The 57,671-nt window shown below is 65.2% G+C and carries 47 protein-coding genes (2 of these 47 cut by a window edge); 23 read left to right on the plus strand and 24 right to left on the minus strand.

What is annotated here, in order from left to right; genetic code table 11:
- A protein-coding gene (gene ppc / locus QW868_RS29355; protein WP_316232155.1) for a phosphoenolpyruvate carboxylase crosses the window boundary here: on the plus strand, window positions 1–343 show its 3' end. It extends 2,441 nt beyond the left edge of the window; 343 of the gene's 2,784 nt are visible here — the last part of the coding sequence; its start codon lies off the left edge, out of view; its stop codon occupies window positions 341–343.
- A gap of 933 nt (window positions 344–1,276) precedes the next feature.
- On the opposite strand, the gene QW868_RS29360 is transcribed toward ppc, so the two are convergent.
- The 4 genes from QW868_RS29360 to QW868_RS29375 form a co-directional block, all read right to left on the minus strand.
- Complete coding sequence (locus QW868_RS29360; RefSeq protein ID WP_315798094.1) at window positions 1,277–2,392, minus strand: SMP-30/gluconolactonase/LRE family protein; 1,116 nt, start codon at window positions 2,390–2,392, stop codon at window positions 1,277–1,279.
- Window positions 2,393–2,517: 125 nt separating this feature from the next.
- Entirely contained in the window at window positions 2,518–3,432 is a 915-nt protein-coding gene (locus tag QW868_RS29365) for an SDR family oxidoreductase (protein ID WP_315737265.1), read from the minus strand.
- A gap of 108 nt (window positions 3,433–3,540) precedes the next feature.
- Window positions 3,541–4,680 carry a thiolase C-terminal domain-containing protein gene (locus QW868_RS29370; RefSeq protein ID WP_315798093.1) on the minus strand — a complete coding sequence of 380 codons (1,140 nt, stop codon included), beginning with the start codon at window positions 4,678–4,680 and terminating at the stop codon, window positions 3,541–3,543.
- 4 nt (window positions 4,681–4,684) lie between these two features.
- On the minus strand, window positions 4,685–5,098 hold the full coding sequence (locus QW868_RS29375) for a Zn-ribbon domain-containing OB-fold protein (protein ID WP_315737267.1): 414 nt from the start codon (window positions 5,096–5,098) through the stop codon (window positions 4,685–4,687).
- A 190-nt stretch (window positions 5,099–5,288) separates the two neighbouring features.
- Between QW868_RS29375 and QW868_RS29380 the strand changes: the two genes are divergently transcribed.
- From QW868_RS29380 to QW868_RS29400, 5 genes are all read left to right on the plus strand, one after another.
- Window positions 5,289–5,615 (plus strand): hypothetical protein, encoded by a 327-nt coding sequence (locus QW868_RS29380; RefSeq protein ID WP_315779644.1) that lies wholly within the window; start codon window positions 5,289–5,291, stop codon window positions 5,613–5,615.
- Window positions 5,616–5,621: 6 nt separating this feature from the next.
- Window positions 5,622–6,974: an amidase gene (locus QW868_RS29385; RefSeq protein WP_316232156.1), complete on the plus strand. Its 1,353-nt coding sequence runs from the start codon at window positions 5,622–5,624 to the stop codon at window positions 6,972–6,974.
- 93 nt (window positions 6,975–7,067) lie between these two features.
- The gene (locus QW868_RS29390; RefSeq protein WP_316232157.1) at window positions 7,068–7,808 is read left to right on the plus strand and encodes a 2OG-Fe(II) oxygenase; all 741 of its coding nucleotides are present in this window, start codon (window positions 7,068–7,070) and stop codon (window positions 7,806–7,808) included.
- A gap of 5 nt (window positions 7,809–7,813) precedes the next feature.
- A complete protein-coding gene (gene alkB / locus QW868_RS29395) occupies window positions 7,814–8,467 on the plus strand; it encodes a DNA oxidative demethylase AlkB (protein WP_316232158.1) in 654 nt (217 codons plus the stop codon).
- Window positions 8,468–8,541: 74 nt separating this feature from the next.
- On the plus strand, window positions 8,542–9,771 hold the full coding sequence (locus tag QW868_RS29400; RefSeq protein ID WP_316232159.1) for an MFS transporter: 1,230 nt from the start codon (window positions 8,542–8,544) through the stop codon (window positions 9,769–9,771).
- 6 nt (window positions 9,772–9,777) lie between these two features.
- Here the strand turns inward: QW868_RS29400 and QW868_RS29405 are convergent, their stop codons facing one another.
- The 5 genes from QW868_RS29405 to hpaH are packed head-to-tail and all read right to left on the minus strand — an operon-like array spanning window position 9,778 to window position 15,081.
- On the minus strand, window positions 9,778–11,412 hold the full coding sequence (locus tag QW868_RS29405; RefSeq protein WP_316232160.1) for a thiamine pyrophosphate-dependent enzyme: 1,635 nt from the start codon (window positions 11,410–11,412) through the stop codon (window positions 9,778–9,780).
- A 23-nt stretch (window positions 11,413–11,435) separates the two neighbouring features.
- Window positions 11,436–12,308: a fumarylacetoacetate hydrolase family protein gene (locus QW868_RS29410; RefSeq protein WP_315776472.1), complete on the minus strand. Its 873-nt coding sequence runs from the start codon at window positions 12,306–12,308 to the stop codon at window positions 11,436–11,438.
- Window positions 12,309–12,320: 12 nt separating this feature from the next.
- Complete coding sequence (hpaE, locus tag QW868_RS29415) at window positions 12,321–13,859, minus strand: 5-carboxymethyl-2-hydroxymuconate semialdehyde dehydrogenase (RefSeq protein ID WP_316232161.1); 1,539 nt, start codon at window positions 13,857–13,859, stop codon at window positions 12,321–12,323.
- Window positions 13,852–14,250, minus strand: coding sequence for a 5-carboxymethyl-2-hydroxymuconate Delta-isomerase (locus QW868_RS29420; RefSeq protein ID WP_315737276.1), 399 nt, complete (start codon window positions 14,248–14,250; stop codon window positions 13,852–13,854). The genes hpaE and QW868_RS29420 overlap by 8 nt, the downstream gene beginning before the upstream one ends.
- Window positions 14,251–14,274: 24 nt before the next feature.
- Window positions 14,275–15,081, minus strand: coding sequence for a 2-oxo-hept-4-ene-1,7-dioate hydratase (gene hpaH / locus QW868_RS29425; RefSeq protein ID WP_316232162.1), 807 nt, complete (start codon window positions 15,079–15,081; stop codon window positions 14,275–14,277).
- Between the two features lie 177 nt (window positions 15,082–15,258).
- Here hpaH and hpaR point away from each other — a divergent pair, with 177 nt between their 5' ends.
- From hpaR to QW868_RS29445, 4 genes are all read left to right on the plus strand, one after another.
- Window positions 15,259–15,714 (plus strand): homoprotocatechuate degradation operon regulator HpaR, encoded by a 456-nt coding sequence (gene hpaR / locus QW868_RS29430; RefSeq protein ID WP_409977900.1) that lies wholly within the window; start codon window positions 15,259–15,261, stop codon window positions 15,712–15,714.
- 158 nt (window positions 15,715–15,872) lie between these two features.
- The gene (locus QW868_RS29435; protein ID WP_315779659.1) at window positions 15,873–16,958 is read left to right on the plus strand and encodes a malate/lactate/ureidoglycolate dehydrogenase; all 1,086 of its coding nucleotides are present in this window, start codon (window positions 15,873–15,875) and stop codon (window positions 16,956–16,958) included.
- 131 nt (window positions 16,959–17,089) lie between these two features.
- Window positions 17,090–17,869, plus strand: a complete 780-nt coding sequence (locus QW868_RS29440; protein ID WP_316232163.1) for an HpcH/HpaI aldolase family protein — start codon at window positions 17,090–17,092, stop codon at window positions 17,867–17,869.
- Window positions 17,870–17,980: 111 nt separating this feature from the next.
- Window positions 17,981–19,504, plus strand: coding sequence for an altronate dehydratase family protein (locus QW868_RS29445; protein WP_316232164.1), 1,524 nt, complete (start codon window positions 17,981–17,983; stop codon window positions 19,502–19,504).
- Between the two features lie 208 nt (window positions 19,505–19,712).
- On the opposite strand, the gene QW868_RS29450 is transcribed toward QW868_RS29445, so the two are convergent.
- A complete protein-coding gene (locus tag QW868_RS29450; RefSeq protein ID WP_008964013.1) occupies window positions 19,713–19,910 on the minus strand; it encodes a hypothetical protein in 198 nt (65 codons plus the stop codon).
- 434 nt (window positions 19,911–20,344) lie between these two features.
- On the opposite strand from QW868_RS29450, the gene QW868_RS29455 reads away from it, so the two are divergent.
- From QW868_RS29455 to QW868_RS29470, 4 genes are all read left to right on the plus strand, one after another.
- Window positions 20,345–23,659, plus strand: a complete 3,315-nt coding sequence (locus tag QW868_RS29455; protein ID WP_316232165.1) for a transglutaminase family protein — start codon at window positions 20,345–20,347, stop codon at window positions 23,657–23,659.
- Between the two features lie 30 nt (window positions 23,660–23,689).
- Window positions 23,690–26,224: a circularly permuted type 2 ATP-grasp protein gene (locus tag QW868_RS29460; RefSeq protein WP_316232166.1), complete on the plus strand. Its 2,535-nt coding sequence runs from the start codon at window positions 23,690–23,692 to the stop codon at window positions 26,222–26,224.
- Window positions 26,221–27,099 carry a transglutaminase family protein gene (locus QW868_RS29465; RefSeq protein ID WP_316232167.1) on the plus strand — a complete coding sequence of 293 codons (879 nt, stop codon included), beginning with the start codon at window positions 26,221–26,223 and terminating at the stop codon, window positions 27,097–27,099. The genes QW868_RS29460 and QW868_RS29465 overlap by 4 nt, the downstream gene beginning before the upstream one ends.
- Before the next feature lie 98 nt (window positions 27,100–27,197).
- Window positions 27,198–27,578 carry a hypothetical protein gene (locus tag QW868_RS29470; RefSeq protein ID WP_315714907.1) on the plus strand — a complete coding sequence of 127 codons (381 nt, stop codon included), beginning with the start codon at window positions 27,198–27,200 and terminating at the stop codon, window positions 27,576–27,578.
- 462 nt (window positions 27,579–28,040) lie between these two features.
- Here QW868_RS29470 and ltrA read toward each other — a convergent pair whose 3' ends face one another.
- From ltrA to QW868_RS29515, 9 genes are all read right to left on the minus strand, one after another.
- A complete protein-coding gene (gene ltrA / locus QW868_RS29475) occupies window positions 28,041–29,423 on the minus strand; it encodes a group II intron reverse transcriptase/maturase (RefSeq protein ID WP_316232168.1) in 1,383 nt (460 codons plus the stop codon).
- 875 nt (window positions 29,424–30,298) lie between these two features.
- Complete coding sequence (locus QW868_RS29480; RefSeq protein ID WP_316232169.1) at window positions 30,299–31,192, minus strand: SMP-30/gluconolactonase/LRE family protein; 894 nt, start codon at window positions 31,190–31,192, stop codon at window positions 30,299–30,301.
- 217 nt (window positions 31,193–31,409) lie between these two features.
- Window positions 31,410–33,416 (minus strand): PQQ-dependent sugar dehydrogenase, encoded by a 2,007-nt coding sequence (locus QW868_RS29485; protein WP_316232170.1) that lies wholly within the window; start codon window positions 33,414–33,416, stop codon window positions 31,410–31,412.
- 55 nt (window positions 33,417–33,471) lie between these two features.
- The gene (gene nhaD / locus QW868_RS29490; RefSeq protein ID WP_316232171.1) at window positions 33,472–34,755 is read right to left on the minus strand and encodes a sodium:proton antiporter NhaD; all 1,284 of its coding nucleotides are present in this window, start codon (window positions 34,753–34,755) and stop codon (window positions 33,472–33,474) included.
- A 108-nt stretch (window positions 34,756–34,863) separates the two neighbouring features.
- On the minus strand, window positions 34,864–35,088 hold the full coding sequence (locus tag QW868_RS29495; RefSeq protein ID WP_316232172.1) for a hypothetical protein: 225 nt from the start codon (window positions 35,086–35,088) through the stop codon (window positions 34,864–34,866).
- 151 nt (window positions 35,089–35,239) lie between these two features.
- On the minus strand, window positions 35,240–35,890 hold the full coding sequence (locus QW868_RS29500; protein WP_315737288.1) for a ChrR family anti-sigma-E factor: 651 nt from the start codon (window positions 35,888–35,890) through the stop codon (window positions 35,240–35,242).
- A complete protein-coding gene (locus QW868_RS29505) occupies window positions 35,887–36,432 on the minus strand; it encodes a sigma-70 family RNA polymerase sigma factor (protein WP_316232173.1) in 546 nt (181 codons plus the stop codon). Before QW868_RS29505 ends, QW868_RS29500 begins: the two co-directional genes overlap by 4 nt.
- 204 nt (window positions 36,433–36,636) lie before the next feature.
- Window positions 36,637–37,257, minus strand: coding sequence for a GTP cyclohydrolase I FolE (folE, locus tag QW868_RS29510; RefSeq protein WP_316232174.1), 621 nt, complete (start codon window positions 37,255–37,257; stop codon window positions 36,637–36,639).
- 89 nt (window positions 37,258–37,346) lie between these two features.
- Window positions 37,347–39,083: a methyl-accepting chemotaxis protein gene (locus tag QW868_RS29515; RefSeq protein ID WP_315737290.1), complete on the minus strand. Its 1,737-nt coding sequence runs from the start codon at window positions 39,081–39,083 to the stop codon at window positions 37,347–37,349.
- Window positions 39,084–39,665: 582 nt separating this feature from the next.
- Between QW868_RS29515 and QW868_RS29520 the strand changes: the two genes are divergently transcribed.
- Together QW868_RS29520 and QW868_RS29525 are read left to right on the plus strand one after the other, a co-directional pair.
- Complete coding sequence (locus QW868_RS29520) at window positions 39,666–41,252, plus strand: B12-binding domain-containing radical SAM protein (protein ID WP_316232175.1); 1,587 nt, start codon at window positions 39,666–39,668, stop codon at window positions 41,250–41,252.
- A 393-nt stretch (window positions 41,253–41,645) separates the two neighbouring features.
- Window positions 41,646–44,003 (plus strand): efflux RND transporter permease subunit, encoded by a 2,358-nt coding sequence (locus QW868_RS29525; protein WP_316232176.1) that lies wholly within the window; start codon window positions 41,646–41,648, stop codon window positions 44,001–44,003.
- A 124-nt stretch (window positions 44,004–44,127) separates the two neighbouring features.
- Here QW868_RS29525 and QW868_RS29530 read toward each other — a convergent pair whose 3' ends face one another.
- Window positions 44,128–44,622: a hypothetical protein gene (locus QW868_RS29530; RefSeq protein WP_315737293.1), complete on the minus strand. Its 495-nt coding sequence runs from the start codon at window positions 44,620–44,622 to the stop codon at window positions 44,128–44,130.
- 477 nt (window positions 44,623–45,099) lie between these two features.
- Between QW868_RS29530 and QW868_RS29535 the strand changes: the two genes are divergently transcribed.
- The 5 genes from QW868_RS29535 to QW868_RS29555 all read left to right on the plus strand — a co-directional run bounded on the left by QW868_RS29535 (window position 45,100) and on the right by QW868_RS29555 (window position 49,633).
- Window positions 45,100–45,336 carry a hypothetical protein gene (locus tag QW868_RS29535; protein ID WP_315714894.1) on the plus strand — a complete coding sequence of 79 codons (237 nt, stop codon included), beginning with the start codon at window positions 45,100–45,102 and terminating at the stop codon, window positions 45,334–45,336.
- A gap of 223 nt (window positions 45,337–45,559) precedes the next feature.
- The gene (hpnC, locus tag QW868_RS29540) at window positions 45,560–46,438 is read left to right on the plus strand and encodes a squalene synthase HpnC (protein WP_315737294.1); all 879 of its coding nucleotides are present in this window, start codon (window positions 45,560–45,562) and stop codon (window positions 46,436–46,438) included.
- Window positions 46,435–47,274 (plus strand): presqualene diphosphate synthase HpnD, encoded by an 840-nt coding sequence (gene hpnD / locus QW868_RS29545; RefSeq protein WP_315813071.1) that lies wholly within the window; start codon window positions 46,435–46,437, stop codon window positions 47,272–47,274. Before hpnC ends, hpnD begins: the two co-directional genes overlap by 4 nt.
- The gene (hpnE, locus tag QW868_RS29550; protein WP_315737296.1) at window positions 47,274–48,524 is read left to right on the plus strand and encodes a hydroxysqualene dehydroxylase HpnE; all 1,251 of its coding nucleotides are present in this window, start codon (window positions 47,274–47,276) and stop codon (window positions 48,522–48,524) included. The genes hpnD and hpnE overlap by 1 nt, the downstream gene beginning before the upstream one ends.
- A 344-nt stretch (window positions 48,525–48,868) precedes the next feature.
- On the plus strand, window positions 48,869–49,633 hold the full coding sequence (locus tag QW868_RS29555; RefSeq protein WP_409998094.1) for a phosphorylase: 765 nt from the start codon (window positions 48,869–48,871) through the stop codon (window positions 49,631–49,633).
- A 101-nt stretch (window positions 49,634–49,734) separates the two neighbouring features.
- Here the strand turns inward: QW868_RS29555 and hpnH are convergent, their stop codons facing one another.
- Entirely contained in the window at window positions 49,735–50,883 is a 1,149-nt protein-coding gene (gene hpnH, locus QW868_RS29560; protein ID WP_315714889.1) for an adenosyl-hopene transferase HpnH, read from the minus strand.
- Between the two features lie 34 nt (window positions 50,884–50,917).
- Window positions 50,918–51,844 (minus strand): 4-hydroxy-3-methylbut-2-enyl diphosphate reductase, encoded by a 927-nt coding sequence (ispH, locus tag QW868_RS29565; RefSeq protein WP_316232177.1) that lies wholly within the window; start codon window positions 51,842–51,844, stop codon window positions 50,918–50,920.
- Between the two features lie 488 nt (window positions 51,845–52,332).
- On the opposite strand from ispH, the gene QW868_RS29570 reads away from it, so the two are divergent.
- Window positions 52,333–54,933 (plus strand): MMPL family transporter, encoded by a 2,601-nt coding sequence (locus QW868_RS29570; RefSeq protein WP_316232178.1) that lies wholly within the window; start codon window positions 52,333–52,335, stop codon window positions 54,931–54,933.
- 62 nt (window positions 54,934–54,995) lie between these two features.
- Here the strand turns inward: QW868_RS29570 and QW868_RS29575 are convergent, their stop codons facing one another.
- Window positions 54,996–55,622 carry a DUF2147 domain-containing protein gene (locus tag QW868_RS29575; RefSeq protein ID WP_409997722.1) on the minus strand — a complete coding sequence of 209 codons (627 nt, stop codon included), beginning with the start codon at window positions 55,620–55,622 and terminating at the stop codon, window positions 54,996–54,998.
- Window positions 55,623–55,723: 101 nt separating this feature from the next.
- Between QW868_RS29575 and hpnO the strand changes: the two genes are divergently transcribed.
- On the plus strand, window positions 55,724–57,115 hold the full coding sequence (hpnO, locus tag QW868_RS29580) for an aminobacteriohopanetriol synthase HpnO (protein WP_315737300.1): 1,392 nt from the start codon (window positions 55,724–55,726) through the stop codon (window positions 57,113–57,115).
- A gap of 111 nt (window positions 57,116–57,226) precedes the next feature.
- On the opposite strand, the gene QW868_RS29585 is transcribed toward hpnO, so the two are convergent.
- Window positions 57,227–57,671: the 3' portion of an anti-sigma factor gene (locus QW868_RS29585; protein ID WP_315798074.1), read on the minus strand. It continues 344 nt past the right edge of the window; the window shows 445 of its 789 coding nt (coding positions 345–789); its start codon lies off the right edge, out of view; it ends in the stop codon at window positions 57,227–57,229.

Below are 57,671 nucleotides of genomic sequence, written 5' to 3' on the forward strand. Positions count from 1 at the left end.
CATGGACATGGTGCTCGCCAAGAGCTCGATCGCCATCGCCTCGCGCTATGCCGAGCTGGTCCCGGACGAGGCCCTGCGCGAAAAGATTTTTGGCCGCATCCGGCGCGAATGGAATCTGGTGATCGAGACGTTGCTCGATATCATGGGACAGGAGCGCTTGCTGCAGGGCAATCCGCTGCTGGAGCGCTCGGTGCGCAACCGCTTTCCGTATCTCGATCCACTCAACCACGTGCAGGTCGAGCTTCTCAAGGAGCACCGCGCGCAGAACCCGGACGAGCAGGTGCTGCGCGGGATTCAGCTGACGATCAACGGCATCTCGGCGGGGTTGAGAAATACGGGATAGCTCGGCTGTAACCACAGACTCTCTGTCGTCCCGGCGAACGCCGGGACCCATAACCCCAGGGAGTAGTTTGGGGCGAATGCGTTGTCGACCTTCGCCTATCACGGCCGCCGCGGCGTATGGGTCCCGGGTCGGCGCCACGACGCACTGCGCGCATCGTGGCTTGCCCGGGACGACAGCGGTGGTGCGACTGATTTGCGGCTCAAGCAGCAAATGACATACGATCTCGTCCTCGCGGCGTTTCGCGCCCGAGTGCATGCAGCGAACATGTCCCTCACGAGAGTGCAAGGGCGCGGGGAATGCCGGGTGAAGGCCTCACCCATGGCCCGCCTGCAGAAAAGAAAGCAGGCGGCAGTCACCACAGGTTCAGCCAAACATCCGGCATTCCCCGCGCGATGTCTTCACGCTTATACGCGATCTCCCCGGTGTGCCGGCTCGTAGACACCGTCGCCCGCGCGATGCGCTGGGCATCACCACGGACTTGACGCCTGCTTCGGGGCGCCAGGACCACGCGATTTCACGTCCGCGGCAAAGCCGTTCGTCCGCGCATCCAGGGACACGCTGCGGCTCAACCGCGGCCATCGCATCCCCGCCTCGCGTGTCGTGACGATCGCGCGCTACGCCCCTTGCATGAGGCGGGATGGCGAGAGAAGAACACGATTTCCGAAAAATAGCAAGTTCTTTATTCGTTTCAGAAGGCGAGGTGCGTCCGTTCGTCGGGGCCCGGTCTTGATTCGGACCCGGAGCCGCAGGCAGATGTGGCTGGGCGAGGAGGATCGACCATCGTGCCTCGCACGTCTCCCTGGGGTTATGGGTCCCGGATCTGCGCGCGCGTACCGCGCGCCTGTCCGGGACGGCAGTGTGAGTGTGGCCCCATCGTTGACGAGGCATCCCCGCTTTCGCAGGGACGCCTCGTAGCAAGGGCGGTTTTCCGGCCTAACAGATATGCGCGCCCTGCGTCTCCACATAGACCGCATAGAGCGATTGGCTCGCGGTCATGAACAGGCGATTGCGCTTCTTGCCGCCGAAGCAGACATTGGCGCAGATCTCCGGCAGCTTGATCTGGCCGATGCGGACGCCATCCGGCGCGAAGATGTGGACGCCGTCATAGCCTTCGCCGACCCAGCCGGCGCCGACCCAGATGTTGCCGTCGATGTCGACCCGCAGCCCGTCCGCGAAGCCCGACTTGCCGTCGAGCGTCATGTCGATGAACGCCTTCGGGTTCGCCAGCTTGTCGCCATTGACGTCGTACTGCCAGATCACGTTCTTGGCGTTCGGATAGTGCGTGATGCCGGTGTCGCAGACGTAGAGCTTCTTGTAGTCGTGGCTGAAGGCGATGCCGTTCGGCTTGAACGGCTCGTCCGCGACCTTGGTGATCGCGCCGGACTGCGCATCGACGCGGTAGACGGCTTCCTTCTGGAACGGCTGGTTGGAGCCGTTGCGGGCGTTCTGCCCTTCATACAGGTTGATCGAGCCGTAGCCGGGATCGGTGAACCAGATCGACTTGTCGCTGGGATTGACGACCATGTCGTTCGGGCCATTGAGGGGCTTGTCGTTCGCCTTCTCCGCGAGAACGGTGACCGAGCCGTTGTGCTCGAAGCGGACGAGGCGGGTCCGCTCGGCCGTGATCTGCCGTCCTTCATAATCGAAGGTATTGCCGTTCGACTCGTTCGATGGCTTGCGGAACTGCTGGGAGATGTGGCCGTCGTCGTCGAGATAGCGCAGTTGTCGGTTGTTCGGGATGTCGCTCCAGACCAGATACTGCGCCTGCGCGTTCCAGGCCGGACCTTCCGCCCACAGGCAGCCGGTGAACAGACGCTTGATCGTGGTGTTGCCAACCTTGGCCTTGAAGCGCTTCTCGTCGATCACGACGATGTCGGGATCCGGATAGCGTTGCGGCTGCGCGCCCGGTCCGAAATCGCGGGCACCGGCCGGCGAGACTGCTGCTGCCGCCGCGGCAAAGCCGGCGACGCCCTTGAGGAGCATGCGCCGGTCGAAGCCATCAGTTCCGGCCGGCGAATCCTGCGTGAGGTCGTGTCGTGCATTCGTCATCTATGTCCTCCCGACTTTTGTTGGGAGGCGACCATACGACGAAATCATGGCAACGCGCGGGTCGTTTGGACAAAAAACAACTTGAGATGGTGTGCGCTGCAAGCAGATTTTGCGCGCTGCAAATCTCAGATCGGATCCCAGCCGAACACGTCGGCGGAACGATCGAGCTTGTAGAACGACGGCTTCAGCGCCGGCATGCCATGCTCCGCAATGGTCTGCGGCGTCCAGCCTTCGCCGCGGTGCACCGAGCGCAGCGGGCGCGATTGGCTCATCAGGAAGATCTCGTTCATGCGAACGGCGAAGATCTGGCCGGTGACGTCTTTCGAGGCATCGCCGAGCAGATAGGCGACGACGGGCGCGATCTTCTCGGGCCCCATCCGCTTCATGCGTTCGACGCGCTCCTTCTCGGCCTCGGTCTCCGCCGGGATGGTGCCGATCATGCGGCTCCAGGCAAATGGCGAGACGCAATTGGAGCGCACGTTGAAGCGGCCCATGTCGAGCGCGATCGACTTCGACAGGCCGACGATGCCGAGCTTTGCCGCGGCGTAGTTGGCCTGGCCATAATTGCCGATCAGGCCTGAGGTCGAGGTGAAATGGACGAAGGAGCCGCTCTCCTGCTCGCGGAACAGCCGCGCGGCGGAGTGAGCGACATAGAACGAGCCCATCAGGTGGACCTTGATGACGGCCTCGAACGCCTCGATGCTCATCTTGTGGAAGATCATGTCGCGCAGGATGCCGGCATTGTTGACCACGCCGTCGAGCTTGCCGAAGTGGTCGGTCGCGGCCTTCACGATCTTGCTGGCCGGGATCGCTTCGGACACGCTCTCGAAATTCGCCACCGCCGTGCCGCCGCGCTTCTTGATTTCCTCGACCACTTCCTCCGCCGGCGCTGCGCTGGTGCCCGAGCCGTCGGAGGCGACGCCGGGATCGTTGACCACGACCTTGGCACCTTCGGCGGCGCACAGCAGCGCGATCTCGCGGCCGATGCCGCGGCCGGCGCCGGTGACGATGATGACTTTGTCCTGGAGCGATTTGGTCATGGGGAGGTCTCCTTGTTTTGCCCCGTCATTCCGGGCTGGTGTGCAGCACCAGACCCGGAATCTCGAGATTTCGGGTTCGCGCTTTCGCGCACCCCGGAATGACGGTGGTTATCCTTCGTTCGTGAAAATAATCGTCCCTGACGCGGCGAACATGCCGCCGACGCCGTGACACACCGAGATCTTGGCTCCGGGTACCTGCGCCGGGGCGATGCCACGCATCTGGCGCACGCTCTCCTGCAACGCATACATGCCGTACATGCCCGAATGCATGTAGGACAGGCCGCCGCCATTGGTATTGAGCGGCAGCTTGCCGCCGGGACGTGTGTGTCCGGCAGCGATGAACGGGCCGGTCTCCTCATGCGGCATGAAGCCGAGATCGCCGAGCCCGAACAGCGGCAGATGCGCGAACGCGTCGTAGATCATGAGATGGTCGACGTCGGCATGGCCGATGCCGGCCTCCTTGAAGGCGAGGGGGCCCGCGACCTTGAAGGCACGCGACGAATTGAACGTCTCCATCTGGCTGACCATCGGCGTCTCCACGCTTTCGCCGGTGCCGAGAATATAGACTGGCCTCTGCGGAAAATCCTTGGCTCGATCGGCCGAGGTCAGGATCAGCGCGCCGCCGCCATCGGTGACGAGACAGCATTGCAGCAGCCGGAACGGATAGGCGATCATGCGCGAGTTCAGCACGTCCTCGACCGTGATCGGATCCTTCATCATCGCGCGAGGATTCTTCGCGGCCCATTCGCGCTGGACGACGGCGACCATCGCCAACTGCTCATGGGTGATGCCGTAGGTCTTCATGTAGCGCAGCACGGGGATCGGGAACATGCTGGGCGGCCCTGAGATGCCGAACGGCGCCTCGAACTGGCCCTGCAGACTGTCCGGCGGAATCGAGCGCGGCAGCCTGCCGATCATCGATTTGCCGCTCTCGGCGTGGGTGATCAGCACGGTCTTGCATAGGCCGGCTTCGATCGCAGCCGCGGCGTGGCGGACATGCAGCATGAAGGAGCAGCCGCCGACCGAGGTGCCGTCGACCCAGGTCGGCGTGATGCCGAGGTAATGACAGATCTGCTGCGGCGTCTCGACCGCGGTGGCGAAGCCGTCGATGTCCGACAGCTTGAGCCCGGCATCGGCGATCGCATTCAGCGCCGCGTCCGCATGCAGCTGGATCTGCGACATCGTCGGGATGATACCGAGCTCGGTGGTCTCGGCGGCGCCGACCACGGCAACCTGGTTTCGACGCATGGCGCTATCCTTTCGCCGGCCGGAACAGGGGCAGGGTGATTTGTTCGTCGAGCGGCTCGAAAGTGACTTCGAGCGGCATGTCGAGCTCCAATGCCTCCGGTGTCTGGGGGCAGCCCGTGATGTTGCTCATCATGCGCGGGCCCTCTTCGAGCGCCACGACGGCAATGGCGTAGGGCGGCGTGAAGCCGGGCGCCGGGGGACGATGGTTGATGACGTAGCTGTAGAGCGTGCCTTTGCCCGTGGCCTTGAAGACGCTGACCTTGCGGCTGGCGCAGGCCGGACAGAACGGGCGCGGCGGGAAGTAGACGTGGGCGCAGGCGTCGCAGCGCTGCAGCCGCAATTCGCCAGCGCGGGTGCCGTCCCAGAAATGCTGCGTCTCGGGTGTCGGTTTGGGGCGTGCACGCATCGGCTCGGCCATCCCGGTTGATCCTCCCTGCGGCGGGCTCCGTCGCCCGCTCCTTTGCATCCGTGATGCGCCATTTGACGCAGACGCGTCAACGGTCCATCACGCTACGCATGCGGCCCTCCGGGAGGCGCAGAGGTGTTTGGACGGCAATTGCCGCCTGATGAAAATTGGTCTTTGATGCGGCCGCATGATCGGAGACGAGATGAAGCTGCGCGACATCGCCCATTCCAGGACCGGCGACAAAGGTGATACCTCGAACATCTCCGTCATCGCCTACGACGCCAAGGATTATCCATTGCTGCTCGCACAGGTGACGGCCGAGCGGGTCAGGGCCCACTTCGCCGGCATTGTCCGGGGCAAGGTGGTCCGCTATGAGCTGCCCAACATTGCGGCGCTGAATTTCGTGATGAGCCGGGCGCTCGGCGGCGGGGTGACCCGCTCGCTGGCGCTGGATGCGCACGGCAAGTCGCTGAGTTCCGCGCTGCTCGATATGGATATCGCGGCCGATGCCGCTGATCACACGCGATAGGACGCCATGACCGCTTCAAATCCGACCCTGGCCGCGCTGGCCGACGATCTCGCCGCTGGCCGCACCACGTCGCGCAAGCTGGTGGAGGCGTGTCTGGCCCGGATCGCCGATCCCGCCGGCGAGGGAGGGCGCGCCTTCATCCATGTCGACAAGGACGCCGCGCTGGCGGCCGCCGACGGCATGGACGCGCTGCGCAAGGCCAATGCCGCGCCGTCGCCCTTCGCCGGCATTCCGGTCTCGATCAAGGACCTGTTCGACATCAAGGGCCAAGTGACCCGCGCCGGCTCGCGCGCGCTCGACGACTCCGCGCCGGCCGAGGCCGATGCGCCTGTTGTGGCGCGGCTGCGCCGGGCCGGCTTCGTCGTGATCGGCCGCACCAACATGACCGAGTTCGCCTATTCCGGCATCGGCATCAACCCGCATTACGGCACGCCGAAGAGCGCCTGGAAGCGCGAGGTCGGTTATGTGCCCGGCGGCTCCTCGTCGGGCGCCGCCGTCTCGATCGCCGACCGCATGGCCTATGGCGCGCTGGGCACCGACACCGGCGGCTCCTGCCGCATCCCCGCCGCCTTCAACGGCATCACAGGCTTCAAGCCGACGCAGGCCCGCGTGCCGCTCGACGGCGGGGTGCCGCTGTCGTCGACGCTCGACAGTTTTGGGCCGCTCGCCAACACCGTCGCATGCTGCGCGATCCTCGACTCCGTGCTGGCCGATGAGCCGATCCGGCCGCTGGCCGCGCGACCGGTGAAGGGTCTGCGGCTCGCGGTGCCCACGACGATCGTGCTCGACGAGCTCGATGCCGAGGTCGCCGAGACCTTTGAGCGGGCGCTGCAGACGCTGGCGAAGCAGGGGGCGCTCATCGAGCGTATCGAATTCCCCGAGTTCCTCGACGTCGGCCTCATCGGCGCGAAGGGCGGCTTTGCCGCGGCCGAGAGCTACGCCTGGCACCGCTTCCTGCTGACCGCCAAGGGCGACGTCTATGATCCGCGCGTCTCCGTCCGCATCCTGCGCGGCGAGGCGATCACGGTGCCGGACTACATCGAGATGCTGAATGCCCGACGCTCGCTGGTGAAGCGGGCCGCCGCGCGGATCGCGCCCTACGACGCGCTTGTCATGCCGACCACCGCCAACACGCCGCCAAAAATCGCCGATCTCGCCGACGACGCAGCCTTCGCCCGCGAGAACATCCGCGCTTTGCGCAACTGCACCTTCATCAACATGATCGACGGCTGCGCGATCTCGCTGCCGGCGCATCGCCATGGCGAGGTCCCGGTCGGCCTGATGTTGGCGCAATCCGGCGGCAACGACCGCAAGCTGCTGGAGATCGCGGCGGGCATCGAGGGCGTGGTGCGGGGCTGAGGCGGCGGCGGGGAGCAGCGTTGTTTCTGATCGAGTTTGCTCTACCCCGGAAAACGGGTGGCGCTGGACCAGCCTGATGGCCACATTGCTTGCATGATCAAGGCACGCAAGATGACTCCATCGTCGCCCGAACCCACGCCGCGCCCCAACGCGACCGACTGGGCGATGGTGGAACGCGACCTCGATGCGCGCGGCTGCGCCGTGTTGACGCAATTGCTCTCGCCCGACGACTGCCGCGCGTTGGCGGCACTCTATCCGGACGACAGTCGCTTTCGCAGCCGGGTGGTGATGGCGCGGCACGGCTTTGGGCGCGGCGAGTACAGATATTTCAGCTATCCGCTGCCGGATCCGATCGCTCGGCTGCGGCCGCAGCTCTATGCGCATCTTGTCGCGATCGCCAATCGCTGGAACGCGACGATGGGGATCGATGTGCGATATCCCGCCGAGCACGACGATTTCCTCGCGCGCTGCCACCAGGCCGGACAGACCAGGCCAACGCCGCTCTTGCTGCAATATGTCGAGGGCGACTACAACTGCCTCCACCAGGATCTCTATGGCGAGCACGTGTTTCCGCTGCAGGTCGCGATCCTGCTGTCGGAGCCGGGGCGCGATTTCGAGGGAGGCGAGTTCGTGCTGACCGAGCAGCGGCCGCGCATGCAGTCGCGCGCCGAGGTGGTGCCGCTGCGGCAGGGCGATGCCGTGGTGTTCGCGGTCCACAATCGTCCGGTGCAGGGCACGCGCGGCAGCTACCGCGTCAACATGCGCCATGGTGTCAGCCGGCTGCGCGCCGGCCGGCGGCATACGCTGGGCGTGATCTTTCACGATGCGAAGTGAGGCGCATGACGGCGGATCTGTTCGATGGCCTCGAGTTGGCAGGACCGGCCCGCGAGCAGCTCGCGCCCGGCGCAGTGCTGCTGCGCGGCTTCGCGCGGCCGCAGGAGGCGGAGCTTATCACAGCGATCGAGACGATCGCGGCGCAGGCGCCGTTCCGCCGCATGGTGACCCCGGGCGGCCATCAGATGTCGGTGGCGATGACGAGTTGCGGCGCGTGTGGCTGGGTCACGGATCGCGCCGGCTACCGCTATGATGCTGTTGATCCGGACAGCGGCCAGCCATGGCCGGCGATGCCGCCGCTGTTTCATCAACTTGCCGAGGTCGCCGCAAGCGAGGCCGGCTTCGCAGGCTTCGCGCCCGATGCCTGCCTGATCAACCGCTATGAGCCGGGCGCCCGGATGTCGCTGCATCAGGATCGTGACGAGCGCGACGTCGGCGCGCCGATCGTCTCCGTGTCATTGGGCCTTCCCGCGACGTTCCTGTTCGGCGGGCTCAAACGCACCGACAAGACGCAGCGGTATCGGCTCGTTCATGGCGATGTCGTGGTCTGGGGCGGGCCGGCGCGGCTCGCATTTCACGGCGTTGCGCCGCTCGCCGACGGTGAGCATGCTCGGCTCGGCCGCCGGCGCATCAACCTGACCTTCCGCCGAGCGCGGTAGTCCTGGCCGGTCTGTGACCTTCCTCGTTTTGCAACGGGCATCCGTGGCTCTATGCTGCCCCCGGGAGAGGGGCCATGAGCACTGTCGAACTTGCGGAGGAGCGAGCGCCGGCGGCGACGCGAATAGGACTTCACCTTGCGCTGCTGCAGCTGGTGTTCACGCTGCTGTGGACGACCTATGTGATCTATCTGCCGAAGCTCGCGGCCCAGGCCGGCATCGCGCCCTCGGACGTCGTTCTGATCCTGATGCTGGACCAGGCGATCTTCACGCTCTCGGATACGGCCATGGGGATCGCGGCCGATCGCATCGGGCGCGTCGCCGCGCGGTTCGGTCTCTTCGTCGGCCTGCTGGCTGCGGTATCCTGCGCCGCCTTTGTCGCGCTGCCTTTCGTGGCGGCGTCGGCGGGTCCAGCGGTCTTCATCGGACTGATCGCGATCTGGGCGCTGACCTCCTCGGTCTTGCGCGCGCCGCCCTTGACCCTGCTCGGGCGCCATGCGGCCCGGCCGGCCATTCCGTTCCTGGCAGCGCTGGTCATGCTCGGCTATGGCGTGGCCGGCGCCGTGTCGCCGTATCTCGGCGTGATCCTGCGCGACTACGATCCGCGATTGCCGTTCGTCATCTCATCGGCGGTGCTGCTGCTGACCGCGCTCGGTCTCGCGCGCATCCCGCAGGATGCCGGTCCGGCCGCGCAAGCGCCGGCCAATCCCAAGCCCGAGCCCAAGCCGCTGCGGGGACTGCCGCTGCTGTTCATCGGCGCCATGGTGATCCTCGCGCTCGGCTACCAGCTGCATTTCAGCATCAACAGCTCGGCGTTCTATCTGCGCTTTGCCAAGCCGGAGGATCTGCCCTGGCTGATGCCGGTGTTCTGGATCGGCTTCAACCTCGTGCTGTTCCCGGCCAGCGTCGTGGTGAAGCATCGCGGCGGGCTCATGGTGATGGGAATTGCCGGGCTGCTGGGTGCACTCGCCATCGTCAGTGCCGAGCTCGCGGGTGCGCTGACCGTGCTGATCGTGGCGCAGTTCATCGCCGGTGCGGCCTGGGGCTGCATGATGATGAGCGCCATTTCCGCGGCGCTCGCGATCGGGACGACGGGTGCCGAGGGCAAGGTGACCGGGCTCGTCTTCTCGGCGCTGGCGCTGGCAACCTTCGCGCGGATCGCCGCCGTCGCCGGCGGTCTGCAGAAGCTGCCCGACTACGCACCTCTGGTGCAGTGGGCGCCGGTCGCGTGCTGGCTCGTGGCCGGGGCCGGCCTGCTGGCGATGGCCGCGGCCGGATTGCAGGGACGCCGCGCGTCCCCGCCGTGAGGTCGATCAGATCCCTGGAGGCTTCGACGGATGGATGAAGGCCCAGGGCGAGACCTCGCTGTCGCGAGGCACCTCGATGTCGATCAGATACGGCCCGCCATGGGCGAGCGCGGTCTCCAGCGCCGACTTGAACTGGTCGGGTGACGTGACCTTGCTGGCGGCGACGCCGAAGGATTCGGCGAGCCTGACGAAATCCGGATTGACGAGATCGGAGGCGACGACGCGGCCGTCGAAGCGCTCGCGCTGATCGCGCCGGACATTGCCATAGGCATTGTTGTTGAACACCAGGGTAACGACGCCGATGTTGTATTGCACGGCGGTCGCCAATTCCTGCACGGCGAACATGAAACCGCCGTCGCCGGTGATCGCGACGACAGGCCTGTCGGGATGCGCGACCTTGGCGCCGAGCGCGGTCGGGAAGCCGGCGCCGAGCGTGCCCTGATAGCCCGAGGTGATGAAGGTGCGCGGCTCGTAGACCGGAAAGCCGTACCAGGAAGCGAAGCCGACTTGTGACAATTCGTCGGTGACGATGGCGTCTTTCGGCAGCACCTCGCGCAGCACGTTCAGATAGGCCATCTGCGGTTGCACCTGCTGGATCTCCTGCAAGGTCGCAGCGCTGGCGTCGCGGATGGACGCGCGACGGCCTGTTGTCTTGCGATAGCCCGCTTTGCTGACGGCGGCCGCGAGCGCGGCCGTGCCCGCCTTGGCGTCGGCGACGATGCCGGCATCGACGATCAGGCGCCGCATCTCGGCGGGATCGATGTCGATGCGGATCGACTTCAGGCCATCCGGCTTGAACGGCCAGCGGAACGTGGTCGGCAGCTCCATGCGGGTGCCGATGCCGATCATCAGATCCGTGGTCGGCCACAACTTGTAGGCCGCGGCCATGGTGAGCCCGAGCTCGTGCGCATTGGAGACGATGCCGCGCCCGGAGCGGAAGGCGACCACCGGCGCGTCGATCATCTCGGCGAGCTCGCGGATCTCCTCGCGCGCATCGATCGCGCCCGCACCGACGAAGATCATCGGCGTCTTCGATCCCGCAATTAGCGCCGCCGCCTTGGCGATGCGATCAGGATCAGGCTGCGGCGGCGCGAATTGCGCCAGCGGCGTCGCAGCCGCCGTTGCCGCCTTCTGCGTAAAGATGTCCCAGGGCATTTCCAGCGCCGCGGGGCCGCGCCGCCCGGACATCATCTCTTGAAAGGCGCGCGACACGAGCGTCGGCGCGCTGTCGGGATATTCGATGCGCTCGGCCCATTTGACGAAGGTGCGCAAGGTCGCGAGCTGGTCTGGCATCTCGTGCAGATGGCCGCGGCCACGGCCGAGATAGTCGGTCGGCACCTGGCCCGTGAGGCACAGCACCGGCTCATTGCAGCCGAAGGCGGTGAGCAGCGCAGCACCAGCATTCAGCACGCCGGGACCCGGTACGACGCTGAACACGCCGGGCTTGCCGCTGGCGCGCGCATAGCCGAACGCCATGTAGCCGCAGGCCTGCTCGTGGCGGGCGCCGACGACCTTGAGCTGCGCCTGGTGGAAGGCGTCGAACAGGCCGTAGACCTGCGCGCCGGGCAGGCCGAACACGGTGTCGACGCCGTGGGCGACGAGCCCGCTGACGATGGCTTCGCCGCCGGTCATGGTGGTCATGCTGACATTCCGTTTCTGAACTTCTACAGGGCTTCGTCGACGACGCCGTTGCGCAAGGTGCCGACGCCCTCGGCTTCGATCTCGATGACGTCGCCGGGCTTCAGATAGCGCGGCGGATCGAACCGTGCACCGGCGCCGGTGGGCGTGCCCGTCACGATCACGTCACCGGGGACAAGCGTGGTGAAGGTCGAGATGTAGTTGATGAGGTAGCGGAAGCCGAAGATCAGCCGCGACGTGCGGTCGTCCTGGCGCAATTCGCCATTGACGTGCGTGGTCAGCCTGATGTCGGCGAGCTGGCTCTCATTGGTGTAGGGCACGATCCAGGGCCCGAGGCTGCCCGTCGAATCGAAGTTCTTGCCTTGCGTGACGTTGAATTTCGCATGCCGCACCCAGTCGCGGATCGTGCCCTCGTTGCACAGCGTGAGCGCGGCGATGTGATCCAGCGCCTCGCTCTCCGGAATGTGCCGTCCGGCCTTGCCGATTACGAGGACCAGCTCGCCCTCATAGTCGAGCTGCGGCGAGGCGCGCGGGCGCACCAGCGGCGTGTCATGGCCGACGAAGGAGCGCGGCGTGCGCATGAACATCGACGGATATTTCGGCGCGTCCTGGCCGTCCTTGTACTCGGCGTTGCGATCGGGATAGTTGACGCCGATGCAGATGATCTTCTCGGGCGCGGGGACCGGCGGCTGCCAGCTGATGGCATCGAGGCCATGATCGGGCGACAGCCCGGCTGCGGCATCGATCAGCCGGGGCAGGGCTCCCGCGGCGATCACCTCGCGCAAGGTCGGATAATCCTGGGCGAAACGCGTGGAGAGATCGATGAGGCCCTTGTCGGTCGCAAGTCCGTAGCGGACCGAGCCATCGGCGACATAGGTGGCGAGGCGAGGGGAGGTCATGGGCTTGTCTCCTTACACGCCGAGCCGCTGGATCTTGTGGGTGCCGCGCGCGAGCGAGACGTGCTTGGTCTCCATGTAGAAGTCGAACGAATAGTCGCCGCCGTCGCGGCCGATGCCCGATGCCTTCATGCCGCCGAACGGGGTTGGCAGGTGGCGGACATTCTCCGAGTTCAGCCAGATCATGCCGGCTTCCAGCGCGTCGGCGACGCGCAGCGCGCGGCCCATGTCGCCGGTCCAGACATAGCCGGTAAGGCCGTATTGCACGTCATTGGCGATCGCGATCGCGTCAGCCTCGTCGCGGAACGGGATCACGGTGAGGAACGGCCCGAAGACTTCCTCCTGGGCCACGCGCATGGTCTGGTTCGCGCCGGTGACGAGCGTGGGCTCGACATAATGACCGCCGCCAGGGCCGGCAAACGGCTTGCCGCCCACGGCGATGATCGCGCCGTCCTGCCTTGCGACATCGACATAGGAGCAGACCTTGGCCAGATGCCGCTCATGGATCAGCGGCCCGATCTCGGTGGCCGGATCGAGCGGATGACCCACCTTCAGCGCACGCACGCGCGCCGCAAGCTTGGCCGTGAAGGTCTCGGCGATGCTCTGCTGCACCAGCAGACGGCTCGATGACGTGCAGCGCTCGCCATTGAGCGAGTAGATCATGAACACGACGGCATCGAGCGCGCGGTCCAGATCGGCATCGTCGAACACGATCACCGGGTTCTTGCCGCCAAGCTCGAAATGCACGCGCTTCAGGGTCGGTGCGCCCTGCGCCATGATCGCCGAGCCGGTCGAGCTCTCGCCGACGAAGCCGATCGCCTTGATCGCGGCATGCTCGGTCAGCGCCTTGCCGGCTTCCTCGCCGAAGCCGTGGACGGTGTTGAGCACGCCGTCGGGAATGCCGGCCTCCTTGGCGAGTTTCGCCAGCCATTGCGCCGTGATCGGCGACCATTCCGCCGGCTTGTGCACGACAGTGCAACCGGCCGCGAGTGCCGGCGCGATCTTCCAGGTGGAGAGCATGAACGGCGTGTTCCACGGCGTGATCACGCCGACAGGCCCGATCGGCACCCGCGTCGAGATGTTCCAATGCTCGTCGCTCGGCGTGCTCAGGCCGTCGCGGGCCTCGGTGCATTTGTCGGCGAAGAAGCGGAAATTCTCGGCGGCGCGGATCGCGGCCTTGGCCATGAAGCGATAGGCCTGACCGGTGTCGATGCATTCGAGCACGGCGATGTCGTCGGCATGATCCTCGATCGCGTCGGCCACGCGATGCAGCAGCTTGCGCCGCATCGCCGGCGCCATGTCGCGCCACGACTTGAAGGCGAGGGCGGCCGACGTCGCCGCGCGATCGATGTCCTCGGCATTGCCGCGCGCGACCTTGGCGAGCACGGCACCGTCGATCGGAGACTTCGTCTCGAACGTCGCGCCTGAGATCGCCGGCACGACCTTGCCATCGATGAAGTGACCGATGCCCTCGTCCTTCAGCTTCGCGAGCAGGGGAGCGGCACGGTCGAGATTGGCCTTGTAGATGTCGGCTTTGGGACTGGCCTTATCCATGGGATGCCTCCGCTTTCAGGGCGTCGTGGATGTTGTTGCGCTTCCAACTGGTCGCGGCATCGTTGATCTGCATGTCGAAGGACAGCGCGAACTTGCTACTGGCGAAGACTGGGTCGAGGTAATCTGAAAGTGCCTTGAAGACGTGCTCGCCGGCCTTCTGCCGTGCCGCGAGGTCGCGGCCTTCGCCGAGCCGCAGCAGCATCGCGAGGAAGGCGGAATCGGGCTTGCCGTCGGCGATCGCGTAGTGCTCGCAGCGGATCGCGCGCACGCGGATGCCGCCGATCGGAAAGATCCCGGTCTCGCTGGCGGCCTTGCGGACCACTTCGCAAAGGTTGCCCATCATGACAAAGCCGTCGAGATTGGCGGAGTATTCGATGCTGAAATGCGGCATGGTGCGGTCGCTCCGGGGCAGGCGTCAGGCGAAGTAACAGCTCACCGTCCCATACGGGCCGTAGTCGGCCTGGATCGTGTCGCCCTTGCGCGCCTCGATCGGCCGGATGAACGAGCCGGCAAGGACCACCTGTCCCGGCTCCAGCGCGAATCCATTTGCCGCGATCTTGTTGGCGAGCCACGCAACGGCCGTTGCCGGGTTGTTCAGCACGCCGGCGGCCAAGCCGGTCTCTTCCAGTTGACCGTTCTTATAACAGAGTGCGCCGATCCAGCGCAGGTCGGCATCGAGCGGCCGCAGCGGCCGGCCGCCGAGCACGATGCCGGCATTTGCGGCGTTGTCGGCGATCGTGTCGAAGATCTTGCGCGTCGCCTTCGTTTCCTGATCAACCCGCTCGATCCGGGTGTCGAGAATCTCCAATGCCGGCACCACGAAATCGGTCGCGTTGAGCACGTCGAACAGAGTGCAGTCCGGTCCCGAAAGACGATGCTTCATGACGAAGGCAAGCTCCGCCTCGATACGCGTCGCGATGAAGCGGTCGGACGGCACCAGCCCGCCATCGGCAAAGAACATGTCGTCGAGCAGCACGCCCGAATCCGGCTCATCGATGTTCAGCGCGCTCTGCATCGCCTTCGATGTCAACCCGATCTTATGACCCCTGATGACGCGGCCCGCGGCGACCTTGATGCTGATCCAGGCGTCCTGGATCGCATAGGCATCTGCGATGGTGATATCGGGAAACTCCTGCGACAACTGCCTGATCTGGCGGCGGCTCTTTTCGGCCTGATCCAGGCGTAAGGCGCAGCTATGAATCTGGTCGCTCGCAAGAGGCATGGTCTATCGCTCAGAAAAGAGATGGCGGCAGATGATTAACATGTTAAGTTTCAGCCGGCAAACCGAAACGGCGTTTGCTGCAGTGCAAATATTCAGGATGGCCCACGGGAGATTGATGTGAGCGAGACCAGGGCCAAGGTCGCCAGGCAGGCTGCGAAGGAAGCGCGCAAGGTGCCAATGCGCGACTTCTCGCAGTCGCTGCCGATGGCCTTGTTGCGGGCGCGTGAGGCCGTGATGCGGCAGTTTCGCCCCAATCTGCGACAGCACGGCCTGACCGAGCAGCAATGGCGCATCTTGCGCGCGCTGGCGGCGGTCGATGTGATCGAGGTGACGGAGCTGGCGCGGGTCGCGTTCCTGCTCGGGCCCAGCCTCTCTCGCATCCTGCGCGATCTCGAGGCGCGCGGCTTGATTCAGCGCGAAGTCGATAGCCGCGACATGCGCAGGGGCGTGTTGTCGATTTCCGCCAAGGGCATGAAGCTGATCGCACAGGTCGCGCCGAGCTCAGAGGCGATCTATGCATCGATTGCCAGCCGGTATGGGGCCCGCAAGCTTGCCGCATTGCACAAGATGCTGGGCGAGCTGGAGCAGAGCATCGGCGGCGATCTCGACGCCTCCGACGACGGCGATGGCTGATATGCCGCGGACCAAGCGCAATGGCGCGGTCTCATGCTTGGCAGGCCGTTCGGCGTTTTGATAAGAAGCGATGCAGTCGAGCGGAGAGGGCGTGCGTCGCAGGCATGGCAAACCATGCTAACTCTGTTTTCGCATGCTGATCGAACCCGCGAGTTGTCATGGTCACTATCAAGGTTGCGCATCTCATCGATTTCGTTGCCGACGTCTTCGAGCACGCCAATTCCTCGCCGGAGGAGGCCCGCCGGATCGCGACCTATCTGACGACGGCCAACCTGACCGGGCATGACAGCCACGGTGTGATCCGCGTGCCCGTCTATATCCGTTGGCAGAAGATGGGTTCGATCGTGCCCAACCAGACCGCAGAGGTCGTGGTCGACACCCCGTCGCTGGTGGTCGTCGACGGCAAGTTCGGCTACGGCCAGACCGTGACACCACAGGCCGTGAAGATCGGCATCGAGCGTTGCAAGAAGAGCGGCTTGGCTGCGTTGGCGCTGCGTAATTCCGGCCATCTCGGCCGGGTCGGCGACTGGGCGGAGATGGCCGCCGCTGAGGGACTCGTCTCCATTCATTTCGTCACGGCCGCAGGCTCGCTGCTGGTGGCTCCCTATGGCGGAGTCGAGAAGCGGTTCTCGACCGCGCCATATTGTGTCGGCATCCCACGCCAGGGACAGGATCCCATCGTGCTCGATTTCGCGACCTCGATCGTGGCTGAGGGCAAGGTCCTGGTGGCGAGCCGCGGCGGCAAGAAGCTGCCCAAGGGCGCCTTGATCGATGCCGATGGTACGCTCAGCGAGGATCCGGCGGTGCTCTATGGACCCTATGAGGCCGAGGGGACGCGCGACCACACCAAGGGGACGGGAGCGATCCGCGCCTTCGGCGAGCACAAGGGCTCCGGTCTCGCCTTCATCTGTGAGCTGCTTGGCGGCGCCTTGACCGGCACCGGGGCGACGTCGGCAAACCGGCGCTTTGCCAACGGCATGCTCGCGATCTACATCGACCCGAAGGTGGTCGATCCGGCGAGCTTCTTCGATGGTGAGATCACCCGCTACACGGATTTCATCCGGGCGACCAAGCCGGTCTCCGGCGTCGATCAGGTGCTGGTGCCGGGCGATCCCGAGCGCAAGATGCGGGCCGAGCGTACGGCCAATGGCGTGCCCTTGCCCGATGACACCTGGGCGGCAATAGTGAACACGGCACGCGAAGTGGGTGTCAGCGAAGCGAGCATTCAGCGGGCGACATCGTGAAATCAGTGTGACTGCGGGTGGTGCGAAGCATCCATGCTCAAATTGAGCGGGATTGCATTGCGTTGCGCCATCGGCGACAACGAATTCTAACGAGACGGATCGGTTGAACAACAAGGGAAGGAAACGCAGTCGTGGCGAACAATAAGGTCAAGCAGCTCTGGGCCGAAGGCAAGACGGTGGTGAATGCCTGGCTCGCGATCCCCTCGGGCTTTTCCGCGGAGGTCGTGGCTCAGTGCGGCTTCGACAGCGTCACCGTGGACATGCAGCACGGGGTACAGGACTATCTGTCGATGGTGCAGTGCTTTCAGGCGATGCATGGCCATCCGGTCACGCCGATGGTGCGCGTGCCGTGGAACGAGCCCGGCATCATCGGCAAGGTGCTCGATGGCGGTGCCTATGGCGTCATCTGCCCGATGGTCAACACAGCGCAGGAAGCGCGCAACCTCGTTTCCTATTCCAAATATCCGCCCAAGGGTGTGCGCTCCAACGGTCCGATCCGTTCGGGCATGTATGGCGGCGCGGGCGAGTATCAGAAGACGGCCAACGACGAGATCGTGCTGCTGCCGATGATGGAGACCAGGACCGCGGTCGAGAACATGGAAACCATTCTCGATGTCGAAGGCATCGACGGCGTCTATATCGGTCCCTCCGATCTCGGCTTTTCCTATGGCCTGGTGCCGAAGCTCGATCGTGACGAGCCGGAGATCCTCAAGATCTATGAGAAGATCGTGAAGGAATGCGGCAAGCGCGGGCTCAATCCCGGTATTCATTGCAGCGGCGCCGAGGGCGCTGTCCGCGCCATCAACATGGGCTTTAAGCTCGTGACCTTGTCCAACGAGGTCGGCCTGATGCAGGTCTATGCCCGCCAGCAAGTCGCGCAGACCCGCAAGGACTCCGGCGGCAAGGCCTGAGGCGAATTACGAATAGGGAGTAGCGAATAGGGGATTCATTCATTCGCTATTCGCAACTCGCTATTCGCATGCCTGTTTGCGACCTACTGATACAAACGAAGAGAGATTGCCATGGCTCCCGCCCCCGTCATCCGTCTTCATCCCGAGGACAGCGTCCTGATCGCGCGTGCGAGTCTGCCGCCCGGCCTCGCGGTTGCCGATGGCGTGGCCACGGTGGACCGCATTCCGGCGGGGCATAAGGTCGCGGTGCGTCCGATCGCGCAGGGCGAGCCCATCCGCCGCTACGGCCAGATCATCGGCTTCGCTACCGCGCCGATCGCGCCGGGGCAGCACGTTCATACACAGAACTGCGGCATGGGCGATTTCGCCAAGGATTATGCCTATGGCGTCGACGTGAAGCCGACGCCGAATTTCGATCTTCCGGCGACGTTCGAGGGCATTCGCCGTCCCGATGGCCGGGTTGCGACCCGCAACTACATCGGCATTCTGACGTCGGTGAACTGCAGCGCGCATGTCGCGGGCCTGGTCGCCGACGTCTTCAAGCGCAATCCCTTCACTGGTGATGATCCGCTTGCCGACTACTCGAACGTCGATGGCGTCGTGGCGCTGACGCACAAGACCGGCTGCGGCATGACGCTCGACGAGCCGCTGAAGCTGCTTCGGCGAACCCTCGGTGGCTACGCGCGTCACGCGAACTTCTCTGCGGTGATCGTCCTTGGCCTCGGTTGCGAGGCCAATCAGATCGGCGGACTGATGGAGGAGCAGAAGCTCGCCGGCCGGCTTCGTGCGATGGACATCCAGGAGGTCGGTGGCACCCGCAAGACCGTCGAGGCCGGCATTGCTTTCGTCAAGGAAGCGCTCGCCGACGCCAACAGGGTCAAGCGCGAGACGGTTCCGGCCAGCGAACTGACGGTCGCGCTGCAGTGTGGCGGCTCCGACGGCTATTCCGGCATCTCGGCCAATCCGGCGCTCGGTGCAGCAAGCGATCTGCTGGTGCGACATGGTGGCACGGTGATCCTGTCGGAGACGCCCGAGACCTATGGCGCCGAGCATCTGTTGACGCGCCGCGCAGTCAGCCGCGACGTCGGCGAGAAGCTCGTCTCCCTGATGCGCTGGTGGGAGGAGTATACGGCGCGCGAGGGTGCGGAGATGAACGCCAACCCCAGCCCGGGCAACAAGGCGGGCGGCCTGACGACGATTCTCGAGAAGTCGCTCGGCGCGATGGCCAAGGCCGGCAGCACCAATCTGGTCGATGTGCTGCATTATGCCGAGGCCGTCACCAAGAAGGGCTTCGTGTTCATGGACACGCCCGGCTACGACCCCGTCGCGGCGACGGGGCAGGTGGCCGGTGGCGCCAATCTCGTCTGCTTCACCACCGGACGCGGCAGCGTGTTCGGCTGCAAGCCGGCGCCGTCCATCAAGCTCGCGACCAACACGCCGATGTACAGGCGGATGGAAGACGACATGGACGTGAATTGCGGCACCATCCTCGACGGCGAGGAGACGGTGCAGGAGTGCGGCCAGCGCATCTTCGAATTGATGCTGAAGACCGCCTCGGGGCAGCCGACCAAGAGCGAGAGCTTCGATTTCGGCGGGGCCGAGTTCGCACCCTGGGTGCTCGGCGCGACGATGTAGCTGATCACTCAGCTATTCGGCGGCCCCATATCGGGGCTGCCGTCTGACATGTCCCGGCATCTGATCGCAGCTGAGATCGCCAATAGCTGAGACTGGATCGCAACTGAGATCAGATGACAGGTGAGCGCGCCGCCATGTGCCGGCTGTCGTGGGCAGTCCGTCATGGGCTGGCCCTGCCGACGCTCGCGTGGCAGCGGCGCAGAGCAATTTACCGCTGGTGGCCCAGGCCGATGCCGAGCGCCAGGGCCTTCTGACGGAGCGAGCCTTCGGTCCGCTTCATGGCCTTGGCGATCTTGGCAACCGGGGTCTTGGACTTCGAGTGCTGCTTCAGCAGCTTGATGTCGGCGGGCGTGTAGGGTTTCCGCGCCAACTTCTTGGTAGCTGCCTTCTTAGCTGTCTTCGCCACTTGATTCTCCTTTTGGCAATGGTGGTCCTAAATAGCATGTGTAGTCGAGCTATCAAGCGATTGCGGCAAATGCAACGCTATTAGTTCTTGTTAGTTCATCATTCGGGGTTAATCCCTGCTTTGAGGGACTGGTCAATCTTCCGTGAGCGCCTGCGCGCCTTCCTGTGGACAACTCTCCGCGTGCGGCTGGAGAGGTTGTTTGTTCTTCTCTCGTTCTTCGTGACGGGCCCGATTGGGGCGCGCAGCGGCCGGAAAAGCGACCGGTGCGTGCAGCGGAAGCACCTGACAGGGGAGGCTCAACTCGACCTATGCGGACCCAAATGCCGCCTTTCGGGCTTAGGATAGTTCAATAGGCAGCTCTGCCCTTTGTTAGTGCTTGATCCCTAAGCACAGCAATGTTCTGCTTAAAAAAGTTGCTGGAGCGCCGAAACCTCGTGTCAATCTACGTCGCATTACATCACGTCACCCATTACAAATACGATCGTCCGGTCGAACTGGGCCCGCAGACCATCCGCCTGCGTCCTGCACCACATACCAGGACCCCCGTGCTGAGCTATTCGCTCAAGGTCACGCCGCCCAACCATTTCGTGAACTGGCAACAGGATCCGCAAGGCAATTGGCTGGCCCGCTACGTTTTCCCTGAGAAGGTGAACGAACTCAAAATCGAGGTCGACTTCACGGCGCAGATGACCGTGATCAATCCGTTCGACTTCTTCGTCGAGCCTTATGCGGACAGTTTTCCCTTTGCCTATCCGGAGGGTCTCAAGGTGGAACTCGCGCCCTATCTCGAGACGATCGAGCCGGGGCCGTTGTTCGCGGAATATTTGAAGTCGATTCCCCGCGATGCGGACAACACCGTCAACTATCTCGTCGAACTCAATGCGCAGTTGCAGAAAAAGATTCGTTATATCATCCGGATGGAGCCCGGTGTTCAAACGCCGGAGGAGACGCTGTCGTCGGCCGCCGGCTCCTGCCGCGACTCGGCGTGGCTGCTGATCCAGACGCTGCGGCATCTCGGCCTCGCCGCCCGCTTCGTCTCCGGCTATTTGATTCAGCTTCGTCCCGACATTGATCCGGTCGAGGGGCCGGTCGAGGTCGAGAATGATTTCACCGATCTGCATGCCTGGGCCGAGGTCTATCTGCCCGGTGCTGGATGGATAGGCTTCGACGTCACCTCGGGCATGCTGGCGGGCGAGGGACACATCCCCGTTGCTGCGACTCCCCACTATCACTCGGCCGCGCCGATCAGCGGCAGCGCCGGAGTTGCCGAGGTCAACTTCAACTTCGAGATGAATGTGAGGCGCATCCGCGAAGCGCCGCGGATCACCCGGCCATTTTCGGATGAGGCGTGGGACCGGCTCGACCGCCTCGGCGAAGCCGTCGATGCCGATCTCGCCGCGAACGACGTGCGGCTCACGATGGGCGGCGAGCCGACCTTCGTGTCGATCGACGACATGGAATCGGCTGAGTGGAATACGGCTGCCGTCGGCCCGGCCAAGCGCGGGCTCGCCGACAGCCTGATCCGGCGTCTGCGCGCGCGCTTCGCGCCCGGTGGCCTGCTGCATTACGGACAGGGCAAGTGGTATCCCGGCGAAAGCCTGCCGCGCTGGGCGTTCGGACTGTATTGGCGCAAGGATGGTGAGCCGATCTGGCGCAATCCGGAGCTGATCGCGTGCGTCGATGGTCCGCGCAAGGCGACGATCCAGGATGCGGAGCGTTTCCTCGACACGGCCGCCGAGACGCTCGGGCTCGAATCCGACTACGTGCTGCCCGCGTTCGAGGATCCCGCGCATTGGCTGCAGAAGGAAGCCGCGCTGCCCGAGAACGTCGACGCACTCGACTCCAAGCTCGCCGATCCCGAAGAGCGCGCACGCATGGCGCGGGTGTTCGACGAAGGGCTGCACATTCCGCGCGGCTTCGTGCTGCCGATCCAGCGCTGGAATGCACAGCCCAGGCGCTGGCGCAGCGAGCGCTGGGGCCTGCGGCGCAAGCGCCTGTTCCTGATTCCCGGCGACTCGCCGCTCGGCCTGCGCTTGCCGATCGGCTCGCTGGCCTACATTCCGCCGGAAGATTTCCCGTATATCCACGAGCAGGACCCGATGGAGGAGCGCGGGCCGCTGCCGATGTTCACGCAGGGGCGGCCGGTGATCGTGCCACAGGTGCCGCCGCTGCCGAAGCTCGACCGCGCGCCGAAGCCGCAGCAGGACGTTCAGTATCAGTACTGGGGCGGGCTCGGCGTCCGCACGGCGATGTCGGTCGAGATCCGCGATGGCATTCTCTGCGTGTTCATGCCGCCGGTCGAAACCATCGAGGACTACCTGGAGCTCGTCGCAACGGTCGAAGCGACGGCGGAGGCGATGCAGATCAAGGTTCACGTGGAGGGCTATGCGCCGCCGTTCGATCCGCGCATCGAGGTGATCAAGGTGACGCCCGATCCGGGCGTCATCGAGGTCAACATCCAGCCGGCCTCGAGCTGGCGGCAATCGGTCGACATCACCTTCGGACTTTATGAGGATGCCGCCAAGGTGCGGCTCGGCGCCAATCGCTTCCTGATCGATGGCCGCCACACCGGCACCGGCGGCGGCAATCATGTCGTCGTCGGCGGCAGCTCGCCGCCGAATTCGCCGTTCCTGCGCCGCCCCGATCTGCTGAAGAGCCTCGTCCTGTATTGGCAACGGCATCCGTCGCTGTCTTATTTGTTCTCCGGCATGTTCATCGGGCCGACCAGCCAGGCTCCGCGCATCGACGAGGCGCGCCACGACAGTCTCTATGAGCTGGAGATCGCGCTCGCCAATGTGCCACGGATCGGGCAGAGCGTGCCGCTGTGGCTGGTCGACCGGCTGTTCAGGCATCTGCTGGTGGACATCACCGGCAATACTCATCGCTCGGAGATCTGCATCGACAAGCTCTACTCGCCGGAGGGACCGACGGGCCGCCTCGGACTCGTGGAGTTCCGTGCGCTGGAAATGCCGCCCGATCCGCGCATGTCGCTGGCGCAGCAGCTTCTCATCCGTGCGCTGATCGCCAAATCGTGGCGCGAGCCGCAGGACGGCAAGTTCGTGCGCTGGGGCACGGCGCTGCACGACCGCTTCATGCTGCCTCACTTCATATGGGAAGACTTTCTTGATGTCCTGGATGAGCTGAGGTCGTCCGGCTACGATTTCTCGCCGGAATGGTACCAGGCGCAGCTCGAGTTCCGTTTTCCGACCTTCGGCCGCGTGCAGCATGGCGGCGTGACCTTGGAGCTGCGGCAGGCGCTGGAGCCCTGGCATGTGCTGGGCGAGGAAGGCGCGGCCGGCGGCACGGTGCGCTATGTCGATTCCTCGGTCGAACGACTTCAAGTGAAAGCCGAAGGTTTCATCGAAGGCCGCCACCTCGTGACCTGCAATGGTAGGAAAATGCCGATGACCTTGACGGGGCGTTCGGCGGAGGCGGTGGCGGCGGTTCGTTTCAAGGCGTGGCAGCCGGCCTCCGGTCTGCACCCGACAATTCCAGTGCATGCGCCGCTGACCTTCGACCTGATCGACACCTGGAATGGCCGTTCGCTCGGCGGCTGCGTCTATCACGTCGCCCATCCCGGCGGCCGCAACTACGACACCAAGCCGATCAACTCCTACGAGGCGGAGGCGCGGCGGCTCGCCCGCTTCCAGGATCACGGCCACACTCCCGGACGAATCGCGCTGCCGCCGGAAGAACGCACAAATGAATTCCCGATGACCCTCGACTTGCGCAGGCCGCTCCTGCATTGATGAAACGGAGTTTGCGCGGAGGACCAGGGTATGGACGGCTCGAGCGGCCAGGACCAGGGAGCGAGCCCCGCCGCCGGTCGGCCGGCGGCACGTTCTCCGCTGCGCCGCGCCGAGCATTGGGCGCGCGACTATGCCCGGCTCCCCGGCATCCCCGATGAGTTCATCGGGGCCGACGGCCGTCCGCGGCCGGTCTGGACCCGCTTTGCCGAGACCTTCGCCGCACTCGCGCCGAGCGACATCGAGCGCCGCTTCGCCTCCGCCGATCGCCATCTGCGCGAAGCCGGCGTCACCTATCGCTCGCCGGGCGATAACGCCGAGCGATTGTGGCCGTTGAGCCATCTGCCGCTGCTGATCGACGAGTCCGAATGGGCGCAATTGTCCCAGGGCATCGTCCAGCGCGCCGAGCTGTTCGAGCGGGTGCTGCAGGACATCTATGGCGAGGGACGGCTGGTGGCGAGCGGCGCGCTGCCGGCAGCCGCCGTCGCCGGGTCCAGCGAATATCTGCGCCCGGTCTGCGGCGTCAAACCGCCCGGCGGCCGCTTCCTCAGCATCTACGCCGCCGATATCGGCCGTGGGCCCGACGGCGGCTGGTGGGTGCTCAACGACCGCACCCAGGCGCCGTCCGGCATGGGCTATGCGCTGGAAAATCGGCTGGTGCTGTCGCGCGCCTTCTCCTCGATCTACAAGTCCATGAACGTCGAGCGTCTCGCGCCGTTCTTCGAAGCGTTCCGCGATGCGCTGCGCGCCAGCGCCGATCGTGACGAGCCGCGCATCGGCGTGCTCACGCCGGGCATGTTCAGCGAGACCTATTTCGAGCACGCGACGCTGGCGCGCTATCTCGGCTTCCTGCTGGTCGAGGGCGACGATCTCGCCGTCAGCGGCGACCGCGTGCACATCCGCACCGTCGCCGGCCTGAAGCGCGTCGACGTGCTGCTGCGGCGGCTCGATTCCAACTCGCTCGATCCGCTCGAGCTCGACGCGGCCTCGCGGCTCGGCGTTGCCGGACTCATGGACGTCGTGCGCAAGGGCGGCGTCGTGGTCGCCAACATGCCGGGCTCCGGCGTGCTCGAGGCGCGCGCGCTGCTCGGCTTCCTGCCGAGCCTCGCGCGGCGCGTGCTCGGTGAGGATCTCAAGATCCCGCACATCGCGACGTGGTGGTGCGGCCAGAAGTCCGCGCGCGACGAGGTGCTGTCGCGGCTCGAGGAGTTCTCGATCGAAGGTGCCTATGGCCGCGCCGTACCGGGCTTCGCAAGCAGCGGTCCGGTGCTGGCCGGCGAGCTCTCGGCCGCCGAGCGCGAGCGGCTGCGCGCTGCCATCAGCCAGCGCGGCATCGATTATGTCGGCCAGGAGGTGGTGCGGCTGTCGACCACGCCGGTGTGGCAGGACGGCCGGATCGCGCCGCGGCCGTTCGTGCTGCGGGTGTTCGCGGCCGCCACGCCCGACGGCTGGACCGTGATGCCCGGCGGCTTCTGCCGCATCGCCGACAAGCTCGATGCGCGCGCGGTGTCGATGGGCGACGGCGCGCGCGCCGCCGACGTCTGGGTGGTCGCCGACAAGGCGGTGGCGGCGCGCACCTTGCTGCCGGGCTCCGACAACGTGCGGATACGCCGCATCGCCGGCGTGCTGCCGAGCCGCGCCGCCGACAATCTGTTCTGGCTCGGACGCTATCTGGAGCGCGCCGAGGCCACCGTGCGGCTGATCCGGGCGCTCGCAGCCCAGCATCGTGATCCCGGCAAGGGATCGCCGGCGCAGCTCAACACCTCCGAGCGCATCCAGCGGCTGTTGCTGGCGTGGGGCGCTGTTGAGCAGACCTCGCGCAGCAAGGGATTCCAGGTGGCTGCCGAAGCCCTGCAGGCCGAGGCGCAGTTCGGCTCGGCGCTGTCGCTGCTCAAATCGGCGCAGCGCACCGCGACCTCGCTGCGCGAGCGCCTCTCGCCCGACGCCTGGCAGGTCATCACCGAGATGCCGAATCGGCTGGCGCAGGAGGCCGAGGATGAGGACGCCGTCGTCAGCATCGCCGAGCTCACGCTCGACAGGCTCGCGAGCTTCGCCGGCCTCGCCCAGGAGAACATGAATCGCGCCGCCGGCTGGCGCTTCCTCGACATGGGTCGCCGCGCCGAGCGCGCCATCAACACCGCGCGGTTCGCGCGGCAGTTCGGCTATGACGAGGCGACGCCCGAGGATCTCGACGTCCTGCTCACCCTGGTCGATTGTCAGATCACCTATCGCTCGCGCTATCTGATCGGCCCGGCGCTGGCGCCGATCCGCGATCTCGTCGTGCTCGACCTCTATAACCCGCGCTCGGTCGCGTTCCAGGTCGAGCTGCTGAACGAGCACATTGCGAGCCTGCCGGTCCTGAAGGAGAACGGGCTGATCGAGCGGCCGCAACGCCTCGCGATCTCGCTGGGCGCGCGGCTGACCGCAGCGGAGGCGGCCCATCTCGACGGTCGCACGCTGTTTGCACTGGAGCAGGACCTGCTCAATCTGGCGGAGGCGATTGGCCAGCACTATTTCCCGCACGGTCCGAACGCGACGCGGCCGGAAAAGCTGACGGGCCTCGCGTGATCTACGACATCCGGCATGTCACGACCTATGAGTATGAGAGCGCCGTCAGCTTTGCGCGCTGCTCGCTGCGCCTGGAGCCGCTCAGCGGCGACGGCCAGGAGTTGATCTCGCACAGCGTCGACATTCGCCCGCGTCCCTCGGAGCGGACGGCGCGGCGTGATTTCTTCGGCACGCTGACCGAGAGCATCGTGATCGACACTCAGCACCGCCATCTGCGCATCGACTCGCGCTCGCGGGTGAGGCTGTCGCGCACACCGCCGGAGCGCGATGCGCCGAGCGCGGCCTGGGAGGACGTGCGCGATGCCGCCTTCGAGGCGACGAGCCTCGGCCCGTCGTCGCCGATCGGCTACGTCTTCGCCAGCGCGCTGGTGCCGGTGCTGGAGCCGGTGACGGACTATGCCGCGGCAAGCTTTCGCGCCGGCACCGGCATCGTTGCCGGCGCGGCCGACCTCATGCGGCGCATCCGCAAGGAGTTCAGATACGATCCGAAGGCGACCGTGATCTCGACCCCGTTGCGCGAGGTGTTCGACAATCGCCACGGCGTCTGCCAGGATTTTGCTCATATCATGATCGCCGGCCTGCGCGGTCTCGGTCTCCCTGCGGCCTATGTCAGCGGCTATCTGCGCACCATCCCGCCCGAGGGCCAGCCGCCGCTGCAGGGCGCCGACGCCACCCATGCCTGGGTGTCGCTGTGGGGTGGCGAGGAGCTGGGCTGGATCGGCTTCGATCCGACCAATGATCTCCTGGTCGGCAATGATCACATCATCCTCGGCATGGGCCGCGACTTCTCCGACGTCTCGCCGGTCGATGGCATCATCGTCGGCTCGCGCAAGCAGAAGCTCGGCGTCGCCGTCGATGTCGTGATGGTCGAGTAGGTTCCCTGACCGGGAACGGTCGGAACATTTTTCCCGCATCGCACTTGATCCGCCCGAGGGGCCCGAATGGGGGCTGGCTGACCCTTTCGAGCGATGGAGTGATCGACATGAAACGTGTTGCAATCGTCATTGGCCTGGTCGGCGCCTGCGTCGCCGGCAGCGCCTCGGCCCAGCCGAGTGCGAACCTCACCGGCACCTACCGCTGCATCCAGATGTGCCGCGACGGCATGATCGGCGCGCCGGCCTTCGTGACGCAGAACGGCGATGCTGTGAACCTGACCACCGAGACCGGCGAGTCCCTCCAGGCCTGGCCGGACTGGAACGCTCCCAATAGCCGGCTTTGGATCGACGCACGTGACGAAAGCGCGGTGTATTCGCCCGACGGCATGCGCATTCAGTTCGACGACGGCCGCGTCTGGGAGCGCGACCTGCCGCCACCGCTGATCGTCCGTCGCGCTCCGGTCGTGTACGGGCGATAAGCGATCGCCATTGCTACCAAGGCCCTCGCGCACGCGGGGGCCTTGATTTACGGGTGAGATGAAAGGTGCCGGCCTCACGATCCAGTACTCGCCGGAAGGGGTGACGAATCGAGACGCCGCGGCGTACTGGATGCCCGCCTGCGCGGGCATGACACGGAGTATGAGGCAGCGTTCTCGCGACATGATCTGTCCGAGTCATGAAGGATAGCTCGAACCCTCTGAGAACAAGAGGGCGCAGGGAATGCCGGGTGATGGCCTCACCCATGGCCCGCCTGCGAAAAGAATGCAGGCGGCAGGAACCACAGGCAAAGCCGGATCAACCGGCATTCCCTGCGCGATGGCTTTACGGGTAGAGTCGAGGAAGGGCGCGGTGGCTTGGGCCATTCGGCAACGCCCCGTTTCCCTTCCCCGCTCATCGAACCGGACGTGCGCGTTTCGCGCATCCGGCTCCCGGGCAAGCTCTCATGCCTTCGCCCACGGCAGGTTACGCGTCGACTTCGGCAGCCGTACCAGCCCCAACGTCTCGTAGAGGTACCGGTCGGGGAAGCGATTGTACCCCTGGCCTTGAACCCGATGCTTTTCGCATAACCACTTGCGCAGCCGATGGATGGCATGGGCGTCGACCGCCCTGTAGGCCGGTGAGACCGGCCCGAGGCGGAAGTAGTTCGCCCATCCGGTGAGTTTGGCGTTGAGCCGCTTCACCACCTTCTCGGCTGATAACGTCGTCCTGTGCCGGCCTGTCTCGTCCCCGACCGCATCGCAGATTCGCTTGATGCTCTTCTTCGATGGCTTCGAGTTGAGGTGGGCCTTCCCGGTCTTGTGGGAGTAGCACCGTCCGAACGTGTAGCCCAGGAAGTCGAACCGCTCTTCCGGCAGGTGGCAGATTCGTGTCTTGTCCTCGTTGACCGCCAGTTGCAGTTTCTTGATGACCTCTCGCATCGTCTGCATGGCGATGTCGGCCGTACCCTTGCAGCAGATCACCAAGTCGTCGGCATAGTTGACCATGACGGCCTTCAGCCGCCGCCGCGCGCCCGATTGTCTCCACCACAACACCAGCCGTCGCATGTACAGGTTCGCCAGCAGCGGGGAGATCGGAGAGCCCTGCGGGATGCCGCGGTGCTCGTCCCGATTCCACGTGGTCCGACGCTTGCGCCCGCGATCGTCCGTCTCCTCGACCGGCGCCTCGATCCACATCTTGATCAGATGCAGCATGTGCCGGTCGGAGATCCGGCGCGCCACTGATTTCATCAGCGGTCCGTGCGGTATCTCGTCGAAGTAGCCACGCAGGTCCGCGTCGACGACGGCCGTGTACCCCAGATTGAGCAGGCGGTTCACGGTCTCCACCGCGTCCAGCGCAGTCTTGCCGGCGCGGTACGCATATTGCTCGGGCTCCAGATCGGCTTCGAAGATGGGCTCGAGCACCAGCATCGCCGCCGTCTGAACCACCCGGTCGCGTATCGTCGCGATCCCCAGAGGTCGCATTTTCTTGCTGTTCGGCTTCGGAATGTAGACCCGTCTGACCGCTTGCGGCCGATACGTCTTGTTCCTGAGCTCTTCCGCCAGTTCTCCGAGCCACGGATTCCAGCCATTGTCGACATCCGGGTTCTTGTGATCCGCGGACGACGCACCTTGGCCTCCATACGCCTCGATGGCCTCGAACGTCTGACCGTCCACACCAGCCGCGCCGCCATTGGCTTTGCATCTGGCATAGGCGAAGCTCAGAACATCCGCCCGAGACACCTTGTCGTACAGAAGATAGAACCTGAACCCGGGTTCTGCCTTCGCTTTCGCATGTAACGCAGTCTGCAGCTTCCGGACACTTGGTGGAGTTTCGAGGTGACCCAATCTCCCCTCCCGCGCCACTTCCTACATCGGCTTGAACGAGGGCTCCTTTCCTCCACCGGCATTACCCGGCTTCCCCGGTACTACGAGCCCATCCGACTCCCCGCCGCGCCCGGTCCGACCTTCACAGGTCTCCGGTTGGTCTCTCGCTCGACCGCGCAATGGGGTCTCCCGTGTTGCTTCGGTTCTCGCTGTGGACGTGCCGTCGTCACTACCCCGGTGGAGCCGCTGGGTGCGCGTGTCGCTCTCTTCCCCAGCGATGTCAGCTTTCCCTGTAATAAGGCCAGGTCAGCCTCCACATCGAGCTTTTCGAGGCCTGCTCAACGTTCACTCGTGTTACAGCCCGCCCACTCGCCAAGTCACCTCGTGACCCTCTCCACCGGAGGCTTCAGCCGGGTCGTTACCTCGCCGACTGCTCCGATTGCTACCGGCTGGAACGACGTTTGCCGGAAGGGACTTTCACCCTCTCAAGAACCGCGCCTTTCCACGGCGCACCTTATACGTGGTCTCCCTGGTGCGCCGGGCTTTCTGGCCACCATCCCCAGCGCGATCGCATTGCGCCAGGTTGACACCAGCATCGGGGTGTCGGGACATCACGACTTCACCGTGCGCATCATGCCGTTCGTCCGCGCGACTGATCACGCTGCAGCACCACACGCCCACCGCTCCCCAGGCTCCACGTTCGTGACGACCGCGATACGCCCCTCTCACGAGCCCGGGATGGCCGGAAACATCGGTCTGATTTGCCCGACGACACAAGTGGGCAAGCGTGCGACAAACTGGCACGACGGGCAATTCGGGCATGGCGGATATGCGCGATCTGTTAGTTGTCGTTCAGACAGCGAGCGGCATGCTCAATCCGGCACCAGCAGAGAAGCTCAGCACTTCCGCATCTGCAAACAATGCTCTCGCCCCTCGACATCAGTCCGAAACGACTCGATGAAGCCGCCCTGGCGCTGGGTCACATACACGGTCTTGCCGTCGGTGCCGCCGAAGGCGAGGTTGGTCGGCTCCTTGGCTTTCAGCGCGATCTCCCTGATCATGCGCCCATCCGGCGCCAGCATGGCGATGCTGCCCTTGAGGATGCGCGCGACCAGCAGCCGGCCGCTGGCGTCGGTGCGCAGTCCGTCGATCGTGTTCGGCTCGAAGGTCTTGATCAGCTTCGGCCGTGTCAGCGCGTCGCCGTCGATCGCATAGGACCAGATCTCGCCGCTGTTGGATTCGCCGACATAGAGCGTGCGGCCGTCGGGGCTGAGATCGATGCCGTTGGCGGTGCCCATGGCGCGTGGCGCGATCATCGCCGCGCCCTGCATCACGCCATCAGCGCCCTTCGCAATGCGCCAGACGCGGCCGCTGCGCGCCTTCCAGTTGGGATCGCTCGCATAGATGGTGCCGTCGCGTGACAGCGTGACGTCGTTGGGCTGGCTCATGTCGTCGGCATGGAAGACGAGGCGGGGCTCGGTGGTGCCGGGCGCGATGGCGAAGATGTTGTGCTTCTTGTAGTCGGCGACGAACATGACGCCGGCAGCGTCGATGCGGATCGCATTGCCGATGCTGCCGTCGGGCAGCTCGGTGAATTTCTCCGAGGCCGTCGCTTCCGGCGCCAGCCTGCCGATCGTGCCGGGTTTGCTGATATTGACCACGAACAGATTGCCGTCGCGGTCGACGGCGGGGCCTTCGATGCCGAAGGTGTATTCGCCTGACGGTGTGAGCTGCGTGCTCTCGAACAGTTTTGGGGCGGCCAGAGCAGGGACGGTCGCAACGACGAGCATTGCGAGTCCCGCCAAACGCGGGATGCGTAGGGTGGGCAAGGGCGCGATGCGACGCTGCTTCCGAGCCAACACCGTGTGCGGCGCGCCGTACCCACCATCGCGGGCAGCGGTGCTCGCGACTACCCCCACCCCCGACCCCTCCCCGCAAGGGGGAGGGGAGCACACTGCGCCTATGGCAGTCGCTTTGCTCGTCCCAGGGATCATCTCGTCGCGTCCGTCAGAGCGGCACCAGAAACTGCTGTTGGATATAATAGCCATCGTCGTCCGTGCAGGTGCCGTTGAGATAGGTGTCGGCTGGCCGGAAGAAACGGCTGAAGCCGGGCTTATTGACGGCAGACCTCTCGGTCACCACGACGATCTTGCCGAACGGAATGTCGCCGCATTCGCGGCCGTCCGCGGCGAAGAACTTGCGGTGCGGCGGGCCGCCCGCTTTGACCCGCATCCGCGTTCCTGGAACCAGGCGCGCGACGAGGTCGTCGGCCACATCAAGCAGTTTCGCATAGCCTGGTTCCGTCTTGATCAGGTCGGCCCCGGGCGGCATCTGCCGCTCGGCACCCAACCCGCGCAATCGCTGACGCAGCCGGCCGGCTTCGGGATCGCCGGGATAGATCCAGCCGTCCTGGGCCAGCATGAAGCGCAGCACCGCGAGGTCCTTGTCTCGATCGGATTGTCCGGCCTCGAGGCCGAAATCCGAATGGCAACCGCGACAATGTTTCTCGACGAGGTTCTTGCGCACCATCGCCAACCGCGCGCGGCTGGCAGCATCGTCCATCACCAAGGCAGCCAGCCGGTCGATCAGTTGATCGCTTCTCGTGTCGCAAGGCAACGGCTCGGGTGCAGCCTCGTCCGTGCGGTCGATCCGGATCACGGTCTGGTTCTTGTCCTCCACCAGCCAGATCGCGCCGTCGTCGGCCACGGTCATGCCGACCGGCGCGCCTTGCGGCCGGATGCCGTTGACGCGATGCCAGCCGGTGATGATCTCGTCGAACGCCGCGGCCGGCGCGGGACCGGCTGCGGTCTGGAAAGCGCGGGTCGGCTCGGCGGCGCAGCTCACATGATAGCGCACCGGCGCCGGGCTCACTTTCGGGAAGCCACGCTCGTCGACCTCATAGGCGAGCAGCCGGCTGCCGGTCGGCCGGTAGCCGTGCAGGCCGACCAGCAGCCTGCCTTTCAGCTCGTCGAAGCGATCGCCCGTGTAGTAGAGCATGCCGAGCGGCGCGCCATGCGGTGGCAGCAGCGACCAGGGCTGCTTGTAGAGCGTGGTGGTGTTGCAGAGGTTCTTGAGCGCGCCGGATTGCAGCACGCGCTTGAATTCCGGGCTCGGCGTCGTCAGGTCGTAGCAATAGGGCCAGCCATAGTGGCGGCCTTGCTCGATGGCGTTGATCTCCTCGTTGGGTGCGAACACGTCCTGCAGATCGCGCGCGTTCTCGCCCTGCAGCAAGGCGGTGCCGGGATCGGGAAAGCGCGGATGCAGGGCCAACGCCATTGAGTTGCGCAGGCCGCGCGCGTAGACCTCGTGCGGCGGCGACGGATCGCCGGATTTCAGCGCCGCAAAGACGCCGCCGGCCGGTGGCGTGAACAGCCAGATCGCGGCGAGCGCCGAGGTGCCTTCACCGGCGGCGCAGGGCTGCGTGATCGGCGCCTGCGACAGGCAGTTGTCGCTAGGCGAGCCGATGTTGACGAACAGCCGTCCGGCGCGGTCGAAGGCGAATGCCTTCAGCGGATGCGCACTTTCCGATAGGCGGGTGCCGTCGGGTAGCGCGAGGCGGCGTCCCGGCAGGTCGCGGATGATGGTCTCGATCGTTGCTTTCGGATTGCTCGCGAGCGGATCGAAGCGGAAGATCGACGTATCGGTGGCGGCGTAGATCTTGCCGTCGGGACCGGCCGCAAGCCCGAACGGATAGGACAGCCGCGTGATCGCCTCGCGGAGGCGCTGGCCGGCCGGCGCCGCGGGATCGAGGATCAGCAGCCGGCCGTCTTCATGGCCCCAGCCGCCCATGTCCGCGATCACGAACAGCCGATGGCCGGGGATCTGCACGATGCCGCGCGGAAATCGCAGGCCGTCGTCGCGGCTGGCGACGAGGCCGGCGCAGAAGCCGGGCTTCATGTCGATCTGGAGGCGCGGAAAGGCGAGGGCGCCGTCGCCGCAACTGGCCGGGCCGAGCGCGTAGCCGCTGCGGGCCGTCGCGTTGTCGGCGCGGCAAGCTCCGATGCCGATGAGCATGGCAGTCGCGACGGCTGCAAGACTGTGCCACGACCATCTCATGCGTTGGTCCCGATCAATGAAGCAGATTGTATTGGATGACGTAGGCGGCGGCGCCGGCAAAATAGCCAAGCAAGGCGATGCCGCTGATGCGGCGCACGTACCAGAAGAAGTGGATGTTCTCGAGCCCCATCGCGGCGACGCCGGCCGCCGAGCCGATGATCAGGATCGAGCCGCCAGTGCCGGCGCAATAGGCGACGAACTCCCATAGAAAACTGTCCGGCGGAAACTGGCTCAGGCTGTACATGCCCATCGACGCCGCGACCAGCGGCACGTTGTCGATCACGGCGCTGGCGAGCCCGAGCACGATCACGATGAGGTCGAGCCGGCCGACGCTGCGGTCGAGCCATTGCGCCAGCGCCTGCAGGATGTGGGTGTGCTCGAGCGCGGCGACCGCCAGCAGGATGCCGATGAAGAACACGATCGAGGGCATGTCGATCCGGGTCAGCGCATGCACCAGCGTCAGGCGCTGCTTCTGCTCCGAGGCCTTGGCGCGATGGATGATCTCGCCGACCATCCAGAGCAGGCCGAGCCCGAACAGGATGCCCATGAACGGCGGCAGCTGCGTGACCGCCTTGAACAGCGGCACGGCGACCAGGATGCCCAGCCCCATGAAGAACATCAGGTTGCGCTCGAACGGCAGGATCGGGCTGATCGAGGCGAGCCCCGCGCTCGCCGGCGGCGCGAGCTGCTTGCCGCGCAAGGTGAAACTCACGACGGCAAGCGGCACCACGAGGTTCAGCAGCGACGGAATGAACACCGCCTTCATGATCGCAAGCGGCGTGATCTGGCCGCCGATCCACAGCATGGTCGTGGTGACGTCGCCGATGGCCGACCACGCGCCGCCGGCATTGGCCGCGATCACGATGATCGCGGCGAACACGAGACGATCCTCGTCGCGGCCGGACAGCTTCTTCATCAGCGACACCATCACGATCGCGGTGGTGAGATTGTCGAGCATGGCGCTGAGGAAGAAGGTGACGAAGCCGACCAGCCAGACCAGGGTGACCTGGTTGCGGGTGCCGATCAGCGAGGTCACGACCTCGAAGCCGTTATGGGCGTCGATGACCTCGACGATGGTCATCGCGCCGATCAGGAAGAAGATGATCTGGGCGGTCGAGGCCACGGACTCGTTGAGCTCGGTCGCGACCGCCGGCGCGGTCCCGCCCATGACGGCGTAAATGGTCCACATCAGGCCGGCACCGACCAGGGCGGTGGCCGCCTTGTTGATCCGGAACGGGTGCTCCAGCGCCACCACGGCATAGGCGAGCGTGAAGACGGCGACGATGGCAGCGGTCATCGCGGGGGATTTCCGGTCATGAATCTCGGCATGGGCAGCGTGGAACCGCCCCAGATATGACCGATCGGCGGTCCGCCAGCAAGCAGGGGACCGAAACCGCGTCGGGTCCTACACCACGGCCGACGCGATCGCGTCGGCGTGGCTGCGGATGGCGCGGATCTCGGCCGCGCTGCGGCGCACGGTCTTCCGCATCTTCAAGATCGTTGCAGCATGGAGCTCGGCAAAAGCTTGCTCATCGTTGCGTCCGGCACGGGCCAGAAGTCTGCCGAGATGCGCAACGTAATCCTTCTGATCCGCTGATCCGCGCTTGCTGGTCGCATCCTTCTCCTCCATGCGCTCTCTCTGAGCGGAAACGGGTCAGAGTCAGATGCGGATCACCCGAATGCTTGCGGTCGTCATTGCGAGGAGCGAAGCGACGAAGCAATCCAGGCCCTTCGCGTCGCCCTGGATTGCTTCGCTGCGCTCACAAGGACGGCGGAGGAATTCAGAGCCGGACGAACGGGCTGATGAGGCGGCCGAGCAGGCCGTGCATGCGCAGGTCGCCGGTCATCGCGACGAGGCAGAGGCAGGGGCCCTCGTCACCGACCACCGGACGATGGTCGACCTCGTCGTCGCCATAGTCGAAGTCGCCTGGTCCGTAATAGCCGCCGAGATGGCTGAAGCTGCCCTTCAGCACGCAGGTCAGCTCGTTGCCGGAATGCGTATGCTCCAGCATCCGCGCCCCGGGCTCCGAGCGCAGCAGAAAGGCGCGCGATTTGCCGGTGCCCGGCAGCAGGATCGGGCGCATGCTGATGCCCGGCGCTACGCGCCGGCGCTTGCCGATCTTGCAGCGCTTGACCATCTCGGGCAGGTCCGCGAGCTCGGGATCGTGCTCGGCGACCTCGCTCACCTGCGGCGCCGCCTGCGGGCGTCGATCGATGCGTGCCATCACGGCATCGAAAGCATCCGCGCCCGTCGCGACCGGCTCGGCCGCGTCCAGCGAGGCGCCGGCGAGCTGCTCGATGGCGCGTACGAAGCGCTGGCATCGGCCGCAATCGGCGACATGGACACCGACGACCAGCCGCTCGGCCTCGTCGAGCGCACCAGTGGCGAAGTCGGCCAGCAGGTCTTCCGGCGGGTGGTGGCTGATCGTCATGTCGCGTCGTCCAACAGGTCTCTCAGGCGATTCATCGCCAGTCTGATTCGTGACTTTACCGTACCCAGCGGCAGGCCGAGCACCGCCGCGATTTCCGAATGTGGTCGTTCTTCAACGAACGACAGGCGGATCACGGTGGATTGCTCCACCGATAATCTTTCGATCGCGGCCGCCACCCGTGTGGCATCTTCGACACGCGACACGATCTGGTCGGCGGCGAGCGTCGGATCGGCCCCCTCGTCGCGCCCCACTTCTCTGCTCAGCCGGCTGTCGCGGGCGGCCTTGCGCGCGGCGTCGATCCGCTGGTTTCGCGCGATCGTGAAGATCCAGGCGGCCGCGCCGGCCGTCGACGGATCGAATTGCCCCGCCTTCGTCCACACCGCCACCATGGTGGATTGGGCGATTTCCTCAGCGTCGTCGGCGTTGCAGCCGGTCTTGATGAGGAAGCCTTTGATGCGGGGCGCAAAATGCGCGAACAGGGTCTTGAACGCCTCGCGGTCGCCGCGCGCGGCGACGCGTCCGATCAATTCAGCCCAGTCCACAGTCGCCTTCGGCCCTCTGCTCACATTCACCCTGGTACGGGCACCGAACGCCCGTGCAAATCGATGCCGGGACGATGCCACGTTCCATTGCGCTAATCCAGTCGCTCTCAGTCGCGTGGTCATGGTCCCCGGCACGCTGCTTAATCCTGGATAACGTGGACCATGGACGGCTGGATCACAGCGGGCCGAGGATTTTCCGGACCCTCAATCCTTCAGGTCGGAATTGACCATCGCCAGGAACTCCTGGCGGCTCATCGGGTCGGTGCGGAAGCAGCCGAGCATGCGGCTGGTGGTGAGATCGACGCCGTGCTTCTTCACGCCGCGCGAGCTGATGCAGTGATGGGCTGCCTTGATCACGACCGCCACGCCCTGCGGCTGCAGCACCTCGTCGATGATGTTGGCGATCTCGGCCGTCATGCGCTCCTGGATCTGCAGGCGGTTGGCATAGGCCTCGACGACCCGGGCGAGCTTGGAAATCCCGACCACGCGGTTGCGCGGCACGTAGCCGACCCAGGCGCGGCCGATGATGGGCGCCATGTGGTGCTCGCAATGGCTCTGGAACGGGATGTTCCGCAACAGCACCATCTCGTCGTAGCCGGCGGTCTCCTCGAACGTCTTGCGCAGATACTCCTCGGGGTTCTGCTCATAGCCGGCAAAATAGCTCTTGTAGGCCCGCGCGACCCGGGTCGGGGTCTCGGAGAGACCCTCGCGCGACGGGTCCTCGCCGATCCAGGTCAGGATGGTGCGGATGGCGTCCTCGACGTCATCCTGGGTGACCGCAACCGGGTCGCAGGCGAACGGAAGTTTCTTGGCTGTCTGGCGCACGAGGGCTCTCCAAAAACCAAGAAACGGTTCCGATATCGGAACGGATCACGTCTTGCGGGGCGATTTCCGCGACCGATGGCTCGCCGCCGTCAGCTCGCCTTGCGCAGCCGCATCTCCGCGGAGGGACCCGAGCGCAGGTTCTGGAAGAACTTCTCGACCTCGTTGGCGAGCGTCTGCGCGGTGGCGTTGAGGTCGCCGGACGCCGACAGGACGGAGGCGGCGGCCGTCGAGGTCTCACTGATGGCGTCGCGGAGCGAGCCGATGTTCATGACCAGCGTCTGGTTGCCCTGGGCGGTCGACTGCGCGTTGGCCGAGATCTCCCGCGTCGCCTGGTCCTGCTGCTGGATCGCATTGGAGATGTTCGAGGTGATCTCGTTGATGCCGCGGACCGCCTGGCCGATCTCGCGGACCGCGTCGACCGCGGTCTTGGTCGAGGCCTGGATCAGGCCGACGTTCTGGCTGATCTCCTCGGTCGCCTTGGCCGTCTGCCCGGCCAGCGCCTTGACCTCATGCGCGACCACGGCAAAACCACGGCCGGCCTCGCCGGCGCGGGCGGCCTCGATGGTCGCATTCAGAGCGAGGAGATTGGTTTGCTCGGCGATGGTCTGGATCAGGGTCAGCACGCCGTCGATGCGCTGGGTGGCGGCGGCAAGGCCCTCAATCTCCGTGACCGACTTCTCGGTGCGTTGGCCGGTCTGCTCGACGGCGCCGGCCGACTGCCGGATCTGCCGGCCGATCTCCTCGACGGACGTCGACAATTCCTCGGCGGCGCTCGCGACGGCGGAGACGTTGGTCGACGCCTGCGACGTCGCGCCGGCGGCGGTGACCGCGCGCTCGTTGGCATCGGCCGTCAGCCGCGTGATCATCTCGGCGGTTTGGCGCATCGCGGCGGCGTTCTCGGTGACGGTCCGCATCACGCTGCCGATCGCGGTGCGAAATTCCTCGACCGCGGTCTCGATGTGGCGGGCCCGGGCTTCGCGGATTTCGGAGTCCTGCGAGACCTGGACATTGAGGTCGCGGTTATGGGCCATCGCCTGCTGGAACACGCCGATGGCGCGAGCGAGCTCGCCGACCTCGTCGGCGCGCCCGGCATACGGCACTTCGACGTTCTCGGCGCCGGTGGCGACCCGGCGGATCGTATCGGTGATCTGAGACAGCGGCCGAGCGATCGAGCGAGCGATGATCACCACGCCGGCTGCGACCAGAACCAACATCAAGCCGCCAAGGCCGGTCAGCACGAGCGAGAGCTTGTTGTTCAGCGCCGTTTCCTCGGCGATCTTTCCTGCGCGCTCGACATAGACTTTGGACAGCGCCTCGAGATCCGTGTTGAGCGCCTTGCGCACGGAGCGATTGGCGTCGTTGTCGCCCCACTCGCGTCCCGCGGCCGGGCTGATTTCATTGGCGCGGCGGACCAGTTCGGCACGAAATTCGACGAATTGCTCGATCCGCTTCTTGAATGTTGCGAATTGCTGGGCGTCGTCGGCCTGTACGATCGCCTGCCACTTGTCGACGACCTTCAGGATGTCAGCATTGAACTTGAGCAAGCCGTTGCCGTATTGTTTTACGACGGCGGGGTCGGTCGACATATAGACGCCGCGCGACTCCATGACGACGGCATAGACGAGGCCGTTGACCAGCTGAACGTTGTGAGCGGCGAGATTGGCCGTCTCGATGGCCTTGATGAGCTCCGTGGCCCGCCGCGAGTTGTAGTCGGACAGCCAGGTGATTGCGGCGGTCAATAGCGCAAACAACGCGAAGATTGCATAGAGCTTGACTGCGATGGATTGGCGCGTGGCCGTATTCGTTGACGTCGGGCGTGAGGTCATGAGGTGAGATACCGCGAGTTTTTGCTACGACGCAGGAGGCGCTTGATTGTTAATAGTTATGCAAAACCTTCATGGAGAAAGCGTTAAGTTGACACCGTCAGTATTATGCAACCCCCGCGTACTTCGCTTGGCGTTTCAATCGATTAGTTGGTGCTCCGCAGCAGGGGCGGGCGCCGGGGCATCCGGTCGACTACGGAGGGCATGCGCCATTTCGAGGCCCCTCGTTCCCCTGCAAATGCATTGCAACCGGTGGCCGGCCGCGCACGCGCTCCCCAATTGGTTCGCCGATCGGAGACCGGCCGGGAACGGTCGTTGCGCTCGATCGATCAATGATCCATCTGATTGGAACTTTAGATCGCCCTTCGCATTCCGCCTCCGCATTGCGATGCATCGGATCAGGTCGCCTCGTCGGGTCGCGTCTGATCAGGCCAGACGGCGCGAGCATCCGGCATGCGGCGGGGACGTTGCACCCTGCGACAGGAGCGGAAGGCTCGATCGCACTCAACTTTTCCGGAAGGGGTGGCGAAGCCTTATCTTCGGCCGTAAGGTAACCAGTTAGCGGGTTGTCGCGAGGGGCAGTCGATGAGATTCGAGGGCATCGAAACGGTACGTCGCATTCTCTGTGTGTTTCCGCGCTACACCTCGTCGTTCGGAACCTTCGAGCATGCCTATCCGCTCACCGACGGCGTCCAGGCCTTCATGCCGCCGCAGGGGCTGCTGCTGATCGCGGCCTATCTTCCAAGTTCCTGGCAGGTGCGCTTCATCGATGAGAACATCCGCCCGGCGCAGGACGAGGATTTCTCCTGGGCCGAAGCGGTGTTCGTCAGCGGAATGCACATCCAGCGTCAGCAGATGAACGACATCTGCCAGAGGGCGCATGCGTTCGACCTGCCGGTCGCGCTGGGCGGCCCCTCCGTCAGCGCCTGTCCGGACTACTATCCGAGCTTCGACTATCTGCATGTCGGCGAGCTCGGCGATGCCACCGACGAGCTGATCGCGCGGCTGGCGCGGGATCCGTCGCGGCCTGCGCAGCAGGTCGTGCTTCGGACCGACGAGCGGGTGGCGATGACCGATTTCCCGGCGCCGGCCTATGAGCTCGCCGAGGTGAAGAAGTACTTTCTCGGCAGTATCCAGTATTCCAGCGGCTGCCCCTATCAGTGCGAGTTCTGCGACATCCCCGGCCTCTATGGACGCAACCCGCGCATCAAGTCGCCGCAGCAGATCATCGCCGAGCTCGACAAGCTCAGGGAATGCGGCGTCACCGGCTCGGTCTATTTCGTCGACGACAATTTCATCGGCAACCGCAAGGCGGCGATGGACCTGCTGCCGCATCTGATCGAATGGCAGAAGCGCACCGGCTATGTGATGCGGCTCGCCTGCGAGGCCACGCTCAACATCGCCAAGCGGCCCGAGATCCTGGAGAAGATGCGTGAGGCCTATTTCATCACCATCTTCTGCGGCATCGAGACGCCCGACCCGGATGCGCTGACGGCAATGCACAAGGACCACAACATGATGGTGCCGATCCTGGAGGGGATCAGGACCATCAACGGCTATGGCATGGAGGTCGTCTCCGGTATCATCATGGGGCTGGACACCGATACGCCGCAGACCGCGGACGCGCTGCTGCAGTTCGTCGCGGAGAGCCGGATCCCGCTGCTCACGATCAATCTGCTGCAGGCGCTGCCGAAGACGCCGCTGTGGGATCGCCTCGAGCGCGAGGGCAGGCTGGTCCACGATGACGGCCGCGACTCCAACGTGAAATTCCTGATGCCCTATGACGAGGTGGTCACGGCGTGGCGGCGCTGCATGGAGGTGGCCTATGAGCCGGAGCGGCTGCTCGCACGCTACAAGCACCAATGCGACACCACCTACGCCAACCGCATCAAGGTGCCGGTCAGCGACGAGATGAAGAGCTGGCCGAACATCAGGCGCGGCCTAGTCATGATGGGCAAGATCTTCTGGAAGGTGGGCGTGCTCGGCGATTACAAGCGGCCGTTCTGGCGCTTTGCCTGGAGCCAGCTGAAGCGAGGCGAGATCGAGAATTTCATCGCCGTGGCGCTGATCGCGCATCACCTCATCATGTTTGCGCGCGCCGCCTCGCGCGGGAATCAGAACGCGTCGAACTACTCGATCCGGCTGCGCGAGGCCGCCCTTCCCGCAGGGTGATGGTCCTCTCTGGGACAGGGGCGGCGAGTGGCGCTCGCCAGCACCGGCCGCGGCCTGCCCCGGGCAAGGGACGGCTCGGTCGGATACCGGTCCTTGAGTCGTTCAGGTTTTTGAGCCCCGCGTCCGTCCGGGTCGTCCACGCTCTTTTCAAGCACGGCAGAATCGTGGCGTGATCGGAAGCCATGCCGGCTCGCCGTCTTGTGTGGCCGGGCATGGTTGCGGCCGGGGAGTGAACCCTGCTAGACCCGGCCTCGACGAATTGTCACGTGTTTTCAAGGATTAGCTTCGGCTGCGGGCCACAATGCGGTCATCTCTGCTTCGCTGAGCGGCCTTATTTCTGCCCTATGCGCTCAGGCCTTCCGAATTAGGCCGCCCCCAACCACTGGACACCGCATGCTGGAAGTCAGGCACGACAACGAAGTCCATGTCGAGAAGGTCGAGCACCGGCCGGCCGACAGCATCGCTTTTGGCATCGAACGACTCGGCCTCCTCGCGGTCAAGGCGCCGATCTTCTCCTGCGTCGTCCTGCTCGTCCTCATCGTGGCGGCGGTGTTCGGCATCAAGCGCATCCAGATCGACGATTCGCTCAGCCAGCTGTTTCGCTCCGACAGCAAGGAATTCCACCAGTACGAGGAGGTGACGAAGAAGTTCCCGGCCGAGGAATTCGACGTCCTCGTCGTGGTCGAGGGCAAGACCTTGCTGGCCCGCCAGAACCTCGAGAAGCTGCGTGACTTCGTGACCGACCTGCAACTGGTCGAGGGCACCCGTGGCCTGGTGTCGCTGTTCTCGGCCCGTCAGGCGCCGGCGCCCGGCAAGCTGCCGGCAGCGCTGTTTCCGTCGGATCTGCCGGAGGGCGAGGCCTACGACAAGTTCATCGAAACGGTGAAGTCCAACGAGATCATCCGCGGCAAGCTGTTGTCGGAGGACGGCACGCTCGCCCTGATCGTGCTGTCGCTCGAGCCCAAGGTGGTGGCCTCGAACGATCTCGGGAAGGTGGTGGGCGACATCCGGAAGCTGATGGCGGAGAACCTCGCCGACACCGGCCTGAATGTCCAGCTTTCCGGCGTGCCGGTCATGCAGCTCGAGATCCGCAACGCGGTGGAACGTGACGGGCTGACCTACAACATTCTCGGCATTCTCGCCGGCTGCATCATCGCCATCATCTTCTTCCGCAAGGTCTCCTTCATGATCGCGGCGGCGTTTCCGCCGCTGATCGCGATCATGCTCGCGCTCGGCGCGCTCGGCTGGGCCAATTTCAATCTCAACATGTTCCTGAACGTGATGACGCCGCTCATCATGGTCATCAGCTTCTCCGATTCGATGCAGCTCACCTTCGCCGCCCGCGACCGCCTGATCGCAGGGCAGGACAAGGTGACGGCGTTCAAGAACGCCGTGCTGGTCGTCGGCCCGGCTTGCGTGCTGACCCACGCCACCGCCGGCATTTCCTTCATCGCCCTGCAGTTCTCCGACAGCGATCTGATCCGCAAGTTCGGCGAGGCGGGGCTTGCCGCCACCATCATCGCGCTGGTCGCGGTGCTGTCGCTGGTGCCGGTGTTCGGCGTGCTGCTGGTGCGCAACGAGAAGACGTTCGCGGTCAAATTCCAGGGGGCCGATGCCGGCGTGCAGGCGCTGCGCAATTTCTGCTACTGGATCGCGGTGCGCATGGTCGGTCGTCCCGGCCTGTTCAGCCTGATCGCGGTGGTGTTCGTCGGCTCGCTCGCGGTGGTCTATGCGAGCCTGGAGCCGCGCTACCGGCTCGCCGACCAGGTGCCGGACAAGCGCCAGGCAGTGGCGGCGAGCAACCGGCTCGATGCCAAGCTCACCGGCGCCAATCCGGTCAATGTGCTGGTCCAGTTTCCCAAGGGCGCCTCGCTCTATGCGCCGGAGACGTTGCAGACCATCGCCGACGTCCATGCCACGGTCGAGAAGACCGCCGGTGTCGGCAACGTCTGGTCGGTCGAGACGCTCAGGCGCTGGCTGGCCGAGAAGGCCGGCTCGTCCGATACGGCGACGCTGCAGGAATACGTCAGTCTGATCCCCGAGCATCTGGTGCGCCGCTTCATCGACAAGGAGCAGGATGCGGTGGTGGTCGCCGGCCGCGTCCCCGATCTGGATTCCAGCCAGCTGCTGCCGGTGGTCGACAAGCTTGATCATGAGCTCGACACGGTCAGGAAGAAGCACCCCGGCTTTGAGATCGCGGTCACCGGCCTTGCCGCCATCGCCGCGCGCAACTCCGCCAGCATGATCCAGAAGCTCAATCACGGGCTCACCATCGAGTTCGCGCTGGTGGCGATGTTCATCGGGCTCGCCTTCCGCTCCTGGGTGGTGATGCTCGCCTGCATCCTGCCCGGCATCTTCCCGGTGGTGATGTCCGGGACGTTGTTGTGGGCGATGGGGGAGGGGCTGCAATTTGCCAGCGTGGTGGCGCTCACGGTCTCCTTCGGCCTCGGCCTGTCGGCCACCATCCACTTCCTGAACCGGCTGCGGATGGAGAGTGCGCCCGGCGTCAGCGCCGCGGTCGCGGTGGAGCGTGCCACCGTGCTGGTCGGACCGGCGCTGATCCTCACCACGGTGGTGCTGGCCTGCGGCCTCGTCGTCACCGTGTTCTCGGATCTGCCGTCGCTGCGGCTGTTCGGCTGGCTCAGCGCGTTCTCGATGGTGGCGGCGCTGTTCGCCGACCTCTTCATCCTCCGCCCGACCGCGATGTTCCTGATCAACCTGTCGCAGAAGCTGAAGCGCAAGCCGGTGTGAGGGGCGTGATCTAAGCCCAATCCAACACTGTCATCGCCCGCGTACGACGCGGGCGAAAAAACAAAACGGCCCTGACGTCGTCAGGGCCGTTCGCGCATTCCGTTGCTGACGATGTCGCGACCGTTCAGGTCTTCGACATCGTGATGTTGACGCCGCGGATCTCGCCCTTGGAGGAGATCTGCACGACCTGCTTGTTGCCGCTGGTCCTCAGGGTGATGCTGGCGGCGAAGCCGGCGGCCTGCACGAACACGTCGATCTGGCCGTTGCCGGCGGTGCCCTGCAGCTCGCCGTTCACGTTGCGGCTGGATTCGCTCCAGTTGCCGGAGATGCGATCGCCCTGGCTGGTGACGTCACTGGTCAGGAGGAACTTGTAGCTGTCGCTGGCGCATTGCAGACTCTGCTTCAGATTGGCGCCGGCCACCTTGTAGCTGGCCTTGCAGCGGATGCGCTCGGTGGTGCCGTCGGACAGCGCGACCGTACCGTTGCCCGACCACGACCCGTCGAAGCCGGCGAACGGGCCCGACTGAGCCTGAACCGCGGTCGCCGCCACGAACAATGCCGCTCCGAGACCGGCGGCCTTGACGACGCGCCCAGAGAAAGGTGAGCCGAACAGTTTCATATCGAGTTTCCCATCCAAAATGACACCGCTGTGTCGGCGTACGCCGCCGCTTCGAACACTTGGTGTTCTCGCCGAAGGTTAGGTTCAAATGACGGCCGGTCGGGCGCTGCGACCGGATGCCATGATGCCCGCCGACACCGTGCAACGGGTCGGCGCCGAATGGTCGTCCTCGCAAGACGGCTGCACGCAAGCCGCCTCGACGGCGCTGCATCTAACGGTCCGCGCGGCATGCTTGCAACAGCCAAATGCGAAAAACGTGTTCCGAGAATAACGCCCTAGTATCAACGCCTTGTTTGTGCCAAAGCTGTGATCTCCGAGCTTGATCCGCTCGGGATCATAGGGCGCAAATTTGGCCGCATTTGGCAGCGTACCTCCGGCGCTGGGGGGCTTGCGGTCCTTGCCAAACCAAACAGGTGTTTCCCGGGCAGCATCGGCGATCCGGGAGGTCTCCTCTGCTGTCAAAAATGAAGGAACACGATGCGTAAGATTTTCCTGGCACTTTCCCTGCTGTCGTCGGTGTCCGTTTCCACCGGCGCGTTCGCGCAAGGCCGCGGCGGCACGCCCGAAGAGCAGGCGGCCTGCACGCGTGACGTTCAGAAGTTCTGCCGTGCCGTCATCGATCAGGGTGACTTCACGATCCTTGCGTGCCTGAAGGAGAACCGCCCCAAGATCAGCCCGGCCTGCGATCAGGTGCTGAAGACCCACAACCAGTAAGCGGTTGCCGTTCGGAACGGTTGTTTCCGAACTCTTTTGGTTAACGACCGCCGGCCCGCCCCTCAGGGCAGGGCGGCGGTTCGATCCTATGGGTTGCCCGACATCGATTGCATTGGTTTTGGCTGGATCTTCGCCTATATGGGGGCGAGCAATCCGTTCGCATGAGCGAAGCGGCGGGCATTGTTTTCGGTAGCGCCCTTTCAACCTGATAGCTGTTTCGTCCATGACCACCGCGAGCGATTTGCGATCCGGCAAGACACACCGGGACGAGAACTTTCCGGTGGCCTCCTGGATCATCCGTCCAGAGCATCGGGCGCTGATCCTCGCCTTCTACAATTTCGTGCGCACCGCCGACGACATCGCCGATCATCCGAGCCTGCCGGGCGAGGAGAAGCTGCGGTTGCTCGATCTGCTCGAAGCCGAGCTGACCGGGACCGGCGAGACCCAGGATGTCGCCGTCAGCCTGCGCCGGGCGCTCGCCGAGCGCGGCATGCCGCCCCGGCATGCGCTCGATCTGCTGGTTGCCTTCCGGATGGATGTGACCAAGCTGCGTTACGAGAACTGGGACGAGGTCATCCACTACTGCCGCTACTCGGCGATGCCAGTCGGCCGCTTCATGCTCGATGTGCACGGCGAGTCCACCGCGACCTGGCCGGCCTCGGACGCGATCTGCGCCGGGCTGCAGATCAACAACCACCTGCAGGACTGCGGCAAGGACTACAAGGCGCTCAACCGCGTGTACCTGCCGCGCGATGCGCTGGCGGAAGCCGGCGCCACCGTCGAGATGCTCGGCGAGTCCAGATCGCCGCCGCAACTGCTGGCCTGCCTGCAGAAGCTCGCGGTGCGTAACGCGGCGCTGCTCGATGAGGGCAGGGACCTCAACAGCGGCGTCAAGGATTTCCGCTTCGGACTGGAGATCGCCGTGATCCAGGCTTTCGCTGACCGTATCGTGGCGCTGCTGAAGGTGCGCGATCCACTGAGTGAGCGCGTGCACCTGTCGCCCGTCGGCATGCTTGGTCTCACCTTCACGTCGGTGATGGGCGAGATCGGTCGCCGCGTGGCCGGGCGTCATCCCGCCACCAAATCGGCAGCCGGCGCATGACCCTCGAGGCGACCGCAGACAATATCGATCACGGCACGGCAGCGTCCGGCAGCTCGTTCTATGCCGCCATGCGCATCCTGCCGCGCGCCCAGCGCGATGCGATGTTCCAGGTCTACAGCTTCTGCCGCGAGGTCGACGACATCGCCGATTCCGACGGGCCGCGGCCCGAGCGGCTGGCGGCGCTGCAGAAATGGCGCGACGACATCGACGCGCTCTACCAGGGCAACCCGCCGCCGCGGCTGCGCGACTACGTCGCCGCGGTGAAGACGTTCGGCCTGAAGCGGGAGGATTTCCTCGCCATCATCGACGGCATGGAGATGGACGTGCCGCAGGAGATCCGCGCGCCCGATCTCGCCACGCTGGACCTTTATTGCGACCGGGTCGCGAGCGCGGTCGGCCGCCTCTCGGTGCGCATCTTCGGCATGCCCGAGGAGGACGGCATCCTGCTGGCCCACCATCTCGGCCGCGCGCTGCAGCTCACCAACATCCTGCGCGACATCGACGAGGACGCGGCCATCGGCCGGCTCTATCTGCCGCGCGAGGCGCTGCTGTTCGCCGGAATCACCGGCGATGATCCGGCCAAGGTGACGCAGGAGCGGGCGCTGCCCAAGGTCTGCAACTCGGTTGCCGTCAGGGCGAAGACGCATTTCGAGAAGGCCGACGAGATCATGCGGCGCAACCGCCGGCGCGCCGTGCGGGCGCCGCGCATCATGTCGAAATACTACCGCGCCGTGTTCGACCTCCTGCTCGAACGTGGCTTCGCGCTGCCGCGCGAGCCTGTCCGCGTGAGCAAGCTCACGAAGATCGGCATCATCCTCCGTTACGCAATCATCTGATGCAAAAGACAGCTCACATCATCGGCGCCGGCGTGTCCGGCCTTTCCGCCGGCGTGCGGCTCGCCAATGCGGGCTACATCGTGCACGTCCACGAGGCCACGCAGCAGCTCGGCGGCCGCTGCCGGTCCTATTACGACGCCGCGACCGACCTGGTGATCGACAACGGCAACCATTTGCTGCTGTCGGCCAATCATCACGTGCTGTCCTATGCCCGCGCGATCGGCTCGGAAGCGGGGCTGGTCGGGCCGGAGAAGGCGCAGTTCGCCTTCGTCGACATCCGGAGCGGCCAGCGCTGGCTGCTCGATCTCGGCAACGGCCGCCTGCCGCTGTGGGTGTTCGACGAGGGTCGCCGCGTGCCGGATACCAAGCTCGGCGACTACCTCGCGCTGTCGCCGCTGATCTGGGCCGGTACGTCCAAGACGATCGGCAGCACGATTCCCTGCAAGGGCACGCTGTACGACCGCCTGGTGCAGCCGCTGCTGCTCGCGGCACTGAACTGCGATCCGCCGGAAGGCTCGGCGGGGCTTGCCGGCGCCATCGTCCGCGAGACCTTGCTCGCCGGCGGCCAGGCCTGCCGGCCGCTGATCGCGCGCGATGGATTGTCGGGCGTGCTGATCGATCCGGCCGTGAAATTCCTGGAAGGCAAGGGCGGCAGCGTCCGGATCGGCCGCGAGCTGCGTGGCCTCGACGATGCGGGTGGTCGCGTCACCGGGCTCAGGTTCGGCGGCGATGAAACGGTCGCGCTCGGTCCGTCCGACGTCGTGGTGCTCGCCGTGCCGCCGCGGCCGGCGATGGCCCTGCTGCCGGGGCTCACGGGGCCGACGAAATATCGCGCCATCGTCAATGCCCATTTCCGCATCACGCCGCCGCGCGATGCACCAGCTCTGCTCGGGGTGGTCGGCGGCCTGGTCGAATGGCTGTTCGCCTTCCCGCAGCGGCTCTCGGTCACCATCAGCAATGGCGATCGGCTGGTCGACATTCAGCGCGAGGAGCTCGCCGCCGCGATCTGGGCCGACGTCTGCAAGGCCGCCGGGATCAAGGCGGAGCTGCCGCCGTGGCAGATCGTGCGCGAGCGTCGCGCCACCTTCGAGGCGACGCCGGAGCAGAACGCGCTCCGACCCGGAGCGAAGACGGCGTTCGGCAATCTCGCTCTGGCCGGGGACTGGACCGATACCGGCCTGCCGGCAACCATCGAGGGCTCCGTCCGCTCCGGCGACCGCGCTGCGAATCTCCTGCTCGGGCACGGCTGACCGGCGCAGGGCAGCCGAATCTGGCCGCGCCGTCATGCCGCCCGCGCCGCGAGTCTCACATTTTCGTGGCGTAGTTCTTGCTTAAAGTTCCACGCTTGGTGGCGCCGGCGCAATTTGTTCCAGGGCGGAACAGGGATCGGCGGGGCCAAATGGCAACACCAGGCAAAAAACGCATCGGGTACGGGTGCAGTGCGGCGCAAACGGGGTTTCCTCGCGGAATTTTTCTGCGTAATCCTTGGTTTGTTAAGGCCTTTCCGCTCTGGCGCCGCCGTGGCTGAGGCTTTGGAACAAGAGACGGAGACGTCGGATCACGCGACGTCCGAGAAGGTGTCAGGGGTCGGATTGTGAAGTTGGGGATGGGGGACGATACGTCCGCGGATCGCCCGATTGATCCGCGGCCGGTCTTGGTCGTGACGGGCTTGGTGCAGGAGGCCCGGATTGCTGCCGGGCCCGGCATGATGGTGATCTGCAGCTCGAGCGACCCCAGGCAGTTGCGCTCGCTGCTCACCGTGTTCGATCCGACCTCGATCCGCGGCGTCGTCAGCTTTGGCGTGGCCGGTGGCCTCGATCCCAGCCTCAAGGCCGGCGACATCGTCGTCGCCACCGAGGTGACCGCGGGCGATGCCCGTTGGCTGTCTGGGCTCTCCCTGCGTGAGGAGCACATCGCCCGCGCCGCCCTGAAGAAGCGCCGCGTCGTGCGCGGCGTGCTGGCCGGGGCCGAGGAGGTTGTCGTGGCCCAGGCCCGCAAGGCGGCGCTGCGCATGAAGACCGGGGCGGCCGCGGTCGACATGGAGAGCCACATCGCCGCCGCCTATGCTGCCGAATACGGGTTGCCGTTCGCGGCGCTGCGGGTGATCTCCGATCCCGCCCATCGCACCTTGCCGTCGCTCGCCAAGGACGCCATCAAGCCGAACGGCGACATCGACCTGCCGATGATCCTGCGCGGTGTCGCCCGCAATCCGGCCGTGCTGCGCGGCCTGGTGTCCACGGGCATCGAGTTCAATCGCGCCCTGCGCTCGCTGCGCGGCGCCCGCGACCTGCTGCTGAGCGGCATGCTCGCCGCCGAGCACTTCCTCGAGACCGAAACGCTCGCTGCCGCCGAGGCGTGAGCCGTTTGCGGAGCGTAGCGTTCATCCCGATCCAGAGATCAGTTGAATGAAAAAAGCCGCCGATCACTCGGCGGCCTTTTGATTGATCAGAGCCGTGAAGATCAGGCGGCCGTCGAGGCCTTCTGCTGCGCCTCGATCGCCTCGTCGTGACGGATCTCGGAGAGGCGCTTCTGCACCTCCGACGAGAACACGTACTGCGCCGGGCGCTGCTTTGAGAGATCGATCTCCGGCGCCATCGGACCCTCGGTCTTGATGCCGCGCAGCGACACGAACATCGCCTTGATCGGGTTGGTCAGTGCCGCATTGGCGGCGGTCGCCTCGTAGCCGCAATGCGCCATGCAGTCGGCGCACTTCTCGTACTTGCCGGTGCCGTAGGAGTCCCAGTCGGTGGTCTCCATCAGCTCCTTGAAGGTCTTGGTGTAGCCTTCGCCGAGCAGATAGCAGGGCTTCTGCCAGCCGAAGATGTTGCGCGCAGGCATGCCCCAGGGGGTGCACTCGAACTCCTGGTTGCCGGCCAGGAAGTCGAGGAACAGACCGGAATGCATGAAATTCCACTTCTTGCCCTTGCCGAGCTTGAAGACGTCGCGGAACAGCTGCTTGGTCTTGGTGCGGTTGAGGAAGTGCTCCTGGTCCGGCGCGCGCTCATAGGCATAGCCGGGCGACATGGTCACGCCGACGCCGAGCTCGGTCGTGAAGTCCAGGAACTTGGCGATCTCCTCGGCGGGATGGCCGTCGAACACCGTGGCGTTGACGTTGACGGTGAAGCCGCGCGCCTTGGCGGCCTTGATCGCGGAGACGGCGCGGTCGAACACGCCCTTCTGCGAGACCGCCTTATCGTGATGCTCGCGCAGGCCGTCGAGGTGCACCGAGAAGAACAAATACGGCGACGGCTCGAACAGGTCGAGCTTCTTCTCCAGCAGCAGCGCGTTGGTGCAGAGCGAGACGAACTTCTTGCGGGCGACCAGGCCGCGCACGATCTCGCCGATCTCCTTGTGGATCAGCGGCTCGCCGCCGGGGATCGCCACCATCGGCGCACCGCATTCGTCGGCCGCGTCCCAGCACTCCTGCGCGCTCATGCGGCGGTTGAGGATCGCGTCGGGATAGTCGATCTTGCCGCAGCCGGCGCACGCCAGGTTGCAGCGGAATAGCGGCTCCAGCATCAGCACGAGCGGATAGCGTTTCCGGCCGAGAAGCTTCTGCTTCATCAGATAGGCCCCGATACGCAGTTCCTTATGGAAGGGGATTGCCATTACGTCTCTTCTTTCTGGACCAAACGAGGACCGATCAGCCCGCGACCAGCTCGGCCGGCAGGCGGAATTCGATGTTTTCTTCCCGCCCCGGGACCACCGCGACCTCAACCGGTCCGATGCGCCGCAGGGCTTCGATGACGTCGTCGACGAGGACTTCGGGGGCCGAGGCGCCGGCGGTGATGCCGACGGCCTTGGCGTCCTTCAGCCAAACCGGATCGAGCTCGCTGCCATCAGCGATCAGATAGCTTGCGACCCCGGCCTCGGTGCCGATCTCGCGCAGTCTGTTCGAGTTGGAGCTGTTGGCGGCGCCCACCACCAGGATGACGTCCACCAGCTTGCTTAAGTCCCTTACCGCAGATTGCCGGTTCTGTGTCGCATAGCAGATATCCCGGATATCGGGACCTTGAAGGTCTGTAAAGCGGGCTTGAAGGGCTAAAATGATGTCCCTGGTGTCGTCCACGCTGAGCGTGGTCTGGGTAATATAGGCCATGGGGGTGTCGACCGGCAGGGGCAGGGCGGCGACGTCGGCGACGTTCTGGACCAGGTAGACCGGGCCGGGAACTTGGCCCATGGTTCCCTCGACCTCCGGGTGGCCGGCATGGCCGATCAGTACTAGGGTACGGCCTTTGGACATGTAGCGCTTGCCCTGGTTGTGGACCTTGGTCACCAGCGGGCAGGTGGCATTGAGCACCGGCAGCCCGCGGGCGGCCGCTTCCTCCTCGACCGTCCGGGCAACGCCGTGGGCGCTGAACACGGTGACGGCGCGCGGCGGCACCTCGGAGAGGTCCTCGACGAAGATGGCGCCCTTGGCCTTCAGGCTCTCCACCACGTGCTTGTTGTGGACGATCTCATGACGCACATAGACCGGCGGGCCATACTTCTCCAGCGCGCGCTCGACGATCTCGATCGCACGCACGACTCCAGCACAAAAACCGCGCGGCTGCGCGAGATACACCTGCATGGGACGTCCAGCCACGTTGCCTCACTTTCGACCCGGCACCTCCGTGCGTGCGACGGGGCTGCAATATTCGCACCAGCGAATGCCCCAATTGCCCGCCACACCGATGGAAGCGCAGGGCTTTGTGTCAAAAATCGAGCGAAGAGGAAAGCCAGTCTGCAAGTCGCTCGCATGTGACCCGTCGCACACAGCCCGCGACAGGCCGCAGGTAATTTAGTAATTATAAATTAGATCAATTAATTGAGTTGGTTATGCTCTCACTCGTTCGTCACTTTACCGCCGAGAACAGCCGCTATATCAGCCGCCCCGACGGTTCCGTGCATCGTTCGACCTGATCCGCCGTCGAGGGACCATCCTCGTCTTCAAAGGTTGGGCCAGGCCGGGTCGGGGCGCCGCTCAGGATGTGTGCGTCCGGGGCTCGCCCTGATCGGGGAACTCCGCCATGAAGCGGACGTTTCCGCCCAGCTCTCTAAACATTAGAAAGTCACGAAGTGCTGACCACGTTTGTCGTCTCGATCGTCAAGGCCTGCACCCGGTTTGCCTGGCCGACATTGATTGCGGCCCTGCTGCTCTCCGTAGGCGCGGGCTTCTATACGGCGCGTCATTTCTCCATCAATACCGACATCAACAAGCTCATTTCGCCCGAGCTCGACTGGCGCAAGCGCGACCAGCAGTACGAGCAGGCCTTCGATCGCGATCGGATGATCCTGGCGGTGGTCGAAGCGGCGACGCCCGAGATGACAGGTGTGGCGGCCGATGCGCTCGCCAAGAAGCTCAAGGGCGACACCGCGAACTTCTCATCGGTCGAGCTGCTCGGCGGCGGCGAGTTCTTCGCCAGGAACGGCCTGCTGTTCCTGCCGACCGAGGAGGTCAAGCAGCTCACGGACCAGTTCGCGGCGGCGGCGCCGCTGGTCGAGATCATGGCCGGGGACCCCTCGATCCGCGGCCTGACCGGTGCGCTGGAGACCGGCCTTGCCGGCGTCAAGCGCGGGCAAGTCAAGCTCGACAACGTCGCGCGGCCGTTCGACTACATCTCCCAGACCGTCGAGACCGTGCTCGACAAGGGCGATGCGACCTTCTCCTGGCGCCAGTTGATCTCCGACAAGCCGCTCGAAGACAGTGACAAGCGCGCCTTCATCCAATTCAAGCCGATCCTCGACTACCAGGCGCTCGAGCCGGGCAAGGCCGCCACCGATGCGATCCGGCAGGCCGCGGTCGAGCTCGATTTCCCCAACCGCTTTCACGCGCGCGTGCGGCTGACCGGGCCGGTGCCGATCGCCAACGAGGAATACGCCACCGTGCAGGAGGGCGCCGTCGTCAACGGCATCGGCACCGTGGTCGTCGTGCTGATCATCCTGTGGCTGGCGCTGCATTCGGCCAAGATCATCTCGGCCGTGTTCATCAACCTGTTCATCGGCCTCGCCCTCACTACGGCCGTTGGCCTGATGATGGTCGGCTCCCTGAATCTGTTGTCGGTCGCGTTCGCCGTGCTGTTCATCGGCCTGGGCGTCGATTTCGGCATCCAGTTCAGCGTGCGCTACCGTTCCGAGCGCTTCAAGAACGACAATCTGTCTGAGGCGCTGGCGGAAGCTGCGCGCCGCTCCGCGGTGCCGCTGTCGCTCGCGGCGATGGCGACGGCTGCCGGTTTCCTGTGCTTCCTGCCGACCGACTACAAGGGCATCTCCGAGCTCGGTGCCATCGCCGGCGCGGGCATGATCATCGCGTTCCTGTCGTCGATCACGGTGCTGCCGGCCCTGCTGAGGATTCTCAATCCGCCCGGCGAGAAGGAGCCGGTCGGCTATGCCTTCCTGGCGCCGGTCGATCATTTCCTCGAGAAGCACCGCGTGCCGATCATCGTCGGCACCCTCGGCCTGGTCGTCGCCGGCCTGCCGCTGCTCTACTACATGAAGTTCGACTTCAACCCTATGAACCTGCGCAATCCGCGCGCCGAGTCGATCGCGACCTATCTCGACCTGCGAAAGGATCCGAACACGGGCGCCAACGCGATCGACGTGCTGACGCGCTCTGAGACCGAGGCCAAGGCGATCGAGGCCAAGCTCGAGAAGCTCCCCGAAGTGGCGCGCGTGATGTCGCTCGACAGCTTCGTCCCCCAGGACCAGCCGGCCAAGCTGAAGCTGATCGCGCAGGGCGCGAAGGTGCTGGGGCCTGCGCTCAATCCGGACCAGATCGATGCGGCGCCAAGCGACAAGGAGAATGTGGACGCCCTGAACTCGACCATCGACAATCTCCGGCGCACCGCGGGCGAGAGCAGTGGGCCGGGCGCGGTCGCGTCGCGGCGGCTCGCCGACGCGCTTGCCAGGCTCGCGGGCGCCAGCGAAGCGGTGCGCAACAAGGCGCAGGCGGTGTTCGTCGAGCCGTGGAAGATCACGCTGGCGCAGCTTGGCGCCACGTTGCAGGCGCAGCCCGTCAGCCTCGCGAACCTGCCACCGGAGCTGGTGTCGCAGTGGAAGAGCAAGGACGGATTGATTCGGGTCGAGGCGCAGCCGAAGGGGGATCCGAATGACAACGACAATCTCAGGCGATTCGCCAACGCGGTGCTGGCGGCCGAGCTCAATGCGATCGGCGGGCCGGTGTCGATCCTGAAGTCAGGTGACACGATCGTGAAGGCATTCATCCACGCCGGCATCTACTCGCTGGTCGTGATCAGCCTCCTGTTGTGGGTGACCTTGAAGCGCTTCACCGACGTGCTGATGACGATCGTGCCGCTGCTGGTCGCAGGCGCCGTGACGTTGGAGATCTGCGTGCTGATCAAGCTGCCGCTGAACTTCGCCAACATCGTCGCCCTGCCGCTCCTGCTTGGCATTGGCGTCGCGTTCAAGATCTACTACGTGGTGGCGTGGCGCGGCGGCCGCACCAACCTGCTGCAGACCAGCCTGACCCGGGCGATCTTCTTCAGCGCGCTGACGACGGCGACCGCGTTCGGCAGCCTGTGGCTGTCGAGCCATCCCGGAACGTCCAGCATGGGCAAGCTGCTGGCGCTGTCGCTGGTCACCACGCTCGCCGCCGTGCTGCTGTTCCAGCCGGCGCTGATGGGCAAGCCTCGCGAGATCAAGGAGCAAGAGGGCTCGTGATCCCGGAATAGAAAAAGCGGCCGATCTCTCGGCCGCTTTTTTGTTCGGGTGACGGACGCCAATTAACGGGCGCGCGCGATATCGGGCAGCAGGCAGATATCGCCGACCTGGTCCGCGGGCTTTTGTCCCGGCTTGGCCAATGCGGTTGCGCCACTGCCGACGCCGGTCGTCGTTTTGGCCGCCGGGGCAGGGGCTGGCGCGATTGGTTTCTGTGTACCTTTAGCCATGCTGTTCACGGGGCTCGATGGGATCGGCGGAGCGACCCGCGTCCAGGTCTCGCCGCCGCACAGGAAGCCGAGCACGCAGCCCTTGATCTCCAGGTGATCGGGATCGATCGGCGTGATGGTCGAGCTGTAGAGCTGCCCATCCTTGGCGTTGTAGACTTGGCCTTCCCACGCGTCTGCGCCGGGCTTCTTCTTCATGTCGATCAGGATCGGCATGCCGAGCGTCGGACGGCTCTGGCGGGCCGGATCGGGGTTGTTGCTGTCGCGTCCGCCCGGGGTCTTCTCCCAGGCCACGACGCCCCACATGCTGCCATTGCATTGTGCGACTCGGATGTTCGCGACGCCGTCGGCGACCCGCCAGTCGCCGGTGGGGTCGGCCGCGAGCGCGGAAGAAATTCCTGCTGCGAACACGACTGCAGAGTATGCTAGTGTCGTCGACATGAGATATCTAAGGCGATGCAACATTGGCAGAAACCCGTGCTTGCTTTGATGGTGCGAATGAGGGCAAAACGCCGCATTGCGCGTTTTCAGTTGACGTCACGTCCATCAACCGAAGTATGTAGCCGATGCTAAAACCCAATCTAGACGTTTCCGAGATGTTTGTGGAGCGCCAAGCGCAGCGCAGCACGATGCATTCTCGGCATCTGAACGAGCAGCTTGTCCGCGTTCTCAAGACGATTGGATATGATGTTGGGTTCCAGAAGGGACAAGGGCAATATCTCTACGATCGTGATGGGGCCCGTTATCTTGACCTGCTCAGCGGTTTTGGCGTCTTTGCAATCGGCCGCAATCATCCGACGCTGCGCGCCGCGCTGAAAAGCGTCCTCGATAGCGATCTGCCGAATCTCGTTCAGCTCGACGTCTCGACCCTGGCGGGTGTTCTTGCCGAGCGGCTGCTGGAATATGTCCCGTATCTGGACAAGGTGTTCTTTGCCAATTCCGGCGCCGAGACCGTGGAAGCCGCGATCAAATTCGCGCGTGGCGCGACCGGCCGGCCTGGTATCGTCTATTGCGGGCACTCCTATCACGGCCTCACCTACGGCGCGCTATCGCTGACCGATGATTCGAACTTCCGCAACGGCTTCGAGCCGCTGCTGCCGGGCTGCACGGCCATCCCCTTCAACGATCTTGCCGCGCTCGAGCAGGCGCTGTCGTCGCGCGAGATCGCAGCCTTCATCGTCGAGCCGATCCAGGGCAAGGGCGTCAACATGCCCTCTGACGAGTTCCTGCCCGGGGCCGCCGCGCTCTGCAAGAAATATGGCACCATCTTCATCGCCGACGAGATCCAGACCGGCATGGGACGCACCGGCCGGTTCCTTGCGGTGGAACATTGGAACGTCGAGCCCGACATGGTGCTGCTGTCGAAGGCGTTGTCCGGCGGCCATGTCCCGGTCGGCGCACTGCTGACGCGCAAGCAGATCTTCGACAAGATCTTCAACCGCATGGACCGCGCCGTGGTGCACGGCTCGACCTTCGCCAAGAACGACCTCGCGATGGCCGCCGGCATTGCCACGCTCGAGGTGATGAAGGCCGAGAAGCTGGTGGAGGCCGCCGCCAAGCGCGGCGCCGAGCTGCGGCTGGCGCTGACGCGGATGGTGCCGGGCTACGAGCTGCTCAAGGAAGTGCGCGGCAAGGGACTGATGATCGGCGTCGAGTTCGGTCCGCCGAAATCGCTGCGCCTCAAGGCCTCCTGGACCATGCTGGAGAGCGCCAACAAGGGCCTGTTCTGCCAGCTCATCACGGTGCCGCTGTTCAAGGATCACAAGATCCTGACCCAGGTCGCCGGCCATGGCCTGCACACGATCAAGCTGCTGCCGCCGCTGACCATCACCGAAGAGGACTGCGCCTGGATCGAGCGCGCCTTCGACGACGTCATCGCGCAGAGCCACAAGGTCCCCGGCGCGATCTGGTCGCTCGGCAAGACCCTGGTCGACAACGCGATCCGCAAATCGGCGTGATGTTCGCGTCGGGTGGGGCAAAGGCGCGTAGCGCCGTGCCCACCGTTTCAGTTCGTCTCCGGACAGACCGTGGGCACGCTTCGCTCGCAATGACTGAAGCGCGAGAGCGCGTCATCCCTCCTTGTTCGCACCCATCGCGCGCTCGAACCGCTCGCCGAACTCGTTGAGTTCGTCGGCGCCGATATCGCTGACCGCCCAATAGCTCAGGCCGCGGTCGCGCCAAGAGCGAATGTTGAAGCCTTGGACGGTGTCCATCCGTGCGGCGCGGCGCTCGGTAGACGCGGTCTGCGCCACGAACAGGTTGATGACGTGCTGGCGGCGGCGATAGACCACGGCGCCGATCGCGCGTGCGTCGACATAGTCGAGCCGCCCGCCGATCAACGTGAAGCCTTGTGCGGTGAGGTCGATCACCGGTGGCGCGACGTCGAGCTTGCCGTTGAACCAGGGCTTGACGGTGTGCTGATCGGTCGAGATCACGTCGGTGAGGTGCCCGGCCTGCAGCGAGCGCAGATGCGCCGAGACGATCTCGGCCTCGATCCGCTGCTGGTCGTCATTG

The organism is Bradyrhizobium sp. SZCCHNR1051 (assembly GCF_032489615.1).
Taxonomy (GTDB): domain Bacteria; phylum Pseudomonadota; class Alphaproteobacteria; order Rhizobiales; family Xanthobacteraceae; genus Bradyrhizobium.

Excerpts from the sequence above, each read along its gene's own strand:
- QW868_RS29360 (WP_315798094.1), bottom strand. The coding sequence starts at position 2,392 with ATGACGAATGCACGACACGACCTCACGCAGGATTCGCCGGCCGGAACT.
- QW868_RS29365 (WP_315737265.1), bottom strand. The coding sequence starts at position 3,432 with ATGACCAAATCGCTCCAGGACAAAGTCATCATCGTCACCGGCGCCGGC.
- QW868_RS29370 (WP_315798093.1), bottom strand. The coding sequence starts at position 4,680 with ATGCGTCGAAACCAGGTTGCCGTGGTCGGCGCCGCCGAGACCACCGAG.
- QW868_RS29375 (WP_315737267.1), bottom strand. The coding sequence starts at position 5,098 with ATGGCCGAGCCGATGCGTGCACGCCCCAAACCGACACCCGAGACGCAG.
- QW868_RS29380 (WP_315779644.1), top strand. The coding sequence starts at position 5,289 with ATGAAGCTGCGCGACATCGCCCATTCCAGGACCGGCGACAAAGGTGAT.
- QW868_RS29385 (WP_316232156.1), top strand. The coding sequence starts at position 5,622 with ATGACCGCTTCAAATCCGACCCTGGCCGCGCTGGCCGACGATCTCGCC.
- QW868_RS29390 (WP_316232157.1), top strand. The coding sequence starts at position 7,068 with ATGATCAAGGCACGCAAGATGACTCCATCGTCGCCCGAACCCACGCCG.
- alkB (WP_316232158.1), top strand. The coding sequence starts at position 7,814 with ATGACGGCGGATCTGTTCGATGGCCTCGAGTTGGCAGGACCGGCCCGC.
- QW868_RS29400 (WP_316232159.1), top strand. The coding sequence starts at position 8,542 with ATGAGCACTGTCGAACTTGCGGAGGAGCGAGCGCCGGCGGCGACGCGA.
- QW868_RS29405 (WP_316232160.1), bottom strand. The coding sequence starts at position 11,412 with ATGACCACCATGACCGGCGGCGAAGCCATCGTCAGCGGGCTCGTCGCC.
- QW868_RS29410 (WP_315776472.1), bottom strand. The coding sequence starts at position 12,308 with ATGACCTCCCCTCGCCTCGCCACCTATGTCGCCGATGGCTCGGTCCGC.
- hpaE (WP_316232161.1), bottom strand. The coding sequence starts at position 13,859 with ATGGATAAGGCCAGTCCCAAAGCCGACATCTACAAGGCCAATCTCGAC.
- QW868_RS29420 (WP_315737276.1), bottom strand. The coding sequence starts at position 14,250 with ATGCCGCATTTCAGCATCGAATACTCCGCCAATCTCGACGGCTTTGTC.
- hpaH (WP_316232162.1), bottom strand. The coding sequence starts at position 15,081 with ATGCCTCTTGCGAGCGACCAGATTCATAGCTGCGCCTTACGCCTGGAT.
- hpaR (WP_409977900.1), top strand. The coding sequence starts at position 15,259 with ATGCGCGACTTCTCGCAGTCGCTGCCGATGGCCTTGTTGCGGGCGCGT.
- QW868_RS29435 (WP_315779659.1), top strand. The coding sequence starts at position 15,873 with ATGGTCACTATCAAGGTTGCGCATCTCATCGATTTCGTTGCCGACGTC.
- QW868_RS29445 (WP_316232164.1), top strand. The coding sequence starts at position 17,981 with ATGGCTCCCGCCCCCGTCATCCGTCTTCATCCCGAGGACAGCGTCCTG.
- QW868_RS29460 (WP_316232166.1), top strand. The coding sequence starts at position 23,690 with ATGGACGGCTCGAGCGGCCAGGACCAGGGAGCGAGCCCCGCCGCCGGT.
- QW868_RS29480 (WP_316232169.1), bottom strand. The coding sequence starts at position 31,192 with ATGCTCGTCGTTGCGACCGTCCCTGCTCTGGCCGCCCCAAAACTGTTC.
- QW868_RS29485 (WP_316232170.1), bottom strand. The coding sequence starts at position 33,416 with ATGCTCATCGGCATCGGAGCTTGCCGCGCCGACAACGCGACGGCCCGC.
- nhaD (WP_316232171.1), bottom strand. The coding sequence starts at position 34,755 with ATGACCGCTGCCATCGTCGCCGTCTTCACGCTCGCCTATGCCGTGGTG.
- QW868_RS29495 (WP_316232172.1), bottom strand. The coding sequence starts at position 35,088 with ATGGAGGAGAAGGATGCGACCAGCAAGCGCGGATCAGCGGATCAGAAG.
- QW868_RS29500 (WP_315737288.1), bottom strand. The coding sequence starts at position 35,890 with ATGACGATCAGCCACCACCCGCCGGAAGACCTGCTGGCCGACTTCGCC.
- QW868_RS29515 (WP_315737290.1), bottom strand. The coding sequence starts at position 39,083 with ATGACCTCACGCCCGACGTCAACGAATACGGCCACGCGCCAATCCATC.
- QW868_RS29520 (WP_316232175.1), top strand. The coding sequence starts at position 39,666 with ATGAGATTCGAGGGCATCGAAACGGTACGTCGCATTCTCTGTGTGTTT.
- QW868_RS29525 (WP_316232176.1), top strand. The coding sequence starts at position 41,646 with ATGCTGGAAGTCAGGCACGACAACGAAGTCCATGTCGAGAAGGTCGAG.
- QW868_RS29530 (WP_315737293.1), bottom strand. The coding sequence starts at position 44,622 with ATGAAACTGTTCGGCTCACCTTTCTCTGGGCGCGTCGTCAAGGCCGCC.
- QW868_RS29535 (WP_315714894.1), top strand. The coding sequence starts at position 45,100 with ATGCGTAAGATTTTCCTGGCACTTTCCCTGCTGTCGTCGGTGTCCGTT.
- hpnC (WP_315737294.1), top strand. The coding sequence starts at position 45,560 with ATGACCACCGCGAGCGATTTGCGATCCGGCAAGACACACCGGGACGAG.
- hpnD (WP_315813071.1), top strand. The coding sequence starts at position 46,435 with ATGACCCTCGAGGCGACCGCAGACAATATCGATCACGGCACGGCAGCG.
- hpnE (WP_315737296.1), top strand. The coding sequence starts at position 47,274 with ATGCAAAAGACAGCTCACATCATCGGCGCCGGCGTGTCCGGCCTTTCC.
- hpnH (WP_315714889.1), bottom strand. The coding sequence starts at position 50,883 with ATGGCAATCCCCTTCCATAAGGAACTGCGTATCGGGGCCTATCTGATG.
- ispH (WP_316232177.1), bottom strand. The coding sequence starts at position 51,844 with ATGCAGGTGTATCTCGCGCAGCCGCGCGGTTTTTGTGCTGGAGTCGTG.
- QW868_RS29575 (WP_409997722.1), bottom strand. The coding sequence starts at position 55,622 with ATGTTGCATCGCCTTAGATATCTCATGTCGACGACACTAGCATACTCT.
- hpnO (WP_315737300.1), top strand. The coding sequence starts at position 55,724 with ATGCTAAAACCCAATCTAGACGTTTCCGAGATGTTTGTGGAGCGCCAA.